Here is a 57,671-nt window from a genome sequence, read left to right as displayed (position 1 = left end):
GGTATTGTGTGAATGGTATTCCTCTACCTTGGCAAGGTTAGGCTCACCCTCCGAAAAATATTGCGCATAATTCAGGTCCCTGGTATCCGCAGGAATCCTGTAATAGTCACCCATGTCCTCGGCCTTTACCATATCCTCCCTGTTGACCAGGGTTTCGTACAGCTTTTCGCCGTGGCGGGTTCCAATCACCCGAATTTCGTTGGAGGCATTGTACATCTCCAACAGCGCCGTTGCCAACACCTCTATGGTCGCCGCAGGTGATTTCTGGACAAAAAGGTCTCCCTGGCTTCCATTGTTGAATGCAAACAGGACAAGATCCACTGCATCCTCAAGCGTCATCATGAACCGGGTCATGTTGGGATCGGTAATGGTCAGGGGTTTGCCGGACTTGATCTGCTCGATGAAAAGGGGAATCACGGAGCCACGGGATGCCATGACGTTGCCGTATCGGGTGCCGCAGAATATGGACTTCGCATCGTCCAGGTTTCTGGACTTGGCCACCATCACCTTTTCCATAAGGGCTTTTGACATCCCCATCGCGTTGATCGGGTATGCCGCCTTGTCGGTACTGAGAACGACGACCCTGCCCACTTCGTACCTTTCGGCTGCCGTGAGCACGTTGTCGGTTCCCAGGATATTGGTCTTTACGGCCTCGAGCGGAAAAAACTCGCAGGAGGGCACCTGCTTCAATGCGGCGGCATGGAAGATGTAATCGACTCCCTTTACCACTTGGTTGACGCTTCCTATATCCCGTACGTCCCCGATGTAGAACTTGACTTTTGGGTTGTTGACCTTTTTCCTCAGGTCGTCCTGCTTCTTCTCATCACGGCTGAATATCCTAATCTCACTGAATTCGTCGCTATCGACAAATCGATTGAGGACCGCGTTGCCAAACGAGCCCGTCCCACCCGTGATGAGGAGGGTTTTGCTTTTGAACATATGTGTCAATGTTGAATAAATTTCAATAATACTTCCTCTGTTTTCTTAAATGCTTCCGCACTCGAAATTAGTTCTAAACTAGATGAGACTGATTTGATCATTTCCTCACCAAAATCTGGCTCCTCCAAAAATCTAATCAGCTTCTCGGCAGCCTCACGCCAATCTTCGGGTTGAAACAAATATTCAGAATTCAAAATCAATTCCCTGTTAAAATTCAGATCGGTTGTCAAAATTGGGGTTTTGAAGTGAATCGATTCAATGATGGATGCAGAAAACACTTCAAGAATTGAAGGTAGAAAGGTAACTTTGGATTTGAGGTAATATTCCCTGCACTTTACCTGTGGTACTCGACCCAAATGAATAAAACTGTCTTCTAATTGAAGTTCTAGGGTCCTTCGTCTCAATATTTTGAATATCTCACTTTCATGGTCTATTGTTGTGATAAACTTAAAGTCCAGGTTTGGGTTCAATTCCCTTAAATGCCATGCAACTTCTCCAAGCTGATGGATATTCTTATGCCAGTTAGCGGTCGCGATGCAAAATATCCAATTCTGTTTTGGCAATCGTTCTGAAGTTTCAGTAAGAAAAAATGTAGAGACGGCATTTGGGACTATTTCCACCGGTTTGTTTTTAGAATAAAAATGAAAACCAAGTTTAGATTTTATGAGCTGTGTCTGAGTAATGAAGTAATCACTCTTTGAGAGGAAAATCTTTTGAATCCAAAACTTAATCTTCCACTTCACCCTCAGTGTTCTCGGTAAAACCTTAAAGGAATACGTATTCGCGTTGGTGAGATATGGATTTGTAATTCTCTGTACTTCTTTTGCTCTAAAGAAAAAGTAGGAAGGTGAACTGATCGAATAGACAATATCGAAGTCCAGTTTGCGCTCCCATGCCTTGAATTTCAGAAACTGTGAAAGCCAGTAGATAGGATTGGTTGGAGATTTTTCCAATATAAACGTTTTTTCGTCTGGCAATGAAACCCCTACTTCACCCAAAAAATTTTCTGCTCTTTTGGAAAGCAAATAAAACCATTCAATATTCGAAGACTGCTTTAATGAGTCGGAGATAAAATTCAGCAAAACCTGCATCCCTCCTCCATCAAACATTGTGGAGCCATTCAGTAAAACCTTTTTCTTCATTTCCGACATCAAAAATCTAATTGACTGACCGGAACTCCATTCACGTTTGCGTATCTGAAAAAATCCAAATATTCTGTTGCAATTTGCCCTAATTGGTGCCGCTCCTTAATCTTGATTGCAACTTTACCTATTGAATTTCTTTTTACTTCGTCGTCGATGAGAATAGTCAGGTATTTGGCGAACTCTTTTACATCACCCTCTAGTACCAAAAAACCATTTTCACCGTGCTTTATAAGGTCTCTCGGACCAGCGTTGCAGTCAAAACTTACACATGGAAGTCCAACCGACATGGCTTCAAGTAGCGCGTTTGGATACCCCTCAGAAATTGACGAAAAAGCAAAAATGGACGCTTTACCCAACCATTTTTCTACATCGTCGACTGATCCTTTCAATATAACACGCTCCGAAAGTTCCAATTCAGAAACCCGAGATTCAAGCTCACTTTTCAAATACCCGTCCCCCAAAATCACCAACTTCCAATCCTTTCTGTCGACTAACGAAAAAGCGTCTATCAATAGTTTTTGCCCCTTTTCATTCACAAGCCTCCCCGAATTCAGAATGATCTTTTCCTTCTTAATGCCCGAGAAATCTTTGAAATCCTTTACAGGATTAGCAATCACTTTAATATTGCGATGTCTCGTTTTCCTAAACAATACGTCTCTTGACAATTCGGTTTGCGAAATTATTCCGTCGGCAAACCTATATAGCAAGCTCCTTCCAAGTTCGATAGCGAATGGTTGCTTTTTTAGTGGATTACTTCTATCAGAGACAAATATTTTCGTCGAAGTAAACAGAGAAGTAAGAATTGTGAGCAAATTATACTTCTCCATAAAACTCATGGCAACCTCGGGTTTATTCATGTGGAAATATCTCTGCAGCTTCATGAAAACCGAAAACTCACTCAATTTTTTTCGAACAAAGCCTTTATTCTCAAAGCCCATTTCAATTATGTTGACCTCTTCAGAAACAGAAAAAAAACGCTTTGATTTGGCCAAAAGAATCAAATCAACATGATGGCCCCGGTTTGCAAACTCGGTCGCTAATTGTGACATAATACGTTCAGCTCCACCTAAAGATAGGGTAGGTATTATCAAGGCAATCTTCATAGTCACTTTTTCATCCTAGTTACAAAAAAAACGAAAAATGCAAGTGCCCAAACCATAGATCTAGTTGACACGAATAGACCAGATCTTGAAATATAAAAACATAAACTCGCCATGACACCAAAGCCAATCACCCATTTCATATCCAGACATTGAAATGATGCATTGGTGATTTTTTTCAGCATCATTCCGAAGAGGAACATGAAGAAAACAACACCCAAGGATCCAAAGTTAAGGTAAATATCCCCAATTAGAGATGTCCCCTCTCCCGACTGAGGATTTGACCCAAATGTTAGGTAGGTGATATATCCCGCAGAACCCAACTCATGGGCCTTAATATTTGAAACAGAAAGTAACAACGACTGAGCAAAGGGTAATGGGCTTAATATGTCTCCAAGCCACAATTGCCCATAAAAAAAGCCAGTATTGCTCGGGACATTTGAGAGCGACATATACAGCGTCCTTACGCTATTGGCCAATTCAAGAGTCACGTCATATCCAGAGGTGAATTCAAACTTTGAGAACCCCTCCGTTAGTAAACCAATGCCGGTCGATTCGCTCCTCCCAAGTGAAATGAGGGTCATTACCAATGCCCCTACGATAAAGAGTAACAAGAACTCTCTAAGTCTGACAGGTCTCACATAGGTACCCACAAAAACCAACCCAACAATCACTAAACCAATCGGTTCGCTCCGATCACCTACCGAAAGAAACAACAATACAAAAAGTGTAGTCAGCAAAAGATAACCTTTATTCAAGGTTAGAAACCATTTAAAAAGGTTCCCCTGATATGACTTCGCTTTACTCGTAATCTCCAAAACAGTTAACAGAATTATCGACACGAAAAATACTAAGCGAATATAAACAGAAATACCTTCTCCTGCGGCGCTGCCCCCTGTGCCTTTATAAACACCGCCTGTTAGGTAGTCCTTTCCCGCAAAAGCCAAGAAAAGAAAAAAAGAAGCATATGCCAAGAAAACCAGCTTTTTAGTGTCAAATGATTCAATCTTATCCTTCTCAATCTCGACAGGTTTGCTCCAATTGTATCCGATCATCCATGAGATGATTCCAATGACTGAAAGCCAAACACCATAATTTACATAATTTGAATTTACCCAAACGCGTGCAATATTCTCTGGTGAAATTCCACTCAACGCAAACATCGCAGGCCATTGAAAATGAACAATCGAAAAACCGATTAGAAATAAGAAATCTATCCGGAACCAATTTGAATTTGACTTACTCTGAGAATACAAAAACAACATGAGTGCGATAAAAAAAATTATCAGATAATTCCCTATCGATTCAAAATCGAGGTTGGAGTTGAACCCAGGCTTGAGAAACAGCAACAACCCAAAAAATATGGCATAAACGAAAACCCCCTTCCTGACTTTAATGGAGATTTTACGTTGGTTTTCGCTAATATCCTTAGGTGAAGCCATTTGTCATATACAAACCTAAGCGAAATCTAAAACCCACCAACTGTCCTTACTTTGGGTTGTTATTGAATATACTTTGAGCAAGGTCGCTGTCTGAACATCTTGAAATTGCAAAGTGGAATTACCCATTAAACCAACGCCTCTTCCAACGCGCCAAGATAAACAACTTCCAAATGGTGAAACTATAATCTTTTTTACCTGATAAATGAAGTTCAATTTGCCTCTTGACCTCCCTAATGTCCAAGTTGGGAATTGATCTTAAGAATTCATCGGTGAGTTCACCCAAAACCTCCTCTTTCAAGTCTTCACGAATCCATTGCCCCAAGGGGACTGAAAATCCCTTCTTTGGCAGGTTAAAGACTTCCTCGGGAATATATTCCTTCAATATTTCCCTTAGAATCTTCTTTTTCACTATTCCGTCATACCTATAATCCACTGGCAAATTCCTTGCATACTCAATGACCCTGTAATCCAAAAATGGGCTTCGTACTTCGACAGAAGAAGCCATGCTCGCTCTATCTACTTTTACATTACAGTCATTTTCCAAATACAGCTTGATTTTCAAGTCTCCCATTCTCTGAAAGGGATTGCTGGACAGCGATTTGAAGTCAGCATAATATTTTGCAATCCAACTGGTGTCTTTCTTTTGAAGAATATTCGAAAAATTCAGGTTGATTTTTTCCGTGAATTCAACGTCTGTCTTGATACGCAATATCTGCCTGATAGTCTCCACTTTAACTCCAAAAATGTCAGGAATATAAAGGAAGGAAAGAACCTTTCTAATGAAATATGGGATACCTTCAATTTTCTTGAACTTCCTTAATAGATCGAAACTTATATACCCAAGAAAACTTTCATCACCACCATCGCCAGACAAAACCACAGTAGCGTAAGGCTTTGTAACTGAGTTAAGGAGTAAAGACGGTATAGCAGAACTATCTGCAAATGGCTCGTCGTAAATTTCAATCAATTTGGAAATTATACTTTTTAGCTGGTCAGTTGTACAGGGTATCTCCTTGTGTATTGAGCCAATGATTTCTGAGTATTTACTCGCCACCCTGCTTTCGTCAAATTTCTTATCTTCAAAACCAATCGTGAATGTGTTAATCGGTGACTCGCTCACTTTTGACGCTATTCCTGAAACCAAAGCTGAATCGATGCCTCCTGAAAGAAATGTCCCAATTGGGACATCTGACCTAAGTCTGATTTTTACCGCGTCCTTCAACAGTTCATGTAATTCCTCTTTTGCCTGATCGAAAGTAATATTTCTTTTTTCGACCTTCTTCAAATTCCAATATTCAACAATGTTCCGTGACCCATTTTCCAATTCTACGGTCATGAAATGACCTGGCTGCAACTTGAATATATTCTCAAAAATGGATAATGGGCTAGGCACATAGCCACAGTCCAAATACATGTTCAACGCTTCAGAAGATATTCTGCTGTCTTTTTGAATCAGGGGACCAATCTGACTACAAATCTCGATTTTCTTCCCATCCCAATAATAGTAAAGCGGCTTGACTCCCAATCGGTCTCTCGCGACAAAAAAAGACCTATTTTCCGCATCGTAGATCACAAATGCAAACATGCCGTTTGCTCGAGACAGTATGCCTTCGCCCCATTCAGAAAACCCCTTTATCAAAACTTCCGTATCGCTCGTTGTTTGGAATTTATATCCCAACGAAACCAAATCATCACGTATTTGCTCAAAGTTGTAAATCTCGCCATTGTATACTATGGACAGATTCTCGTAAATAAATGGTTGGTTAGATCTAGGATCAAGATCCAAAATAGCAAGTCGCAAATGCCCTAAACTAACACCATCTACCTGTGTTATCCCCAGGTTGTCGGGTCCACGATACTCGATTGTACTGAGCTTGTTCCTTACAGTGTCGAGGCCATACTCGATATTTGTAGCATATATTCCACACATAATTACAGGATTGTTTTTTTCAAAAAAACATCACGAATCATCGTAAGCTCTTTTTTAACATCAAAAACTCGCAGCTGCTTTAATAGAACGAAATAGAAACCTACCAAGGTTGGCAATGAAAGAAACTGCCAATATCCAAAGATTTGAAACGCCAAATTTATCGAATGATGCAACAAATATGAGGCTGTTCCTGCCGTTAGGATTAGCAAAAGTCTTCTCAGATCAGGACTAAACTGAAAATCATTTCTTTTTCTGGAAACATACAGATTCACCAAAGCACTCGCCATATTGGTGATTAAAAACCCATACAACAAAACTTGGATATCTTTGAGAATTACTCCCAATACAATAGAGATCGAAAGAATGGATTTCTTTAAGAGCTCTAATCTAAAAATGATGTGTGTTTGATTATATGACTTGAATATGACCTGGTTGAACATTTCCTGAATAAAAAAAAACGATGCTAATACCAAAAAGATTAAGTATCCAGATGTGCCCTTCCAGCTTTCACCGTATACAATTTGAATTATGTTTTGTGAAAAAAAAATTATGACCATACAAACTGCTCCATAAATTACCAACAGACCAGTGATAATTCGTGAAAACATGATCTCATATTGACGATGGTCGTTTTGGTACTTTGTCAATGAGGAAAAAACCGCACCATGGGACAGGCTGACAAAAACGTTTGATGGAACCTCCTGGATTTTCTTCGCTTGGAAAAAAAAACCAGCTTGGACAATGGAAAAATACCTTCCCAAAATGAGCTGATACAAATTGTCAAAAAAACTGTTTGTCAACGCCGTAGCAGTTGTATTCATACCAAACTTGTAATGTGATTTGAATGAATCTCCATCGAACTTCAATTTACCAACACCTCCCTCAAAATGCCATAGGATAATACTTAAGGATAAGGCAGTGATGATTTGAAGTAATATTAAAGACCAAATACCAAATCCAACCAAAGCAAATACGATTGCTATAATTGAAGCAATTGTAATTGAAGAAAACTCGTATATAGCCTTTTTCTTGAATTCTAGATTTTTTACCAGTCTGGCATTCTGAACAAATTGACAAGCGCTGATCGGCAAAACCAATGAAGAAACAATTAATAAATTCCGAAGTCCTAAATCACCGTAGGCTTGCGCTAAGGAACTCGACGACAGTATTATCAACAGCATAATCGCTAAAGACAATCCAAGATTAAACAAGAAAATAGTTGAATAATCCAGATCCACTGCTTTTTGATTCCTGATAAGCGCCCCACTCATTCCTGACTCGGTAAGCACCTTTCCAATCACGACGAAAGCCATTACAATACTAAACTGTCCAAAAACAAAGGCACCAAGTAGTCTTGCTAAGACGATGTTAACGAGAAATGCAATAGCCAGATAACCAAATTGTCCAACCATTGACCAAGCAAGACTAAAAATCAGGTTTTCCTTATTCAAAATGGTTAATCTTGGATATCAAGGAAATTGCCAGGTATTTTGGCTTATATCTGATGAAGTACTAACAATAGATCAAAAAAATTGGATTCCGAAAGAGCAATTCCGAAATCCAAGATTTTAGACAACTAAAAACAAATTCGAACAACAGTTTTTAAGCAGAGTGTTGATCCAAAATTACAACCTCGCATCCACCAACTCCTTCTCCAATATCGCCTTGACATCAAATACCACCTGATTTGCGGACTTGGCGATTTTCCAATCCCTGAATTCCTTGTGTGCTACAGCCAATACTACTGCGGAATAATCATCGAGATTAGGGGTGCGTCCACCATTGACGATGTGGATTCCATATTCGTGTTCCACTTCAGCAGCATCCGCCCAAGGGTCATATACGTCAACATCCATGTCGAATGACTTGAGTTCGTTGTATATATCGATTACGCGGGTATTCCTCACATCTGGACAATCTTCCTTGAACGTAAAGCCCAAAATCAGAACCTTGGAATCAATAACTCTGAGGTTTTTGCGCATCATCAGTTTAATGACCTCTGTTGCCACGTGTTTGCCCATGGAATCATTAAGCCTTCTTCCTGCCAAAATGATTTCAGGGTGATAGCCTACTTCCTGAGCTTTTTGGGCAAGGTAAAATGGATCTACACCAATGCAGTGACCCCCAACTAGCCCAGGTTTGAATGGAAGAAAATTCCACTTCGTCCCAGCAGCTTCCAAAACCTCGTGGGTGTCTATTCCCAGCAGGTTGAAAATTTTTGACAGCTCATTGACAAAGGCAATGTTGATGTCTCTTTGGGAATTTTCGATCACTTTGGCAGCCTCTGCAACTTTGATGGAAGATGCCTTGTGGGTTCCTGCTTTGATAACTGATTTGTACAATTGATCCACATACTCGGCGACTTCAGGCGTACTTCCGGAAGTAACTTTGAGGATTTTTGTAACGGTATGTTCTTTGTCTCCGGGGTTAATACGCTCAGGTGAATAACCGGCAAAGAAATCCACGTTGAATTTTAAGCCGGAGAATTTTTCAAGAACTGGAACACATTCGTCTTCAGTCACGCCCGGATAAACCGTGGATTCATAAATGACCACATCTCCTTTTTTTAGGATTTTCCCTATTGTTTCCGAAGCCTTCAGCATCGGGGTCAAAACCGGCCGATTGTGCTTATCGGTAGGTGTAGGTACCGTTACAATGTACACGTTGCAGGAGGTGATTGGAATCACGGCGTCTGAAACCAAAAGACCTTGTCTCTTTTGGTCTAATTCCACAGAAGTGGAGACAAGGACGTTTTTCAGCTCCTCGTCGTTCACTTCCAAGGTACGGTCATGGCCTTTTTGCAGCTGTTTGACCCTTTCCGCATCAATGTCGAATCCGATTGTCGGGTATTTTTCAGCGAAGGCCACTGCCAAGGGTAAGCCCACGTATCCCAGGCCAATAATGGCGATTTTTGCGTCTTTTATAGGGGTGATCATGATTGCAAAAAATTATAACGCATTCTTAATTAGTTGTTGAACTGGGTCTTGCGTACCGATCCCGTAATGTTCAAAACCATTCTCTGCCAGATATGACTTGTCGTAAATGTTTCTACCGTCAAACACGACTTTGTTTTTGAGGAGTTTGCCCAATGCCGACCAAGAAGGAATCCTGAACTCTGACCATTCGGTGATCAACAACAGCGCGTCTGCATCAACGCATGCATCATAGGCATCCTTCGCGTAAGTGATCTTATCACCCACATAGATGTGTTGTGCTTCTTTCATTGCGATAGGGTCGTAGGCCTTCACCTGTGCGCCTGCAGCAATCAGCTCGTCGATGATCACGATAGCCGGTGCCTCGCGCATGTCGTCGGTGTTTGGCTTGAAGCTCAGGCCCCAAAGCGCAAATGTCTTGCCGCTCAGGTCTTCGCCAAAATGTTGTTTCACCTTCTTGACCAAAACATACTTCTGATCGTCGTTTACATCCTCAACCGCCTGCAGAACGCGTAGCTCGTAGCCATACTTCTTGCCGGTCTTGATGATTGCCTTTACGTCTTTGGGGAAGCAAGAACCTCCGTATCCCACGCCTGGGTAGATAAACTTGTTACCGATCCGTGGATCGGAACCAATCCCCTTACGGACCATATTGGCATCAGCCCCTACAAGCTCGCAAAGGTTCGCGATATCGTTCATGAAGGAAATCTTGGTTGCCAACATCGCGTTTGCCGCATATTTGGTCATTTCGGCTGAAGGGATATCCATGTAGATGATCCTGTCACCGTTAAGCTGAAATGGCTTATAAAGGCGCTTCATGATCTCTTCCGCACGTTCGTCATCCACGCCGATGACAATTCTGTCCGGCTTCATGAAATCATCCACCGCGGCACCTTCCTTGAGGAACTCGGGGTTCGAAGCAACGGCAAATGGTATATTGGTACCTCGTTTTTCCTGAGCCGCGGCAATCGCCGCACGCACCTTCTCACCTGTAGTAACCGGAACGGTACTCTTGGTAGCCACGACAATGTAGTCGCTCATGGTGCGGCCGATCTCATCGGCAACGGCCAACACATATTTCAAATCCGCTGAACCATCCTCACCGGGAGGCGTGCCTACGGCAATAAAAGCTACCTCGGAACCCTGAATGGCTTCCCCAAGGTTGGTGGAAAACTGCAGCCTTCCACTCGCATAGTTTCTTTTGACGATTTCCTCCAATCCTGGCTCATAGATGGGCATAATGCCGTTCTTGAGCTTTTCGATTTTCTTCTGATCGATGTCCACGCAGACCACTTCGATCCCCACTTCAGAAAAACATGCACCGGATACCAATCCAACGTACCCAGTACCTACTACTGTGATTTTCATTGATTAATTTAATTTAGGGTTAAAAAAGAATGATAATAATTGAGATGATAAGCTATTTTGGATTCTAGAGGATATTCGCCTCACTGAATTACGATTCAAATGTAAAATATTTTTCAAATACAAAAAAAGTATTTTTGAATATTTTTTTTTGTATTTAAATTGAAATCACTCATTAATAGTATGCCTTTTATCGGTGTTAAACAGTTCTTCTCTTAGGCCGTCCCAATAAATCTTTCCAAAAACCAATCCTGTACCTGTAACAATACCCAAGATCAGAAATACTGCCAAAATCAATACTCTTTTGGGAGAATCTTTTTCTATCGGAACTGAAACAGGTTGAATAACAGAAAAAACCGGCGTATCCCTACTAACCTGCAATTTGGCGGTTTCCAATTGTTTTGCCAATTCTGTATAGACATTTAAGACAAAATTATACTCAGCCTCGAGTTTTGTGAGCTGGTTTTGTGCAAAAGCGGAGGATATATTTTGATTTCTATCTCTAAAATTCGCCAACCGATTCTGAATTTCCTCAAACTCTTTCCTTTTTTCTTCAAATCTCTCCTCCGTGTATTTAAGGTGTTCCCGAGCATTTTGAATCTTATAGCCAATAACTTCACGCTGCAACAAGTTTTCAGCGAATTTGGCCATTTGGGCCGCCAAAAGAGGCTCCGGCATTCTGAAGGATAAAGAAACAAAGCCTTCCTTATCATTGAACTGAACAGACATTTGTTTGTCAAGCCTTTTGAAATGTTCCAACTCTTCTTCAGAGAATGAAATCAATTCCGGATTTGTTTCATCCTGTTGAGTCTGGGAAGCCGGTCTGATAGTCTTAAGAATTAACCCAGGTAAACCCAAGGTATATTTTGAGAGGGTTGACAATACTCCAGCTTTGTAATTATCATTGAAAAATTCAGCATAGGTCATTTCTGGATGACCCGCGGGTGTTACTTTCGCCTCTAAAATCTGTTTCTTGAATGGGACAGATGAGACTATTTTTGGATATAAAGTCGGTGGTATTTCATTCCCTGAAGTGAGACCACCCAAATTAATTCCAGCCAATGAGGCCAAACCACTCAAACTTCCCCCGACTTTGCTACCATCTGCGACCTGCGGTACGAAAGTCGACCCTGCAGCATATTCCTTTGGAATCAGGAACGCTACCAGGAGTCCAAATATAACGAAAACAACAGTCGTTAGAAATATCTTCCTTCTATTTGCCCAAGAAACTTGGAAAATCTCAACCAAGTCTATCTCATCGACTTCCGTTTTTTGGCTTTTTTGCATCGCTGAGTCTATGGTTTATTGAATAATGTTATTAACGACCAATGCCAAAGTCGCAACGCTCGTTGCTATCGCTATCCATGCCTGAAGTGGAATGGAATCCTTTTCTGGCTTCTTGGGAACAATAATTTCAGATCCTGGCTCTATTTTGGGGTAAACCTTGAAAAAGAGAAAATTGGAGGTTTTCCTTACGTCCCCGTTGGCATAAACTACGAATGAACGTTTTTTTCGCGCATTTTCTGTAAAACCGCCTGATCTCGAGATATATCCTTTAAATCCTAAGCCCTCATCGAACCTGGCGGATGTCGGAAACAAAACTTCACCCCTCATCCGCACCGTCTGTAGTAATTTCGGAATACTCAAAACGTCACCTTCTTGAATAAACAAATCATGCACTCCACCTGGATTTCTCACGATTTCCTCCAAATCAATCCCGATCATTTCTAAAGTCTTCTCAGAAATTTCTTCTACGTTTAGTGTATCGCCAACCAATTCCTCAATCGCCTCTCTCCTGAAATCATCGATCAAAAGACCACCTTGCTTATTAGAAAGATCTCCTCCCCGCTCCGCAATTTTCCCATCGATCCTTTCCAACAAGTATTTCTCAGCCTCCGTGTTTCTTCCCGTCCTTCTAAGACTGTTTTGCTTGACCTGCATGAGGTTTTGTGACTTGATTTGGTTGTCACTGGGGGCTTTAAAAAACTCATTTCTACGGATCAAACTTGCGCCTTTCGGGTAAGCAAATTGGTTCAATCCCCCCGCGCGCTTCAACAGGTCTGAAATCCGCTCGCTTGCATTTGAAATGGCATATTCGCCCGGGTAAAAAACTTCCCCCTCTACTCGAACCAATCGCTCCCGTTGGAAGCCTGGACTTCTTCGGATTATGACATGATCGAACGGCTTCAAAACCATATCCGCGTTTTCACCGGTGATCTTCAAATCTTTGCTAATATCAATGTGGAAAATTTCGGCCAATTTGCCAGAAACGTCATCCTTTACCCTTCGAGCGATCTCTATCTGTGAAGGTGTTGCTGATTCCTTGAAACCACCTGCCCTCAGTACCAAATCAGCGACTTTCATGTTTTCTCCGAAAGCGAATGCGCCCGGCCTATTCACTTCTCCGCTGATCAATACATAAAATTCCTCCCGCAAGTCATAAATGCTGGGAATATTCAACACATCTTCTCTCTGCAAAGCAATATCAGGTGCCTCTCCGCGTACCACAGCCCCAATGTCAACTGTGACTATCTCAAGAGAAAAATCCGGCCTTGTCCGATAAAGCGTTGCCCGGTTCATAAATGCATCTTCCCTCAGGCCTTCCGCTCTTTTGATCAAATCATTGATGCCCATTCCAGGCTCCAATGCAAACACCCCGGGCCTTATCAACGCTCCAGAGACCTGCACCCTGTTCTCGTATCTGTCAAGCAACTCTCCAAAAATGAACGAGTCACCGTCCTTGGGACTGAAACTTGCAAAACCCGACTTCTCAATGTTTTCAACTTTCAATTCCTTATCTGTAGTCCTCATTACAGTTCCGATATTCGGATAGGCGTTGCTTGTGAACCCTCCTGCAAACTTGATCAAATCTTCTAAAGTCTCTTTGCTTTTAACTTCGAATAGACCCGGTCTTCTTAGTGGTCCCCCAATCTCTACTCTTGTTTGAACCGGTGGAATCAGAATTACATCGCCTTCTTCCAATCTAATATTGGATTTTTGGTCACCATTCACCAAGAACTGATAAACATCTACTTCAGCCACCAATTTGCTATTTCGATACACTCGAATTTCTCTAAAGGAACCGTCTGCTGTAATACCTCCCGCCGCATAAAGTGCGTTAAATACAGTCGCAAAAGAAGACAAGGTATAATTTCCAGGAGCAAATACTTCGCCTACCATCGATACTTGTATTGAGCGAATGTTGCCTACCCGCAAGGACATAAAAGTGTTCGGATTGCTCCCTCTCAAACCAGAATAAATGTTAGAAAGGGCGTTCGAAATCCGATTAGTCGCAGCATCTACGGTGAGTCCACTGATATTAATTGGGCCAACGTTGGGGATGAAAATCAGGCCATCTGAATTAACTGTCACATCATACAAAAACTGGGAAGCACCATAGATATCAATCATCAATTGATCTCCAGCACCCAACACATAATTCTTGGGAGTTGGGATGTTAAGGTTGGGAGTGAAGGAAAGCTGGGTATTTCTAAACACTGAAAAGCCAAAAATCCGTTTTTCCTCCTCTGTCATTGGAACCTCCTTTTGTCCTTCTTCCTCAAGATCGAAGTTAAGTCCCCTTAGTTGGCTCTCTCCTGAAGTGCTCGGCTGTGTGGTAGCATTCGAACTTCCACCGCCACTTCGGATTTTGTTGATTCGGGTTCTAAGTTTTGCGATTTCCGAAGCAGGTAAACCCCGTTCCCTTGCCATCATTTCGAGCTGCATTTCAGTCATTCCTGAAGCTTCGGCCCTTTTCAGCAACTGCTCGATTTGTACATCACTCAGGTTATCCACTTTTATGTTTTGGATATCCGTGAGCGATTGTGAAAACACTGCAACCGCAGAAAGGAGAAAAACAAAAGCGACCAAAAGGCCCTTAACCAACCGCCTACTTGTTTGAGTTTTATTCATTTTGCTAAACAAAAATGACTTTTTATGATGGGTCACTTTTTACTGTCGTTTAAAAGATTTCGAAAATAATCCGAAACTTTGGATTCTTATCAATTTCTGGTCGCCGATCCTCACAGCTTCGCCCTTTCAGTCACATTTACTGTGCTTAACAACTAACGTTTTGATCGGCTTTCGCCCTATTTTTTATACAACACCAATGATTCCTTCGAAGAAAAGGACTCATTGACGCGAAAATTCACTTTCCTCTCGATCAACTCCTCAACCCTCGTACTCAAATGCTGCAGGTAATCTTCATTCAAGGAGGACCCGTTGACTAGAACTTCGATTTTACCACTGTCCATACCCCTAGCGTAATCGCCCGTTAGGACGACTTCGTCGACATCTCCCATTCTTTCCAAAACAGCCTCAAGCAACCTATCGAATCCGAGATACTTTCGGATCAAATCCTGGAGGTTGTTGAAAAGCGGGTGGTGCGGGTTTGCCTGATATTCAATCTTGTTTTTGTCCGCAATCCTAACCAAAAATCCGGCTTCAGCCAGATTATTCAGCTCTTTTCTAATTGAATTGGTTGATTCACCAAACTCATCGGCCAAGCCCCTCAGGTGCCCCTGGATTTCGGGGTTGCTAAAAAACTTGATCAAAAGTCTTAGCCTAGTCTTGGATGTGATGAGAGAATCAAGCATAAAAGTGACGAGCACAAAACGAGCAACAAAAGTACTCGCGTAACAAAGAAATGCAAAATTTTTTCCCGGTTTTTCAATAGTAATAGGTATTCGACAACAATCGGTGAGGGCAAACTCAAAAAATAAATAACCAATTCAAATCTGAAAATCAAATAGTTATATGTTCTATATAATCTATGGTCGGGTTTTGTAAATATTTGTGTCGCGCCTTTCGAAAATCTTCTTGAACATACTTCCGGTCAGTCCGGCAAATCCACCGATAAGGAATCCTAGAATACCGGTTCCAAACCATAATAGGTTGTCATTTTTCAGCCCCATCAATTCGGCAACCTTTTTTGGAAGCTCCGATTCAGAGTCTATCGATATCCAAATGGAAAGAACCAGCCATGCCAATCCAAACCCAAATCCCGCTGAGAAAAAACCTTTTGTTGGACCAATTCCAGTCAAAAAACAGGTCAATGCAACGAGTACCATCAGTATCCAAAACGGAAACCATTTTCCGAACACAACCACTAACACCGCCGTCAGCGCGAACACCAAAACAAATCTACCCATATCAGTTTCTTAATTCGGTTTCAAATAGAACTCCTTCCAAATCGTCAGCCTTGCGGAGGTCAAAGTTCAAATATTCCCCATTCGCCCACCTTTTGATGAAATTGTCGTAAAATTTACTGCCAGGATTTCCGGATTGTCCGCCTGGATAGATCCCAAAAGCCTTTACTTCATCGCCAAGCTCAACTACCATGCGCCAACTTGCACCGTTGCGCTCGCTCGTGGCGTTTAGAATTCCCGCGCCGCCCCCAGTGTACACTTTGTCGTAACTGAAGGATTTGAATGTCGGTACCAGATGGTTGATCGAAGTTCCCTTGTAATTTGCCCAAGTATAATCTCCGTTTTCGGCATCCCATTTTTCAATTTCCGCCACCATCTTCCCAAAACTCTCCTCAACCAATATTTGAGCGGTTTCAATTTCTTCGGTTTTTGGATCATCCAAAACTGTTGAAACTGGCTCATCCCGAAGCAATCGTGTGGTTTCGTATTTATTTGGCAACACGACTGGCAATTTTTCCTTCCTCCATTTTCCCCAAATCCCGTCATACAAGTGCTTCCACCAACTTTGAAAAAGCGTTGGCTCCTCTTGGTTCGGGAAGGTATTGTAATTCCACGACCTCAGTTTTGAAAGGAATTTTTCTGCATTTGGGTTGGAAATGGATACAGAATCCATCAGACCCAACATGATTGGCAAGGCTTCTGCTGCATGTAGGTGAAAGTTGTCAAATTGCAGGCTTTTCATATCATCGAGCGTGATGCCGGACATTTCATACAGTTTTGCATTAAGGCGCCGATTTCTGTAATGCTCGAAACTGTTGTCAAAAATGTAGTAGGGATAGGATTGATCCACCGAGTGCTGATTGGCAGAGGAAACAAATCCACGCTCAGGATTCAATGTCGATGGGTTTTGCTCAAAAGGAATGAAGCCGGACCACTCATATCTCGGGTCTGATCCATCCATCAAGAACTTACCCTGTCCCTTCCATTTCAAAGGAAACCTTCCTTGCACTTTCATGGCAATGTCTCCTTCACGGGAAGCAAATACAAAATTCTGCGCTGGTGAAGTGTAAAAATCCAAGGCCTCAAGGTAATCTGCGTGGTTCTTTCCCTTGTTGAGCGAGAGGAAAGTCTGTTGCTCATTGGATTCCATATGTGCAGTCCACTTGAGTGAAAAGTTGACATCTTGGCGTTCATTCCTGAAGGACCTATCAAAAACCACAGGCCCATGGTGGGTATAGGCTACTGTGTCATAGTAGATTTCTTGGCCTTTCACCTTTATTTCCTCTACCCTAAAGGTCGTCGGAATCCATTGATTGTTATAGAAATACTCTTTTCTACTTAAATCCTTAAATTTGATGGAGTACCAGTCCCTAAGGTCGCGCGTGGCATTTGTGACTCCCCAAGCAATATGCTCGTTGAATCCCGAAATGATCCCGAGTGCCCCTGGAAGTGTAGCTCCTTTGGCGGAATAATCCGGCGTGGAAAGTTGCATCGCATACCAAAGCGAGGGAAGATTTAAGCTCAGGTGTGGATCATTTGCCAAAATAGGATTGCCACTCTTGGTTTTTTTTCCGGAAACCGCCCAATTGTTTGATCCCACGCCATCTTCCGGATTGGGAAGTGGTTCTTGGACGATCAAGCTGTCAGGATAATTGATGCCTTCTGGAAGGGGTACTTGAATTGCCTGGAAATCCCAAACACGCTCTTTTTCGATTACCGGATCGTTTTCGGCTGGAAATTCAGGAAAGAGCTTCGCAAACCATTCTTGACCTATCAATTTCCTTGTGTTTGTGTAATCCAAATCTTTGTCTCCAACCAACATGTCCGCCATATATTTCAAGAGAAGTGCCGATTTGTAGACGCTCCATTGCTCTGGTTCATAATTGAGAATCTTGTACTCCAGTGGAGTGCGGGCTTTCGAAAGTTGCGCAATGTATTGATTAACGCCGTCCGCATAAGCCTCCATCAAACGATAAGTCTCAGGATGTTCCTTTTGGATGAATTTCTCGGCTTGCTCGGCACTGTAGGCTAAGCCTTTTCTTCGAGTCATCCGATCCAGCTCCAATGCAATTGGTCCCACAATCTCTGAAATCCTGCCGGCCGCGGCCATAGTTTGGAATTCCATTTGCCAAAGACGATGTTGGGCAGTGACATACCCCTGCGTCCGATAAAGGTCACTTTCATTTTGAGCAAAAATATGCGGTACTAAGTGCTCATCATAAACAACCTTCACGGGAGCGGAAAGCCCCTGTAAACTCACGAATTCCTGGGCAAGGCGATCTTCGCTGTAGCAGTTTTGCCAAAAACCATGGTTCGGGTCCAACAATTTCCCAATGGGCGGGACTGACCCAATCTGCATATTCAAAATTACCCCAAGAAGGATCGAGACGAAAAGACTGACAAGGAATCCAAGGTATCGCATATTGTTGATGGGAGGAGGAAGTCGGCTGCTTGAAATTAGGATTGGAACTGAAAACCTTTTCCGAATCAATTCAAACGGTTCGTGTCATAAGTTTTGAAACCAATCAAATCTTGAAAGAAATGTTTCCCAGGCTCGAGAGTGGGCACTAATAAAAAGCCCCGAATTCCAATCGTGGAATTCAGGGCTTTTAAATCAATTCACATTATTGAATGGCGATCGGAAGCTTGAGCTTTTCCCAACGCACTACAATACCTGGAGACTCGATCGCGATTGTAAGCTGTTCTTGGCTGTCATTCACCCATTCTGGCGTGGATTCTACCCTCAGCACATCGTTTTCTTGCTTGTATTGGAAATGTCCATGCTCCAAGTCCCATTCAGAATTGAATATTACCGTCCACTTACCCGATGATTTTGGAATCGTGAAAAGGGAATATCTACCCGCCTTCAACGGCTGTCCCTCTACGGTTACATCAGCACTGAGGTCAACATAGGTCGCTTCGTTGGCGCCGGTTCTCCAAACCTCATTGTAGGGTACCAAATCCCCCCAAATTACTCGTCCCTTAACAGAAGGCGCTCCATATTGAATGGCAACGGTTGCCGCTCCAATTGTTCCTTGCAGCGATCTCAAGGGGCTTGGGCGCTGTTCGGCCTCGGGTTTTGCCTCCTCAGCGCCCGCTTCGGTTGATTCAGCGGAGGTGGATTCCGAAGATTTCTCGCCCCCGCAGGAGGAGATCAAAAGCGTGCCGGCAGCGAGAAATGCCAGTAATAGGATATTTTTTTTCATTTTTGAGTGGTTTTTTGATATCCGAAGATAAATAATTTTTCAAGAACAAAACCAAATGTAAGGCCTTTTGCCTCGTTATGGCACCTTAGGGATTTTTCAAAGCACATCAAATCAAACCAAATGAGTATTCAGCAAATTGATTGTCAATTCGTTAAGCATAATTTGATTGGATACCGCAATCTGCCTTTTCATTTTCTTCCACAAAACCCTATTTTGGCACTTCCATAAAAATTACATCAACTAAAAGAGCCATGCACTCCATTAAGAAGATTGCCGCACTTCTTCTCATGATCGCTACACTTGCCGGATGCAAAAACGAAGCGATCAAACCATCCTTTGAAAATCCATTTTCCGGACCGAGCCCATGGCCAGAAATCAGAAAAGAGAGAATCCAAAAATTGCTCCCAGAGGCAATGAAAGCAGCATCAGTAGATGCGTGGGTTATCATTTGTCGGGAAAACAACAACGACCCCATTGCCCACCACATAGGAGGTGAGAATGCTGGCGGCACGGCACTATTTCTCTTTTATCTGGACGGAGAAAATGTCAAATCTGTCGCATTTTCTCCCATTGGAGAATCCACTGCGCTTGCGGACCTGAAAATCCACGACGAGGTGATTCCGGTCGAGCGTGGAAAATCAGCCGTTTTAGAAGCGATGCCTTTTATCAAATCAAAAGGATTCAAAACCATTGCAGTGAATTCATCTTTTGAAAATGAACTGGCCGATGGCTTGAGCTATACACAAAGAAAAACATTGGAAGAGGCACTTGGAGAAGATGCTTCAAAGCTCATTTCCTCCGATCAATTGGTCTATGAATGGCTCAGCGTGAAGTTGCCTGCTGAAGTGGAAATCATGACAAAAGCAGCCGAGTTAACCGCGCGATGGCAAGTGGAAGCCTACGAATCGGTCATTCCCGGAACAAGCACGGATGCTGATATCGGGAAGTTCCTAAAGAAAAAAATGGAAGAATATGGTGTCACGGACGCTTGGCACCCAGACCAGAATCCCAATGTAAACTCTGGACCCGATCGAGGTCACTCCCACGCGACCGACAAAGTCATCATGCCGGGTGATGTTATCCAGATTGATTTCGGTATCAAGGTTTACGACATGTGGGTTTCCGATATCCAGCGCTTCGCCTACGTATTGCGCGAAGGAGAAACCAAAGCGCCGGATTCTGTGCAATTCTATTTTGAGTCTTCCATAGGTGGTAACAGGAAAGCGCTTGCCGCGATGAAGCCAGGCGTTCTTGGTTATCAAGTCGACAAGGCACAAAGAGACTGGATGGCGGAAAGAGGCTCTGAACCTGTAATGTGGAGCACCGGACACCCGGTCGGCTATGTGGCGCATGATATCGGACCAAACCTCGGCGGAGGACTCCTACCCGACCCTTCCGTAAGACCCGCATCAGTCAAGCCGCTGAAGGAAGGAATGTTGTTTGCCTTTGATGGATTTCATGCCTGGAAACTCCCACAAGGCGGGACCAAAACCATGTCTGTCGAAGAGACGGCCGTTGTGACAAAAGACGGTGCCAGGTATTTGATGAAACCACAAGAAGAGTTGATCTTGATCAAATCAAAATGATCCCCGACCCAAGCTTACGGAGGGCAATTGATTGAGGACATGTGCTTTTTGCAGGTCAAAAATAATTGGCTTGCAAAAAGTATTTGGATGGTGATCGTTTTACGAATAATTTTCGCCGCCAATCCTTTCACCATCCATGCTCAGGTTTTTCACCGTATTCTTTTTTCTGGTATCGCTTGCCCTATTTTTTAGCGTTTACATTTCCCCGCTTTATTTCCCATACGTCGGATTGGTAGCACTTACGATTCCCGTTTTGCTCGTCATCAATTTGATACTGCTGGTAGGATTGATTTTGGCCAGAAGAAAACTCGCCATTCTTCCGCTCCTTGCGATCATTTTTGGGTGGAAATACGTCGGGATGACCTATCAGATCCGCCAAAATAATCCCGACAAAGAAGGCCTTTCTGTTTTGTCATATAACGTGCATTTGTTCAGTTACAGTCGTGACGGAAAGGCTGAAAATTCGCAGAATATCCTGCAATGGCTCAAGGAAAACGATTCGGATATCAAATGTTTCCAAGAGTTCTACCAAGACCCTACCACCCCGTCAAGAAACGCCATCAAGCAATTGGGTACCGAAAAGGGGTACGGCCATTCCTACCAAATCATCCAAGGCAACCCCAAAAAGGCAACCTACGGTATGGCCATTTTTAGCCGCTATCCTATCGTAAATGACGGCGTAGTCTTGGATTCGAGAACAACCAACGGGATCATTTTTGCCGACGTCAAAGTAAACAAGGACACGATCCGCATCTACAACGTGCATTTGGAATCAATGAATATTCCCTCTGCCGAATTGGACAACATCGAGGGTATAAAGGAACACTATAGAAAAACGCTTGGAAAACTCAAGCGGGGGCAGGTATCCCGCGCCTCGCAACTCAAGACATTGTTCGAACACATGGAGAATAGCCCCTACCGTAACATTCTTGTAGGCGATTTCAATGATGTACCATACAGCTACACGTACATGTCACTGCGAAGCATCATGGACAATGCCTTCGAAATGGCTGGCCGCGGCTTTGGGTTCACGTACAACAAAGTGCTTTTTTTCCTCCGAATTGATAATATTTTCCATGATAAATCATTGAAAATCAAAAATTTTGAAACCCATTCGGAAGTGGATTATTCAGACCACTATCCTATATCAGCCGTGTTTGAACTCGACGAGGATACGATTGCCAAATCAAAAGATTAACCTCGATTTTTCTACTTTGTGATAAAAAACCATCAAAACCGGCAACAACACCATGTCCGCAATCAGCGCAAAAAATAACGCCGAGCTGATGAGCAATCCGACATAAAAAGTCACTCCAAACTGGCTGAAAACCAAAATCCCAAAGCCCGAAATCAAAACCAACGAGCTAAGTACGATGGACTTTCCCGTTTCAAGGTAGGTCCGCTTGATGGCATAGAGCCAAGGTTTCCCCTGCTGGTACTCGTACTGGAGTTTGGACATGAAATGAATCGTATCATCGACCGCTATCCCGAAAGCAACCGTAAAAACTATCGCTGTGCTCAAGCTCAACTCTGCTCCAATCATCCACATGACCCCGGCAACCCAAAAAAGCGGAATCACATTTGGAATCAAAACCAAAATCGGCAAAAGCCATGACCGGAACAAGAATCCAACGAACACAGCCACCACCAAAAAAGCAATCCCGATCCCCTTTGCCAACTGCACTGACACATTTTGATGACTGATGTCAATCAGGTGAGAAGTACCCGTCAACCTTACCCGCAATAAATCCTGATTGATTTCTTTTTTAATGAATTCTTCAAATTTGACCTTGTCCTTTTCAGACCTATAGCTCCCAAAATCAGGCGATCTTCCCGAAATCCTACCTTGCTTTTGATCCGGGGAAAATACCTTCACTGGGCTGTTTTCGTCCCATTTTTGAATCAGCGGCCTCATTCGCTCAAGTTGACCCGGGCTCGGCAGTACAAAGGCCTTGTCGTTTCCTCCATTTTGGGCTTTATTCAAAAACTTGGCGACAGATACGGGCGAAACCACACTTGAAGCACCAAAATGCTCCATCGCAAAACCCTCGATTTTTTCAATTTCAAGCAGTACATCCCGATCAAAAACGTTGTCTTTTAGCGCACCAACTTGCAGGTGGATTTCAATTGGTTTTGAACCACCAAACTCATCATCGAAAAACTTAAACTCTCGCGAAAGTTCACTGTCCTGAGGAAGACTATCCAATATAAAACCATTGATTTTCAATTGATTGGAAAGATACATTGAACCTAAGGTTGCAATCAGAAAGAATAGTGCAATGTTTCTTTGATATCGAATGACACCCATAAAGCTGAGTCTAAGAAATGGCTCCCAGCGGTCTGTTTCGGCAATACCTTCCTTAGTCTTGAATCTCGGAAAAAGGTAAAATAAGCCCGGACTTAACCCAATCACAGCTAGCATCATAAGTATCACACCAAGTGCAGTAAACAATCCGAAAAATTTCAAGACGGGAACATCCGTGAAATACAGCGTGAAAAATCCAAGCGAGGTAGTCAACGAGGTTAAAAAAACCGGGAAGACAAGTTGAGAATATGCTTTTTGGATCGCTGCCTCCTTATCCAATCCTTCCTTAACCAGTGCCCGGTATTTGTTCATGAAATGGATCATGGCCGCCAAACCTACAATAGCGAGGATTGTCGGCAACATGACCGACATCAAATCCAGCGCCTTGCCCGCCCATAATTGGATGGCAATTGACCAGATTATTCCGATTGCCAATACGAGCAAGGGAACCACCACCGACCACCAAACTCTGAAAAGCAGCCATAAGACAAAGGCAATCAGCAGGAAAGACAATCCCAAGAAAAACCCAAACTCATTTTGCATCAGTGTCACAAATTCCCCTTGAGCCCTAATTTTTCCCGCGATGTGAAATGATTCAATCCCTGATTTTTCAAGAACTTCAAGAATCTTACCGTACAAGATGTCTCCTTCCTCCTTGGAAATCCTTTGTTTATTCTTGATTTGAATTAGAAGAAATTCAGCAGATTCACTAAAGAAATTACCCGCCAGATTCTGATCTTGGGCAATTTTTGATTTCGAATTGGCCAACGCTGAATTCGATGACCAATCCAAGACTTTCCGAAAACGCACCCCAAAAGGACTGATAACTGGTTCATCGACGGTCAATATAGAAATTGTCTCCTCCACCCCGGTCAAAGTATCGAGCATCATTTGTATCCGAAATGCTTTGTCCAAAAAAAGGCTGTCAAAAATATCCGGTCTATTCCCTAATGCCAGCAATAAATAGTCATTGTCATTTTCAAAGGTGTTTCTGAAATCCTGGTAAAACTTGAGTTCATCGTTATCCTGACTGAAAAAATTCTCGAAATCGTAATCAAACTTTGGCTCAGGCCGAAAAATCAATATCAAAACGGTGACAAATAGCCCCATTAGTAGGTTGAAAATCGCCTGTTTTCTTTGAAAGTTCATGTTCGCTAAGATATACAGCGTAGGACAAATATTGTTTTCGTATCATTTGGGTTTGGGTGGATTTTGCGACTGATTTTTCCACAATTCAGGTGCTTTGTTTTCAGGAAAACAAGACTCTTCCTATCTTGCCCACACAAATCCCTCTCCCTTATGAAACAGTATCATGATTTGATGCAGCATATTTTGGACAATGGCGTCAAAAAGGAAGACCGTACAGGTACAGGTACTATCAGCGTATTTGGCTATCAAATGCGTTTTGACCTTACTGAGGGCTTTCCTTTGGTCACTACCAAAAAGCTACACTTACGCTCCATCATCCATGAACTGCTTTGGTTTTTGAAGGGCGAAAGCAATATCCAATACCTCAAAGAAAATAAAGTGAGCATTTGGGACGAGTGGGCAGATGAGAATGGAAATTTGGGTCCGGTATATGGCTATCAGTGGCGACATTGGCCTGATGGAAAGGGCGGCGAAATCGACCAAATCAAAAACCTCATCCATCAAATCAAAACCAAACCTGACAGCAGAAGGCATATCGTTTCGGCTTGGAACGTGGCGGATGTAGACCAAATGGCGCTTCCCCCCTGCCACACCCTGTTCCAATTTTATGTAGCTGAAGGAAAACTTTCCTGCCAATTGTACCAGCGAAGCGCCGATGTCTTCTTGGGAGTGCCATTTAACATCGCATCATACGCCTTGTTTACAATGATGGTCGCTCAGGTATGTGGATTGGAGCCAGGAGATTTTGTACACACCTTTGGGGATGCACACCTCTACAGCAATCACTTGGAACAAGCTAGGTTACAGCTTAGCAGAGAACTTAGGCCTTTGCCGACAATGAAAATCAACCCTGAAGTGAAGGATATTTTCGGATTCAGATTCGAGGATTTCGAACTGCTAAACTATGATCCACATCCCCACATCAAGGCTGAAGTGGCAGTTTAAAAAATTGGTTTCAAATACCTGTTTTTCAATGAAATAATTGGTCCAATTGATCGATTCTGGAAATGTCAAATCTCTTTCCGTCGATTTCTTGGATATAACTGATTCCCGTGACATTGCTGACGAAAACCCTGTCAGCGCTCATTAGTTCTTCTGGTTTGAATTTTCCCTCTGCGAGGGGAATACTGTTTTTTTGAAAGTGGTTTAAAATCGCATTTCTCCCGACTCCAGCGATACAAGAACATTCCAGCGAAGGCGTATAAAACCTCCCAGTCTTCTCCCAAAATATATTCGCCGCGCCTGCTTCGGAAATGTACCCATCGGAATTTAACAGAATCACTTCGTCTTTCCCGAGTTGCTTCCGCTGTCGGTTGGCTAGGACGTAGGGCAGCGCGTTGAGCGTCTTACAATGGCTCCAGGGCGTTTGCGGAACAAAATACGCTTTACTAAAGTAGGCGTGTTGCTTTATCGAAACTGCGGGATGAAAACTTTGGATGAGAAGGTTTTCACCAATCCGGTCTGTTTCTGGCGTGTATTTCCCAAGACCGGCCCGAAATACATTCCACCGAATTCTCAGTGGCTGGTTATTTGAAGCCATTTTCAGTACCGCTTCTTCAATTTCCTCTAAAGTTGACAGTGTCGAGGATTCCAACCCAAGCACACCACAACCCTCTTCAACGCGACTTTTGTGAAAATCGGAAAACCTTATTTTTTGGTTTTTTAGCACCATGGTTTCAAAAATGCCGTCCCCAAAGAGAAACCCACGATTAATCGCCATGCCATCACCTATTTCCCATTTCCTAGAATCATGTTTCTGAATAAAAATTGTCTCAAAATCGGTCGTAGTAGTGTTCATTTTCGGTCAAAAGCATCGTTTGTTTTCTTTTTGCATGCTAAAAATAGTTAAAGAAAGCCTGATTTATCTCAAATTATCTGCGCTTCTCAAGTTTTATCCCTCCCATCTCTACCAAACTTATTACATTAGCACGTTAATTGCCTCATCAGGACAGCATGGGAACCAAAAGCAGCATTTTTGATATGATCGGGCCAGTGATGATTGGGCCATCTTCCTCCCATACTGCGGGCGTAGTACGAATCGCTCGGGCTGCAATAAAGATTTTAGGGGGTCGTCCAGATAGCGCGACGATCACGTTTTATAATTCTTTCGCCAGAACATATGAGGGCCACGGAAGTGACAGAGCGATCATTGGTGGCTTATTGGATTTCAACACCGACGATGAACGTATCAGGACAGCCTTTGATTTTGCGGCCGCAAATGGACTTCAATACACGTTCAAATCAGTTGGTAACGCATCTATTTATCATCCCAATACCATCAAATTGAATTTGAAAAAAGGTGATCGAGAGATTGAAGTGATTGGCGAAAGCCTCGGCGGCGGGGTAATCAACATCGCGGCCGTGGATGGATTCAATGCGAATTTCTCCGCCCAGTCCCACACGCTGATCATCAAAGCTGACGACATTTCCGGAGCCATCGCCTTTATTTCTTCGGTAATTGCACAGGAAAAGACAAACATCGCTACAATGTCTGTGTCGCGAAAAGGCAAAAATGATCTAGCCTGCCACGTGATCGAGATGGACAGCGGAATCAGGGAAACCACAATAGCTTATTTAAGAAGTCTCACTTGGATTAAAGAGTTGATTTATATACCAGATATTGATATTTAACTACATGATTAAAAGAATTCTAACCACTATTGTTTTTTGTAGTAGCTTCTACTTTACCTACGCACAATCAACACCAGGTCAATCCTGGAACCAGACGGATCTGGAAACATGTATCCGATTAGCACTCGAAAACAACTTAACGCTGTTACGCAGCAGGGTTGAACTGTCAAGGTCAGAGGTAGACCTCATGGCTGCAAACGGTCAAAGAATCCCAACGTTCAACATGGGCGCAAATACGGGCTACCGTTGGGGTCGTTCCATCAACCCAGTGACCAACCTATTCGAAAATAACCGGATCGGAAACGTCAACTTGTTTTCCTCTTCTAACCTTACCGTCTTTGCGGGAAGACAAATCCACAACTCTGTCGAGCAGGCCAAGACAAACATCGAGCTGCAGACATACAATGTGGAAACCACGAAAAACAACATTACGCTCAACGTAGTCAATCTGTTTATCAATGTGGTTTTTGCCAAAGAACAGCTCAAGATTGCCCAAAACCAGCTCATCAGTACGAAAGAACAATACGAAAACACCTCAAAAAGAGTCGATGCAGGTGCTTTGCCTTTGGCCAATAAGCTTGACTTGCAGGCACAAATGGCAACCAACGAACTGGAAGTAATCAACGCTACCAACACACTTCAGCTGGCGAAATTGAATCTGATACAAGCTTTGGTTTTGCCTAATATCCTTACTGAGGATTTCGATGTTTTCACCCCTGATTTAGATGCTGAAGAATACGTGTTGGCAATGACCGATCCATACCAAATTTACTCGGTTTCAAAGGAAATCATGCCCCAAACCAAAGCCGCATCGCTTGGCGTGAAAAGTGCCGATTACGGCATCAAGGTCGCGAATGGCGTTTTTCTACCAACTTTAGGTATTGGCGGTAGTTCGTTTTCCAACTACGTTGACCAATATTTCATGGGCCAACGCGATATCTTTTGGACCCAAATCCAAAATAACTTCTCCTACTCTGGAACGATCCAGCTAAATATCCCAATCCTCAATAACCTCAGAAACAAAGCCAACTTGCAACGTGCACGTCTTCAAAAACGACTCAGCGAAATCCAGGAGTTTGAAACGAACTTGCAGCTAAGGCAGGATATCGAAACCGCCCTTACCCAGGCCAATGCGGCAAAACAGTCCTACCGCGCTTCGATTATTCGGGTTGAATCGCTCGGCGAAGCGTTCAGGATTGCGCAGCAGCGATTCGATGCGGGTGCCATCAACTTCGCTGATTTTCAATTGGCTCAAAACAATTACTTCAACGCGCAGGCTGACCTTGTCGCAGCCAAGTACACATACATATTCAGGGCAAAAGTCCTTGATTTTTACCTCGGAAATCCTCTTGAACTTTAACCAACTTATCGCTTTATGGCAAAGAAAAAATCAAACAATAAGCTGATTTATATACTCCTTGGGGTCCTTGTAGGTGTGATCCTATTGGCAATTATCGGTAGGTCCGCCGGCTGGTTTGGCGGCAAAAAGGAAACGAGTGTCGAGATCGCGACCGCTTCCAAAAAATCAATTATTGAAAAAGTAAGTGCTTCCGGCGTCGTCGAGCCGGAAATCGAAGTGAAGCTCAGCCCGGATGTGGCGGGTGAGATCATCGAACTCAACGTGATCGATGGCGACTCTGTCAAAGTTGGCGACCTTTTGGTCAAGATCCGTCCTGACAATTTTATCTCAGCCTTGGACAGAGCTCGGGCAAACCTGAACCAAAACCAGGCAAATCTCGCCCAGGCCCGTGCGAACCTCAAAAGAGCGGAGGCGCAGTATACCCGTGCCGAACTTGAGTTCAGGAGAAACGAAAAGCTCTACAAAGACAAGGTCATTTCGGATGCAGATTGGGAACAATTCCAAGCAACGTTCTTCACCTCCTCCAACGACCTTGACGCTGCTAAACAACAAGTGATTGCAGCTGAATACATTGTGAAAAGCTCACAGGCTACCGTGTCTGAAGCTGCTGAAAACCTCCGCCTGACCAATGTATATTCACCTGTCAACGGCATCGTTTCCAAACTCCTCGTCGAAAAAGGTGAAAGGGTGGTTGGAACGCAGCAAATGGCAGGTACCGAGATGCTGAGGTTGGCTGACTTGACCCGCATGGAAGTCCGTGTAAATGTCAATGAAAATGACATCGTAAGGATCAGCATGGGTGATACCACGATCATCGACGTGGATTCTTACTCCGCTACCGGAAAGAAATTCAAAGGAGTCGTAACGTCCATTGCGAATTCCGCAAACACCAAGGCAAGCGCTGATGCGGTCACCGAATTTGAAGTAAAAATCAGGATCATCAACGACTCGTATGCGGAGTTGGTCACTGAAAGGAATAAGTATCCTTTCAGGCCGGGCATGACTGCAACAGTGGAAATCATCACACAGAAGAAAGACAATGTCCTATCCGTTCCACTCGGTGCAGTGACGACAAGGCCCGATACGACCATCAAGGATGCAAGTGCCAAAGCTCAAGAGCTTGTTTTCCTAATTGAAGATGGCAAGGCCAAAATCCAAAATATCAAAACGGGAATCTCGGACTTTGACAATATAGAAGTACTCGAAGGATTGACCGAAGGTCAGGAAATCATCTCGGGTCCATACTTCGTGGTCAGCAAGGAACTGAAGGAAGGCGATCCAGTCAAAAAATTGGAAACCCCTACTCCACCTGTGAAAAAATAGCAATTGCGATTCATGAAAAAATGGGGCTTGGTTATGATACCAAGCCCCATTTTTTTTCTAGGGAGATAAGCGCTGCCCAAAAATATGCGATCTAGGACTTAAAATAATTGTTTACTATTTCGCTTCAGGTCTAAAAGAAAATTTAAGAACTAAGAATTCCAAGATTTCAAAACCTGATAGACCAAATGTAATGGTAGCCCCATAACGGTGAAAAAAGAACCCTCGATCTTCTCGACACCGATAAACCCAATCCATTCTTGGATTCCATAGGCTCCAGCTTTGTCAAATGGTTTGAAACTTTCGATATAAAAATCGATTTCACCCTCACTCAAATCCCTGAAGTAGACCACTGCCGAATCTGATTCGGTCACTTGCTTAGTAGCCGAGGTAAAGCTTATGCCCGTTACGACCAAATGGGATTTTCCGGAAAGCGCCCTCAGCATCGACTTCGCCTCCAAGGCGTCTACGGGTTTGCCGAGTATTTTCCCGCCCAAAATCACCACTGTGTCTGAAGTAAGTACGATCTCATCTGTCCCAATGTCAGGCCGATAAGCTTCAGCCTTTTTCTTTGCGAGAAATCCAGCGACCTCAGTCGCGGCAAGTTCTTCCGGATAGTCCTCGGCGATTGGTTTAACTTTGACATCAAAATCCAAGCCCAAACCGGCAAGCAATTCCCGGCGACGCGGTGACTGTGAGGCTAGGATTAGTCTATATCCTTCGAGTTTGATCATGGAAAAACGCTTCGTATGGAAAATCGAACTCCTCCTGTTTTATCGATCCGAAAAGAAGTCCGGACAATGTTTTTGGGTAAAAGTATGTGGATTTCTGGGGCATCGTGTAGCCGCTTTTGCAAACATCCAAAACCTCGGACATTTTCACCTCTTTGGCGACCACGGCAAAATCGGCCCTTCCGGATTCTACTTGCGCCAAGCACTTCATCAAACTTCGCTCGTACTCAATCTTCTCAATGAAGCGTTGTGCGTCCATCGGTATTCCCAGAACCTTCTCGACGAAAAAATAATGCAGCACGGTCATATCAACACGTTTGACTAGGTGAGGTACTTGCATATCCATTTGTTCGATGCATTCCGGTATGAGTCTGATTTTGTAGGCATTTTCTGGGAACACCAATCCAAAGGCCCAATCCTTTTGAAGAATGAGTTCGGAAATCTCGCTGACATCGTTGAGTTTTTTCACAATGAAAAAAGCCTCCAGCCTCTTCAGAATTTCGCCTTCATCTAAGCCGAAGTCTCTGAAAAGTCGATGAGTAGGCAATATCCTTAGATCTTTTGAAAGCGCATTGGTGAAATACATCATGTGGTAATCATATGCGTTCCATCTTAGTGGCGGGGCATGTTCAGACTTTTTTTCTTTACGATATGCAATCGCACCTTCATACCGATGATGTCCATCTGCCAAGATGATCTGCTTGCTTGCCATCACTTCCAGGAATTTTCGAATCAACGAGGCATCATGGATGACGGCCAAAACCTCCCTAACACCTTGATAATCTTCGATATCGAAAATTGGATCCAAGATCGCGTCATCCATATAGGGTTCCAACTCGTGAAGTGGATCCTCGTAAAGCCCATGTGTGGGGCTCGTCTGGAATTCAGTTGCGCGCAAAATGTCCAAACGATCATTGACGGCTTTTGACATAGTGTTTTCGTGCCGCAGCACAACACGTTCATGCCAATCATAGGTCTTGATTTGGGCAATAAAGCCTTTCCTGCAGGATTCCTGTTCTTCCCCCGGGAATCTAAAATACTGATAGTAAACATAAATCCCGGGAACAGCGTCTTGTGTGATTATTTTTTCCGCTTTCCAATCCACCAGTGTCTCGACTGCAGCGGCACCGGGATTTTCACCAAGCGGCACCGACAGATGGATGCTATTGTATGGGTTGGCATACAAGGCCTGCCTTTGCTTGTGAGAAACGACATCAAATAGCGGAGAGGTGAGTTCCTCTATGTTCTCAGCAAAGCGTCCGTGGTATCTCCAAGCCTTGATTGGAAGGATTTCAGCCATCAGATCAGGCGGTTTTTCCAGTTCGTTCTTGGACTCGAATTTGATTCCGTCGCGCCAACTCTGACGAGCTTCGATTTTGATTGTTCGAAGATTTCGACCGCCAACCCTGCAAGAAGCTCCTTCTCGGAGTCTGACCAATGGACTTTAAGCAAGTCAGGTCTGAAATACTTCTCCACGAATTTTGTGTCAAAATCACCAGAGGTAAAAGCCTCATGTCCCAACACAAATCGGCAAAAGTCAAGCGTTGTCTCTATTCCCGTGATTTGGTATTCATCAATCGCGCGGATCATTCTCTGGATTGCTTTTTCACGGTTTTCATCATGCACGATAAGCTTCGCAATCATGGGGTCATAATAAATTGGGATATCCATTCCCTCTTCAAACCCATCGTCGACCCTTATGCCCGGCCCCTGCGGACGTACATAGGTTCTCAGTCTTCCGATATCAGGGAGAAAGTTGTTTTTCGGGTCCTCGGCATACACGCGTACTTCAATGGAATGCCCAGAAATCTTGAGATCATTTTGGGAAAAGGATAACGGATAGCCCTCAGCTATCAGGATTTGTTCTTTTACCAAGTCCTTGCCCGTAATCATCTCGGTTACCGGATGCTCGACTTGGAGGCGGGTATTCATTTCCAAGAAGTAAAAATCCAGTTTTTCATCGACGATAAACTCCACGGTTCCTGCACCGTAATAGTCGCAAGCCTTCGCCACTTGCACCGCCGCTTCACCCATTGCCATTCTCATCTTTGGAGAAACAACAGCGGAAGGAGCTTCCTCAATCACCTTTTGGTGACGCCTTTGCACTGAGCATTCTCTCTCGAACAAGTAGACGACATTGCCATGCTGATCTCCCAAGACTTGTATTTCTATATGCCTCGGCGAGGTAATGTATTTTTCTATAAATACCGCCCCATCACCAAAAGCAGACTGTGCCTCGGAAATTGCCCTTAGCATTTGTTCCTCAAATTCCTCCTCTTGATTCACGATGCGCATGCCCTTTCCGCCACCTCCCGCACTTGCCTTGATCAGTATCGGATAGCCGATTTCAAAAGCCTTATGTTTTGCGGCAGGGATGTCCGAGATCGCGTCTTCAGTACCAGGTACCATGGGTATGCCGTATCTGGCGACCGCTTGTTTGGCAGCAAGTTTGCTGCCCATTACCTCTATCGACTCAGGAGAAGGTCCCACAAAAATGATCCCTGCTTCCGTTACTTTCTTTGCGAAATCAGCATTTTCGGACAGAAAACCATATCCTGGATGGATGGCATCCACACCCATTTTAAGAGCTGTTTCGATGATTTTATCTGCGCGCAAATAGGATTGACTGGACGGCGCGGGGCCTAAAAGGACTGCTTCATCCGCAAAGGCTACATGGGGGGAATTTCTATCTGCCTCACTGTAAACGGCAACCGTGGAAATCCCCATCTCTTTTGCCGTGCGCATGACTCTGAGGCTGATTTCACCCCGATTGGCAACGAGCAATTTTTTGATTTTTCGCATATTTGGGTTTTATGTACCAAAAAAACTGACCCTGCGAAGTAAGTAAATTAACCCGAATGCTGAAAGTATAATCGATTTGGAAATGGAATTTTGCAGGGTTGGGTGAATTGTGTTAGTTTTGCGCGATTTATTGGACAAATGTCCTTTTGTTGATTTCACAACCCTAAATACTTCAAACCTTGGATTTATTCTCAAAATTAACTGTCAACATGGGCCCACTGGGCAAACATTCCGAGATGTCAGAGGGATACTTTATGTTCCCGAAACTTGAAGGGGAAATAGCCCCAAGGATGAGATTCAAAGGAAAAGAAGTACTGACATGGAGCCTTAACAATTACCTCGGATTGGCAAATCATCCTGAAGTGAGAAAGGCAGATGCAGATGCAGCTGCAAAATGGGGAGCTGCCTATCCGATGGGTGCAAGGATGATGTCAGGTCAGACTGATCTTCATGAGCAGCTTGAAAGGGAATTGGCCGAATTCGTTGGAAAAGAAAGCTCCTATTTGCTCAACTATGGCTATCAGGGCATCATGTCCGTGATTGATTCGCTTTTGGATAGAAAAGATGTCGTCGTTTACGATTCCGAGTGCCACGCCTGTATCATAGATGCCTTGCGCATGCACCTGGGAAAAAGATATGTATTCCCGCACAACGACATAGAGAATTGCGAAAAACAACTTCAAAGAGCAACCAAACTGGCTGAAGAAACCGGTGGTGGAATCTTGGTAATCACCGAGGGTGTGTTTGGAATGACCGGAGACCAAGGAAAGTTAGCCGAAATCGTCAAACTGAAAGAGAAATTCCAATTTAGATTGTTGGTAGATGATGCGCACGGGTTCGGAACTATGGGCAAAACAGGTGCTGGAACTGGTGAAGAGCAAGGCGTACAAGATCAGATCGATCTTTATTTCTCCACATTTGCAAAATCAATGGCGTCCATCGGGGCATTTATCGCAGGTGACGCGAATGTGATTCGATTCCTCAAGTATAACATGCGCTCACAGATTTTCGCCAAATCACTTCCGATGTTATTGGTAGAAGGAGCTTTGAAGCGCTTGGAGTTGCTTAGAACAAAACCGGAACTGAAGGACAACCTTTGGAAAATCGTAAATGCTTTGAGAAATGGTCTACACGAGAAAGGTTTCAGTACCGGTAAATCAAACTCACCTGTAACCCCAGTAGTGCTAAACGGGACAATTGGGGAGGCAGCTTCGTTGAGTAAAGATATGAGAGAGAATTATAATATTTTCTGCTCAGTGGTGATTTACCCCGTCGTGCCAAAAGGTATGATTATCCTAAGGCTTATTCCAACAGCAGTACATACTATGGAAGACGTGAAAGAAACTATAGCTGCGTTTGAGGCTGTTAAAGACAAATTGGCTTCAGGATACTATAGAAATACCGAACTTGCAAAGTCCATCGGCGAATAAAAAAATCAAAAAAAGGCCTTGGCTTGTTGTTTTAAAAACATTTTAGCTATATTGAACATTCAAATAAACTTATCATCAACCTTTAAAAACTGACTTTTGTTATGAGCAGATTTAGTGAACTAAAAGATCTCGTCCTTGGATTGGAAGCTGATTTTGAAAAGTTTTACGACAAACAAAATCAAGCTGCCGGTACAAGAGTACGAAAAGGCATGCAGGATCTTAAAAACTTGGCTCAGGCGATCCGTACTGAGGTTCAAGACAAGAAAAACACAAAATAACAACCAAATAAAAAGGCATTCGGAAGAATGCCTTTGTTTAATGTTATCAAACCCTTGGATGCCATCATCCAAGGGTTTTTCTTTTTACTTTTTGCCTTCGATAGACAAGACCTCAAATTTATTGTTTTCCCGATTGACGTCCGCCATTCGCAGGCTAGGATCAATCTCCACGCTCAAAACACTCTCTATCGGCTTCGAAAGCTGCACCTCATGGGTAGGATTAGTCCAAGCCCATTTAGATACTTGGGATCTCTTTGGCATCCCAGCCTCCTCGGGTTTGTCACCCCTCTGAATCACCAATGGAAGATAGATCGTTTCCTTGGTGCCATCTGTATAGGTCACTACAACATCCAGAGGCATAGGCATTTGCCCCTTTCTTTCGAAAGTAATTTTTGTTTCCTTCCCGACAGGCTCTACGCCCTTTATCCCATAGTCAATGGTCTTGGTAGATGCAATAAAGTAATCATAATACCAATCCAACTCCAAGCCACTCACTTTTTCCATTACGCGCATGACGTCGTTACCATTGGGATGCTTGAACTGCCACTCATTCCAAAGCCTCTTCATCCCTTTGTCGAAGTTTTCCCTTCCAATCACATAGGATAATTGTTCCACAAAAACAGCGCCTTTGCTGTAGGTCCCTGGACCATAGGCTGCATTCAGATTGTAGTGGTCACCATGTGTTGTCAACGGTTCTTCATACCCACCTTTCGCCAATCGGAAATAGGATTTATAGTTACCATCCAATACAAAACCAGTCGATTTTTTGAAAACCGCATCCATCACCACGTCTGTTCCCCAAGTTGTAAAACCCTCATCCAGCCATGGTTCCGAAGACTCATTGAAACCCAAAACGCCATAATACCAGCTATGGATCAATTCGTGTACAGTCACTCCTACCAAGCTCGCCAGATTGCGATGACCGGTGATCAAAGTTGACATAGGATATTCCATGCCGCCATCGCCTCCCTGCACGACAGAGAACTGTTCGTAGGGATATATGCCAAAACGGTCACTCATATAGCGGATTGCATCGACCGTGTAGCCTTTAAGTTTGGCCCAATTTTCCTCCGTTTTTTCACTCTTCACATAAAGAAAATGTACCATTGGTCCGTTTTCCATTTTCACCTTTTCGTGCGTGTATTTTGGATCGGCGGCCCACATAAAGTCATGAACGTTTGGTGCGAAAAAATGCCAGGTGAGGTTTTTTCCCTTTGGCGCCGGTACAGTTACCCCGTCCGATTCGTATCCATAGCCAATCTGGTTTGCATTCTGCAAATAACCCGTACCGCCAAGAATATACGTCTTGTCTATTGTAATTTTGACATCAAAATCCCCAAAATTCCCATAGAACTCACGCCCCACATAGGGATTGGCATGCCATCCTCTCCAGTCGTAAGCGCACATTTTTGGATACCATTGCGACATGGAGTATCGGATTCCCTCTGCGTTGTCCCTGCCAGCTCGGCGTACCTGCAAGGGCACCTGGCCTTCGAAAACCATATCAAAAACGACCGTTTGACCAGGTAGAATTGGTTCGACAAGATCCACCTCAAGGATGGTTTCTACTTCCTCATACTTTACCTTTTTCCCATTCATCGTCAGTGATTTGACTTTGAGGTAGCCAATCTCATTGGGGGCCAATTTCTGTATCCGGTCCAAAACCCTCCGATCAGGATCTGCGATTGTGCGCGATCGCACGTCCATCATAGAATTTGGCTGGAAAGCATTGAAATACAAGTGATAAAACGCCCTCGTGAGTGTGTCAGGCGAGTTGTTTGTATAATATAGTTTTTGTGTTCCTTGATAGATATTTTTCTCAACATCCATCGTGACATCCATTTCATACTTGACTTTCTGCTGCCATCGGTCCGGCTGTAAGGCTGGTTTGGCAATGGCAAAATGGGCACTAAAAACGAACACTGATAGAATGAATCTTTTGAGCATAGCTGTTGAATTAATGCTTTAAAGAAAAACAAATTCTTATTCCTAATCAAACCAATGATCAAATCAGATTCATTCAGACGTGGGGAATATTTGGTATATTCAAAGCTTAAAATAAGCGTACATGAAACCCTTCCTATTACCCTTCTTTTTGTTTTTGTTACTTTTCTCCGGGGCTCTTAAAGGCCAGGATAGCCCAAATTCCTCAAGGAAAAAGGTGCTCACATTCAAGATTGACGACAATATCGATCCACGGATGAATAGACGTGTGAAGTTGGCGCTGGAAGAGGCCGAAAAGCAAAAGGTCGATCTCGTCGTCATCGAAATGGACACCTATGGAGGTGCTGTCAATGATGCGGACGACATCCGCACCATGATTTTAGAGTATGAAAATCCCATACACGTTTGGATCAACAAAGACGCGGCTTCGGCTGGTGCATTGATTTCCATAGCTTGCGACAGCATATACATGGCGCCGGGAGGAAGTATCGGTGCGGCCACGGTTGTCATGGGAGATACTGGTGATGCGGCTCCAGACAAATATCAAAGCTATATGCGCTCAATGATGCGAAGTACCGCGGAAGCAAAGGGGCGTAATCCGAAAATCGCCGAGGCGATGGTGGACGAAGATATCGAGATCGAAGGCGTGAGCGAAAAAGGATCGGTCATCACATTCTCGGTTTCCGAAGCAATCGAAAACGGCTTTTGCGAGGGTGAGGTAGATTCGGTGGAAGAAGTGATCAAACTTCAGGGTTTTGAGGATTTTGAAGTATCGACCTTCGAAGTTTCAAATGTCGAAGCCATCATCTCATTTTTCCTTCATCCGGCAGTGAGTGGTTTCCTGATTCTGGTGATTTTTGCTGGAATTTACTTTGAATTGCAGACGCCGGGAGTTGGGTTTCCGTTGGCGGCGGCAATTGTCGCCATCATCCTCTATTTCATACCCTACTACCTCAATGGACTTGCGGAAAACTGGGAAATTGCCGTATTCATTATCGGTTGTATTCTACTTTTGGTGGAAATATTCGTCATTCCCGGATTTGGAGTTGCGGGTATCGTGGGCATAATTTGCGTGCTTACTGGGCTCACGCTCGGGATGATCCCGAATCAGGCATTCGACTTCACATTTGTTCCGGCAGGTGAACTTTTCGTAGCGTTGCTTACGGTGATTTTGGCGGCAATTGCAGCAATGGCTCTGATTTTTACACTCGCACCCAAAGTGAACCAATGGCGCGCATTCAGTTCAATAGCCTTGGCCACTACTTTGGACAAATCAGACGGATATACATCAACAGTATACCAGGAAACGCTGCTTGGAAAGGAAGGCATAGCACATACCCGTCTGATGCCGAGCGGTAAAGTCCTCATCGACGACGAGGTTTACGACGCCCATTCGCGGGGCGAGTTTATCGATCAGGGAGAAAAAATCAAAGTCATCAGCACAGAAGGCACATCCCTCAAAGTAAAACGAATCGGCTAATCCTTTTTAAAAATATCATCAATCCCATAAAACGCTCAGACTGTTTTTATTTCCAATTATGAAAATACTAGTCCTTAATTCTGGCAGTAGTTCTCTAAAGTATCAATTATTCGAGTTTCCAAATGAATCTCCACTCTGCACAGGATTGGTGGAGCGAATAGGTTTGGACGGCTCTATCATTACCCACAAGGTTGCACGTGATGGCGGAGAAGCAAAATTCACAATCAAACGCAAGATCCAGAATCATGAGGAGGCCCTTGTGACGGTTACTGAAATCCTATTGGAGAAGGATAAGGGCGTTTTGTCGGATATGTCAGAGGTCATTGCGATTGGTCACCGCGTGGTTCATGGAGGTGAACAGTTTGCCTCGACCACTCTTATCTCCGATGAAGTCAAAGATAAAATCGAGGAATTGTTTGCATTGGCTCCACTTCACAACCCGCCAAACCTGCTGGGTATCCAAGTGGCAGAAAGGATTTTTCCGCAAGCGAAGCAAGTTGCTGTATTTGACACGGCATTCCATCAGACGATGCCGCCCAGAGCCTATCGCTTTGCCGTACCAAAAGAGATGTACGAAAAAATGGGGATCCGTGCTTACGGTTTCCACGGCAGCAGCCATCAGTACGTTTCCAAGATGGCGATGAAATTCCTTCAAAATCCTGGCGCAAAACTCATTTCCATTCATCTCGGAAACGGCAGTTCGGTAACCGCGATTGAAGCCGGGAAATCCGTCGATCATAGTATGGGTCTTGGCCCGATGGGTGGATTGGTGATGGGGACACGGTGTGGGGATATCGATCCGTCCATCATTTTTCACCTGATCAATGAACGGGGAATTTCAGCCCATGAGCTCAATGATATTCTCAACAAGAAGAGTGGTCTTTTGGGTCTCTGTGGGTATAGCGACATGCGGGATGTGAAGGATGCGATTGCTGCAGGTGACAAAGACGCCGCCTTGGCCTATGAGCTCTATGCATACCGCATCCAAAAATACATCGGCATGTATGCTGCGGCAATGAATGGGCTCGATGCCATCATCTTTACTGCGGGTATTGGAGAAAATGATACGGATATGCGGGAAAAAGTATGCGCAAACATGGAATATTTGGGAATCCGATTGGATCAATCCCTAAATGCGGCAAGGTCCTCTGGCATTCGCGAAATCAACCGATCGGATTCCAAAGTCAAGGTAATCGTGGTCCCAACAAACGAAGAACTTGAAATCGGGCAGCAAACTTATCACTTGGTTCAAGCGATATCACACGGATAATCTCACTGAAAAACCAAATTACAACCTACTCCATTTTTAACACAGCCCGATATCGACCAATTATGGAAATTAAACTATCAAATGCCGAACGCTTTCTGGAATCGTTCAACGCCATCGAAAATTTTCTTAGAAGAAACCTCGAAGCAAGAAATTTTGTGAGTTATTTCTCGCTCTTGGATGACGCATGTGATGAAAACGTAGTAGTTCGACAGTACCGCGAACAACTGCGACTTTTTGGGAATTTGAGAAATGCGATTATTCACTCCGAAAAAAAGCAAGGCAAGCCAGTTGCCGACCCGAGAGAGGATATTGTGGAGGAAATTGAGAAAATCGCGGGTTTTCTGATGCACCCGCCATTGGTTTGCGAACATTTTCTCTCCGAAGTTTACTCGGTATCCCCGGAGGAGAATGTGGTCCCTGTACTTCAAAAAATGGTCGAAAAGGACTATTCTCAAGCGCCTATCGTCAAAGAAGGATACATATTGGGTCTTATCAACTACGAGGCAATGGCAAGATGGATGGCTAAGCTCACTGCGACTCCTGAACCCCTGAAGCTTTTCAGAGAATCAAGTATCCAGGATGTGATCAACGGTATCACCCGATTAAAAAACTACCGCATCATCAAAAAAGACACGGACTTTGTCACGGCCCGTGAATATTTCGTCGAAAGCCTTGGGAATCCGCATCCTGCCGAAGCTTTGCTCATCACGGAAACAGGGCGGCGGGACGAGCCGATATTGGGAATTATCACGATCAGTGAGGATTTGGAAAAAATCATTGATGTATTGAGAAAATAAAAAGGCCCCGGATTCGGGGCCTATAAAGTCCTAATACATTGGAAACTCCTTTTGGAGGCCCTTGAAAGCATCGATCATCTCCCATTTTGGTTGGACGAAGTCAAACTTGAGTCGCGCGTTTACGGTGCCGCTTTCGATAAAATCGAGTGCCGCCTTAAATCTGTCTTCCTCAAGATCACCCCAATTTTTACTTGGATTGTCATTGACTGCGAAGTTCACAGGGAAGCCTTCAAAATACTCAGCTTTGCCCTCTGAATTAGCAATCGCAAACGTGATTGGAACCAATTCAACATTGTTTGAACTCAAGACCCTGTTGTATCCAGATAGCGGAAATGAGCCGACGGGCTTTCCATAGGTCCTATCCCCTATCAATACCAAGTCCATGTAAGGTTCCAAGCAGTTGATGAGTAGTTCTGACGCAGATGCAGAACCACGAGAGGTGATGAAAATTACCCTGTTCAAGTTCAGACTCCCTTTCTTGTTAAAATTGACTGACCTGTTGAAATCAAACTTGTTGGCATTGTGCTTGTTTGTGTACATGACCCGTCCGTTGGCACTGGCAGGTGCGATGTAATTCAGGATTTGCTCGGTCACGGCTACAGAACCACCACCATTATACCGTAGGTCGATAACTAGCTCTTCGATTCCCTGTGCTTGGAAAAACGTGAACGTATCATCAACTTCTTGGGAGCGCGTCGGCGTAAGACCGGCGGTTGCCCTGAAACTTTGATATACCCAATAGCCGACTTTCTTGCTTCCGACTTGGTAAACATCCCGATGCAATACAGAATTGCTCTGGAATGCCGCCTTTTGGATAGTCCTTGCGGTTTCTGTTCCGTCTGGCAGTCTGAATTTGAATGAATTGGTAACACCAGGTGTATTTGCACCCAAGTCAAAAGAGTAGGATCCGGTAGATGTCCTATATTGGGATATTGGCTTTCCGTTGATCTCGGTGATTTGCCAACCTCTTTTCCATCCATCCAATCCAGCAGGTCCTCCGTCGAATACAAAAGCGACAAATAATCGTTCCTGGCTATCAAATGCAAAGCTGAATCCATGTGCGCCAGAGACTTGACCGGTGAACGCGGCATCAAAAGCCGCTCTTGTTGTCAAATAAGACCAGCGGTCCAAATCCTTGTACATCAATGCATCCAATACCTCATCATTGGATGAAAACTTGCTTGCATCAAAGGTCGCCGGCAATCTGTTTTCCCAAAAATACCACTCCTTCATGCTGTCGAAAATCGCCTTTTTCACCTGGTCTGCGGCAGAAATCGGTGCAGGTCCCGCATCGTCTTCCTTATCACAGGCAGAAAACACAAGCATGAGGACTAGAATCATGCCCCAGCTCGAATACTTTACTCTTTTCATTCAGTTGTTATTTGGTTGTTACTCTTTACGAATCAAATCCAAGAAAGGATTTAAACTATAAAATCATATACCTTAACTGACGCCCATTTGTTTGAATTTCTCTCAATAAACTTGAGATGGTCGGGATCCGTTTGGTAGATGTTTTGATCCTCAATGCTGTCAAAAAACAGCGTACAAGCCACTTGGTAGCTATGGTCAACCACATCCCTTGCTTCAGTAGGCGCTGGAACACCCATGTAGGATTTTGCGACGGTTTTACATTTGCCCAAGAAGGAGGCTTCCTTTAGGAAATCTTTGACATCCTCTCCTGGCTTAAGCCAAAAGAATACTTGGTGGATCATTTTCTGTTTTTTGGATTGCTCTGCCATAAGTTCGATAGGTAAGGCTGTGGCGGCACTCGCAACAGCTAGGGTTTGAATAAATTTTCTACGTGTTTTCATAATGGATAAAAACGGTTCTAAAGATAAAAATTTAAATTGCTTCCCGAAACGCAGGTATCCATTAATACCACCTATTCATGAACTTTCGAACTTTTGGCAAAACTGGCTGGCAAGTTTCCGACATTTCCCTAGGCACTTGGCAGGTCGGCGGAGGTTGGGGAAAACCATTTTCAGAAAAAAACGCCCAGGACATTATCCATGCCGCCATTGATCTTGGAGTGAATTTTATTGACACAGCGGATGTATACGACAATGGACTCAGCGAGGCGGCTGTCGGCAAAACAGTTAGGGAAAGAAGTGAAAAAGTCTATGTAGCAACCAAGTGCGGACGGCGGATTTCACCCCATATCGCGGAAAGTTATACAGTAGATATACTTAGAAAACACGTCGAAGACTCGCTCCGAAACACGGGACTTGAATCGATCGATTTGATCCAATTGCACTGTCCGCCTTCGAAAATCTACCAAAAACCTGAGATTTTTGGGCTGTTTGAGGACTTGATCGCGGAAGGAAAAATCCGGGCTATGGGGGTTTCTGTTGAAAGGGTTGACGAAGCGATCCAAGCAATGAGCTATCCGATTGTTTCCTCCATACAGATTATCTTCAACATGTTCCGTCAGAAGCCTTCAGAAACCCTCTTCAATCATCCCGAGATTTCAAGATTCGGAATCATTGCAAGAGTACCCTTGGCGAGCGGCCTTCTTTCAGGTAAATATTCAGCAAATACTACCTTCAACCCACAGGATCACCGAACATTTAATCGCAACGGTGAGGCTTTCGATAAAGGAGAAACATTCTCCGGCGTTCCCTATGACCTAGCCCTTGAAGCGGTTGAAGCACTGAAGGAGATTTTCAAGGGGGACATTCCGCTCGCCCATTGGGCATTAAGGTGGATACTCCAGTTTCCGCAAGTGAGCACGGTTATCCCTGGCGCGTCGAATCTCCAGCAATTGACCAGTAATGTTGAGGCAGGCAGTTTACCCCAGATTTCACCTCAAATGATGTCTCAGGTAAAAAATGTCTATGACCTGTTCCTCAGGGATTTAATCGATCCTCAATGGTAAGATTTTGTACCGAAAAGACCTGCTGGACAATATGAGCAAACGCGTTCTCATCATCACCTACTATTGGCCGCCATCGGCAGGTTCAGGGGTGCAGCGATGGTTGAAGTTTGCCAAATATCTCCCCGAGTTTGGTTGGGACCCAGTTATTTTTACACCAGAGAATCCAGACTTTGATTTGAAGGATCCTGGCTTGGAAAAGGAAATCCCGAAAAATGTCGAGGTGTTGAAATTCCCGATTTGGGAACCATATGATCTTTTCAGAAAAGTCAAAAACCAACGGGAAAATCCTGCAAAGATCCTTGAAAAAAGAAAGAAATCCTGGAGGGACTTAGCGGCTATATGGCTCCGCGCAAATGCTTTGATTCCAGATCCGAGGATTTTCTGGAAAAAACCTGCCGTTGGATTTCTATTGGACCTTATGAAAAATGGCCAGTTTGATGCGATAATCACCACTGGGCCACCACATAGCATTCATTTGATCGGATTGGAGCTCAAGCGGAAAACCGGCATAACCTGGTTGGCTGATTTTCGCGACCCTTGGTCCACCTGGGAGTTTTTGGATACCTTGCCCATGGTGGATTGGGTAAAACAAAGACATCAGAAATTGGAAAAACAGGTGCTTTCCCAAGCAGATGTCGTGACGACCATCAGTCCGACCTTTCAGTCCGACCTTGAGGCTATTGGCGAAAGAAAAGTCGATCTATTGACAAATGGATTTGACGAATCCGATCTGCCACATCCTTGGCCCCATACTCCCGAAAGCGAGGAACCCATTGAAATCCTATACACCGGGGTCATCGACTCCATTAGAAACCCGACACCGTTTTTGCTGGCCTTCAAGAAAGTGTTTGAAAATGAGAAGAAAAACGTCCTACTACGATTTGTCGGATTGGTTTCTGAAGGTGTTCAGGAATCGGTGAAAAATGATCCTTGGTTATCCTCTCATGTCGTGTTTGAGGGCTATATAAGCCATCAAGCGGTGTTTGAATATTACAAAAAGTCCCATCTGCTGCTATTGATCCTGACAGATACCAAAAACGCCAAAGGAAACATTCCCGGAAAACTATTCGAGTACATGGCTACAGGCAGGCCAATCATTGCATTGGGCGATCCAGAAGGAGATGCTGCCAAAATCCTAGCCGAGGCGCATGTGGGAAAAGTTTTTGCACACACTGACTTCACCGAAATTGAGGCTTTTCTCTCCGCTTTCGAACCCAATGCGGCAAATTCTGATCCGGCCTCAATCCACCAATATTCCAGAAAAGCACTTACACAGAGACTAACCGAGCTTATCGATGCGAAAACCCGTTCCATTTCTTGACCTCAGCCAATTCCCAATCGATCTAAAATCAGCTCTCAAAAAGAAATTCGGAGAGATGATGGATACGGGCATTTATTCCGGAGGCAATGAACTGACGTTACTCGAAAACAAACTGAAAGAACTCACCGGAAGCGATGAGGTAATTCCCTGTTCCAATGGGACAGATGCATTGGAAATTGCGCTTAGGGTTCTGGAAATCGGTCCTGGAGATGAGGTTTTGGTCCCTGCATTGACTTGGGTCTCCACGGCTGAAGCGGTCTACCTTGCAGGTGCCAAGCCGGTATTTGTCGATACCGACACCTCGGGTTTGATCGATCTGAAACTACTTGACACCCATGTCACAGCCGCAACCAAAGCCATTATCCCGGTCCACCTTTACGGAAAGATGGTCGATATGAAGGCATTGAATGCATGGGCAAAGTCCAGAAACATGAAGGTCATTGAAGATGCTGCGCAAGCATTGGGGGCAATACAAGAAGGGAGATCGGCAGGAACCTGGGGCGATATTGGTTGCCTGAGCTTTTACCCTACCAAAAACCTCGGAGCTTTGGGTGAAGCCGGCGCCTTGTTGACCCGAGACAAAAAACTCGCCCAAGAGATGCGGCTTTTTGTCAACCATGGTCAGATCGAAAAGGGAAATCACATTGTATTGGGTCGGAACGCCCGAATGGATAGCATACAAGCAGGCTTTCTGAACCTCAAGCTCGAGTATTTCGAGCAGTGGCAACAGAGACGTAAGGCAATTGCAAAAATCTATCTTGAGGCATTTTTTGGCCTAGAGTTGACACTGCCAATGGATATTCTGGGGGAAAATCACAATGCTCATTTATTTGTGATTCAAACAGATAGGCGGGATCAATTCGCCGAAATATTAAAGAATTTGGGAATAGGAACTGCCATCCACTACCCCGTAATCCTCCCAAGGATGAAGCCCTTTGGCGATTCCAAGAAATATCCTGTCGCTGAAATGCTCGCGAAGCGCGTTCTTTCCCTTCCGCTCAACCCCTGGATGGGTCGAAGGGATTTTGAAACCGTAATCAAAATGGTCAAATACGCTTACTCCAAGACCTCATAGGTAGTTACTGGTTTTTCCCGGTTCTTAAGTGTCAGGGCACCGATGCTCTTAAAATGAAAGGATTCCTTGACCCTTTCGTAGGTTTTGTCACTGATAAGGATTTGGCCGCGCTCTGCTGAGGATTGCAGCCTAGCCGCCACATTTACAGTGTCTCCGATAACAGTGTAATCCAAGCGCTTGAGTGTTGCGGATCCAATATTCCCGCTGACCATGTCACCGGAGTTGATCCCAATCGAAACGTCAGGCTTAAAGCCGATCACATCCAATCCGATTTCGGTATGGTGAATTTTGTTCTTTATCGAAATACAGGCTTCTATGGCCCTGGCGGCATGAAACTCCCCTCTGAATGTAGCCATTACCGCATCGCCCAAAAATTTATCCACATTCCCTCCTTCGCGGATTATATCCTGCACCATGATGTCAAAGTATGCATTCAGCAGTCCGATGACCTTATTTGCGGGCTGATTTTCACTGATAGTCGTAAAACCGCAGATATCGATAAAGACGACTGTCCCGTCAATGATTTCATTGTCAAAAAGTGAGTTTTCACTTTCCTTGCTGGCCATGAAACTGAGGACGGTATGGTCTACATACATCTTGAGGATGTTGTTTTCCTTGAGCGCCTTGATGGTTTCTTTGAGGGCCTTGACATGCGCAAGCGTCTTTTCGATCGTGATCTCCAAATCATTAAAATTGACTGGCTTAGTCACAAAATCAAAGGCACCACGATTCATGGCAGTTCGGATATTCTCCATATCTCCGTAGGCGGAGACGATCACAGACTTTAGGATCGCATGCTGCTCGTTGAGTTTGGTAAGCAAGGTGAGCCCGTCCATTTCAGGCATGTTGATATCCGACAGGACTACATCTACGTCCTGATGTTCCTTCAGCTGCTCTAGCGCTTGCCTGCCGTTGAGGGCAAAGACAAACTCATATTCATTTTGCCGGATCTTTTGCCTGAACTTTTGCTTGATCAGCATTTCCAAATCGGCCTCATCATCCACTACCAGTATCTTTGCCATCACGCAGTTTGTTTTAATTCAGAAGTGCTGTAATCTCTTTTCTCAATGAATCAAAGTCAATCGGCTTGGTAAAAAATTCCTTTGCGCCGGATTTGATCGCCTTGTTATAATTTTCAGTATCCCCGTAAGCCGAAATCATGCTGACGTTGATGTTTGGAAACTTCGTCTTCACTTTTTCCAGGAGTTCAAGACCGGTCATTCCAGGCATGTTGATGTCCGAAAACACATAAACTACCTGTGGCGGATCGGTTTCACTTAGGATATCTAGCGCCTGCTGCCCTGAGAATGCAAACACCAACTCCAAACCTCCAGTTTTGATTTCCTTCCGGAATTTTTGCCGAAACAACATCTCGACATCACGCTCATCGTCAACAATCAATATTTTCATGACTTTTTGGTATTTAAAAATATGGTAAATTCTGTAAATTCTCCTGTTTTGCTTTCAACTTCAAGCCTCCCTTGGTGGCCTTTGGTGATGATATCGTAGCTCATCGATAGTCCCAAACCCGTGCCTGAACCGGCCGGCTTTGTCGTAAAAAACGGTTGGAATATCTTGGACTTGATATCATCCGGGATGCCGTTGCCATTGTCACGAATGGAAATGGTCACGCCCTCTGACTCGTTCTTGGTGATAACCCAAACTTTGGGCTTAAAGTCCCCGAGGTTTCCGGATTCTTCCAACAATTTTTTCTTTTCCGAAGCAGCGTAGAAGGCGTTATTGATCAGATTCAACAACACCCTGCCGATTTCTTGGGGGATGACTTCTACTTTGGGGAGACTCGGATCCGCATCCAAATGGAAGTCAGCAAAGAATGATTTGTCCTTTGCCCGCAAGCCGTGGTAAGAAAGCCTGAGATACTCGTCTGCTACCTGGTTGATGTCCGTGAGTTCTTTTTTGCCATTGTCCTTGCGACTGTGCTGGAGCATGCTTTTGACGATACCGTCTGCCCTTTTTCCGTGGAACTTGATCTTGCCGAGGTTATCCTTGAGGTCATCGGAAATCAACTTGACGTCATCGTAATTGCCCCGGTCGATTTCCTCCTTCATTTCTTCGATCAACTCCTCACTTACCTCCGAAAAGTTATTCACAAAATTCAGCGGATTCTGGATTTCATGGGCGATTCCGGCAGTGAGTTCTCCCAAAGAGGCCATTTTCTCGGATTGAATGAGTTGCTCCTGGGTATTCTTGAGTTCATTGTACGCTTTCTGGATCTCCCGCGCGTGCTCCAATTCCCGTTGTCGGACTTTCTCCTTCTCCCTAATCAACAATCTCCTTCTTTGGAACCTATCGATACCATAAATCAATAGACAGAATAAGGCAAAGTAGATTAGATATGCCCACCAAGTAGCATACCAAGGAGGTAGTATCGTGAACTTATAGGTTGCTTCCTCACTGATGTTGTTGTAGAGGTTCTTGGCTCGGACCCTGAATGTATACGTGCCTGTACCCAAATTGGTGTACTCCTTGTAAGAGTTGCTTCCCCAATCGGTCCAGTCTGCATCAAATCCTTCTAAGAAAGTCTGGTACAAAGTCCGCTCTTCCTGTTCATAAAAGGGAGCCGCGTACATGAACCTGAGTGAATTGTTGTTGTTTTCGAGTTCTATATTATCAACAACAGTGAGTTTCAATGTGTCTTGTTTCGTGATTGCTTGACGTAGCAATACTTTGAATGGCCGCTCCTTTGATCTTTCTTTCTGTATTTCCATTCTGACCAGGCCGTCTCCGCTACCAATCCAAACAGTAGTGCTGTCTTCAGGAAAAATAGTGGTGATATCTTCCCATGGATAGCCGTTGAACAAGTCATCCTCCAATTTGTAGCCACCAGCAGGCTGGGGCGTAGCCAATCGAATCTTGTTTTTAATGGTGATCCAGACCCGACCCAAATCATCCTCTTTCATATTGAAGTTGTCTGTCGAGGCGTAGTTTATCTCTATTTCGCCGAACGTATCATCTACTTCAAACTTCCCGGACTGTGGATTATATGAAAAAAATCCTTTCTCTGATAATGCAAAAATTTTACCTGCCACGCCATAAATTACCCCATCGCCTGCTTTTTCCTGACCTTCTCCTCCAAAGGGCACGATTTTCGATTTATCAAAATCTATGTTTCCATTTTGGTCCAAAACCGGCGTTATTTTGTAGGCGTATCCTGACTGTGTGCCGGCCCAAATGTCCCCCTCATTGGTCTCGGCCATAGTCCAAACGCCGAAAAAGCTACCCGGAAAATGTCCTTCCTTTTCCCAACGATTGGTTTTTTGGTTCTTTCTAATCACGGCGACACCAAATCCTCCACCGATCAATACTCTCTCATCCAAATGCCTTGATTTCAAAAAAACAGTACCGCTCAGCCGATTGTCAACTAACTCATAGGAAGGCTTCAAGTTCTTGTCGAGTACTCCAAGGCCGCTAATGTTTCGGAATATAACCTCTTCTCCAATTGGCAAAATATCAAAAACCTGTGTCCCTCCTCCAAAGTCAATCTGTTCAAATCTTCCCGTGGCCTTGCTGAGGGCGGAAAGCCCGGTGGGGGTTCCAATAAGCAACCTTCCATTTGCGCGTTGGATGGACAGTATCCCGGTTTTCAGACCCGATTGTTTGGAAAAAGTGGTAATCTTAGGACTCAGTTCCGCTTTGGAAATGCCATTGTCCAACCCCAACCAGAGCGTTCCCGAAGGATCCAAATAAGGCCAATAGACCGATTCATCCTGCAAACCAGCGTCGTAATTGATGTTCCGGAGTAGTTTTCCTTCAGGACTCATCACAAAGATGCCTTTGCCAATGACCGAAACTAGGTAATCGCCGTTTGGTAAGTTGATTGCTCGATAAAGGAATAAATCCTTCAAATGTGGATCTAACTCTGTATCGACCTTTTCGAAGGTCTTGCCATCGTAGCCGAAAAATCCCTCACTTGAGGTGCCGACCAAGTACCTGAAACCCTTTTTTCCGTTGTACGGAAGCATGATGTAAATCCGGGTGCCTTTGAAGATCTCAGAACCGGGGACTAACTGCAAAGAGTCGCCTGAGAGTCGGTAAAGGCCTCTTTCCAGTTGAAAGGTATACAATTGATCGTCGAGCACCATGGTGTACGGAAAAAATGAATCGGCCTTCCAAGCCTTGAATTCACCCCCCTCCGAAAGCTTTTTGGTATTGAATCTGAAGATATATTCAAGACTCTGTACATAAAGGTAATCTCCCAGCAAGCGAATCGATCTGGTATCAGAAAAATCCCTGAACTCAGGCTTTACCAGTCCAACCAAAGAAATCACTTTCGAATTGCCATAGTCGTCAGGCTCCAAGTAGCCAAAATTCAACCCACCTGCGAAATATATTCTCCCCCCTTCGGCCTTCTCAAAAGCCCTCACCGTCTGAAAGACAATGGAATCCGAAACACTCACGCGATTCCAATTGACCCCATCATACTCCACAATGCCGGCAGAGGTCCCGAAATACATCACACCCCGATCGTCCTGGATAACTGCCCATACCTGCCCATGGCCCTTATAAGTTTTGGGAGAGTAGTTGTCAATCAAAGGGAATCCCAACTCTCCATTTGATTGACCAAATGAATGGTCAGCAAAATAGAGAATGAAAAGCAAAAACAGTGGTACCGTCTTTTGGGTCATTTTTGATAGTATGTGGTACAAATGATGCGACAACATAAGTTAATATTTTATATCAAGGCTTTTTTGGAAGGATGATAGAGAATACGGTGCCCTTTCCGATCTCAGATTCCACCAGCAATTCACCTCCATGCGCCTTTACAATATCAAAGCTCATAGACAATCCCAGACCAGTCCCTGACCCGGTAGGCTTGGTCGTGAAAAAAGGCTGGAATATCTTGGACTTGATGTCATCCGGGATCCCATTGCCATTGTCACCAACCGAAATCTTGACGCTTTCAGTGGTATTTTTGGTCGCGACCCAAACGTGAGGCTTAAAATCCCCGAGGTTTCCGGATTCCTCCAAAAGATTTTTCTTTTCAGAAGCTGCATAGAACGCGTTGTTGATCAAATTTAGCAAAACCCTGCCAATTTCTTGGGAAATGACTTCAACCTTTGGAAGGTTGGGATCCGCATCCAAATGGAAGTCAGCAAAGAATGATTTGTCCTTTGCCCGCAGGCCGTGGTAGGAAAGCCTTAGAAACTCGTCTGCTAGCTGGTTGATGTCCGTGAGTTCTTTTTTGCTATTGTCCTTGCGACTGTGCTGGAGCATGCTTTTTACGATGCCATCAGCCCTTTTTCCATGAAACTTGATTTTGCCGAGGTTATCCTTGAGGTCATCGGAAATCACCTTGACGTCATCGTAATTGCCCCGGTCGATCTCCTCCTTCATTTCTTCGATCAACTCCTCACTTACCTCCGAAAAGTTATTCACAAAATTCAGCGGATTCTGGATTTCATGGGCGATTCCGGCAGTGAGTTCTCCCAAAGAGGCCATTTTCTCCGCATGGATCAACTGGGATTGGGTGGACTTCAGATCGGCCAACGATTTTTCCAAAGCAGCAGTTCGCTCATTGACCCGCTCTTCCAGGATACGGTTTTCAGCTTTCAATTTTTGTGAACGCCACTTCACAATGGCGGTGATTATACCGCCTATCAACAGGGCGTATAGCAAATACGCCCACCAGGTGGCGTACCATGGCGGCAATACCACAAAGGAATAGACAGCCTCTTCGCTGATTCTTCCGGTATGGGCCAGGGCCCTGACATGAAAGGTGTACGGACCTGGAGGAAGATTGGTGTATTCTTTGAACTTATTGTCGATCCAGTCCACCCAATCCGGATCAAAGCCCTCCAAATAGGTCTGATACTTGGTTTTCTTCTCGTCTTCGAAGTAAGGTGCCGCAAACTCAAAGCGGTAGGAGTTTTCTTTTCTTTCAACAGGGGCTAGACCTTTGTTTCTACCATAAAAAGGCAAAGGAATGGTGTCTGTCTTGGTTTCGATTCGTCGGATCAGTGTAAAAAATTCCTTATCGGTCTGATTGTCTTTTTTGGGATCGTAGCGGATCAGGCCTTTCGGAGATCCAAACCACAGGATGCTGTCCTCGTCGATAAAATCAACTTGAGACAAATAAGGGGTTATGGAATTGGGCCTCTCGTCCTTAACAAATTTCCCTTCAGTATTCCGCTTGAGGATATACTTCTTTTTATCTGATGATTCAAACCAAAGAATCCCTGAATTTAACATGTTAAAGTCGTAAAGATCCTTTTCCACTACACTAAAGTCTTCTGTAGCTACAAATTTCTTCTCTTCCGATGAATACTTCTGCATGCCCTGAGGGGAAGTCATATAAAATTCTCCATCAATCTTGGAAAAAGAATCCGAAGGGCCTACATCAAAAACAGTCGATTTGATTACCTGATTACCAATGGGTTCCACCCCCTTTACCTCTATTTTCAGTGCATAAAGCTTTCCCTGATCACTTGTAAAAATGCTTCCATCTTTTCCTTCAAAAAAGTAGTTGCTGATTGGGCCAATTCCCGGAACTTTTCCCTTTAATTCCCATGGGAATTGCTTGGAAAGACCCTTTTCGTACAGCAGAAGCCCAGAGGTGGTTCCCACTAAAAGAAGATTGGGGTAATCTTTTGGGATAATTGCACTAACAGGGCGGCTTCCGTCTTGAGGAAAATTCAAACGAATGGCTTTACCATTCCGAATGATATCCAACTTCCATCCTGGAACAATTACATCATCCCCATTTCCCAACAATCCAAAAATTTCTCTATTCTCGATTTGCGGGACTGATTTGAATTCCTTTTCAATTGCATCAAATTTGACCAAACCGGTATTAGTCCCTAAATAGAGTTCAGCTCCCTTTTTTTGGATGGAACGAACTGCTGAATTGATCCCTAAGTCTTTTCGAAAACTAAGAATCGGAGAATCTATGGATATCCTAGCCATACCGTCTTCAGTGGTTACCCAAAGCCCATTGTTTTTATCCAGATAAAGCCCATATACTACGTCGGAGGGTAGGCCTTGGTCAGATCCTATCTTTTTGAGTATTTCTCCTTTGGGATTCATGATCACTACTCCCACTCCTAGGACGCTGAGGATATAGTTTCCCTGATGGGGAATTGCATCGTAAAGTTGATTTCCTTCTTGGATCAGTCGGTCTACTTCGGTCGGAAACTTCGATAAAGTACCTTTTTCCAAAAAGTAAAACCCAATGCTCTGACCACCAAGAAGTAGGGTGTTACTATTCTTTTCCGGATAGGGAAGCATTATAACTACAGCCTCTTTTCCAAAAATAATTTCTGTACCTGGAATCAAGGTTAATTCCTCTCCTTCCAAGAGGAATAAACCTCGATCAACTTGACGGATAAAAAATTGATTCCCAACCAAAAAACTTTTTCCAAACCGTGTTTCTGGCTGCCATGATTTTAGGGATTTTAGGGTGAAATCTTCCCCCAATTCCAATCTGATGAGGTAATTCGGACTTCGAAGTAGGATAAATTCATTCAAAAATAGGATATCAACGATGGTTAGTCCTGATTTCAGTTCCTCAGGAATTAGGTGCAAGAGCGAAACTGCCCTCGATTCACCTTTTTCGTCAACTTCCAGATAGCCAAAATCACGGCCACCATAAAAAATTCTTCCCTTGCTGTCCTTTGCCAGACTTCTTACGGTTACATAATCCCTGATATTAAAAATAGAACGCCAAGAGACTCCGTCATATTCATACATTCCACCCGTTGCTCCAAAATACATCAATCCAGCCTCGCTCTGTATCGCAGCCCAGACTTGAGGGTATCCCCCATACTCCTCGGTGGTATAAGTAGTGATAGGAAGCCTTCCTACCTGCTCGTGGATGGACTGGGCGGATGAAGCGAAAGTCAGTAATAAAAGGAAAAAGCCGGGTATTAAACCGATTCCCAATCTCTTCCGGGATTCTTTAGAAATCACCATAAATGCCTTCAAATTATTGTTTTAGACTGTATCCGCTTCGGCATTTGCCGGTTTTGACCTTTTTTCATTCAGAAAATTACTCAGCTATCCAAGATAGCATTGTTTCTGTCGAAATAGCTTCCTCACCAGAATTTTTTCTCATCCGGATAGCTCTCCAGAGCCACCTTCATTTGATTATATCCCTTCTGCACGATCTCCCGCCATTTCGTATCATCGAGCATGCCTATGCCCTTGAGATCCATCTCGATGTAAATATCAACACCGGATTTGGCCATTTCCTGCTTCTGCCTGCTATTGAGTGTCAATGAGTTGACGAGGATCGAGCTAATCCCGGGCAGACGGTACTTCTTCTTACCCCTTACCCTGCTCCAGATAAGTTGTGAAGCGGTCGGCGTTTCCTCAAAATCGACTTCCTGCGTTTTCAACTGGCTGAGGGAGATGGCAATGATATGTTTGACAGGGTATTTGAACATCGTTTCTATCGGAAGATTATCCACCACCCCACCATCTACATGAAGCTGATTCTCAATAACCACCGGCGGATAAATTCCCGGAATTGCAATACTTGCTGCAATTTGCTTCCAAGCCAAACCACGTTCGTGAATCTTTATGGTAGAATTGGAGTAATTGGTCGAAACACAATAGCTCGAAACCCAAAAATCCTCCAAATAGGTATCGCCCATCATTTTTTTCACATAGTCGGTCATTTTTCTCCCCGACATAATGGAAATCAGCGGGATGGTATAGTCGTTGGAAGTGAGCTTACTCTCCGCAGACTCCTTGCAATAGAAGTCAATCTTTTCTTTGTCAAAATCCGAATAGGAGCCTGTCATGCCATAAAGCGCACCTGCGCTCGTCCCGCCAAGAAAATCGATTTCCAAACCCGCATCATAAAGCGCCTTTATTGCACCCAAATGGGCAAATCCTTTGGCACCTCCTCCACCCAACACGAGGCCAATGGCCTTATTTGCCAATATCCTTGCGAACCTGCGAATATCGGGACCATGGTTTTTGCGGTAGTGGATATGTAGGTCCACGTTCCTGTTTTCAAACCATCTCCTGGTATTTTCAGGGAATTTGGCATTCTCAGGGTGTAGTAGCAGCAGGTAGATTTTTTTGTTGAGGATATTGTTGGAATACAAATCCAGTTTCCTTTCGATTTCACGAAGGCTACTATCTGCATAAAAATCGGTCGCGATCACCACCAAGTCCGCATAGATGATGCACTGCCGGGACCACTCGAGGTGATCTTCGCTGCTCACAAGGAAATTGAGCCCCTCATGCTTCTCCAAGGTATCGTACATGGCCTGGAGCTCGAGATTGGCATGGGAATCGTAATCCAAAATTTGAATGCTTACATCAAGGGATTCGAATTGGGCCTTAACGGCTTCTGTATATTCCGTGATATCATTGTCAGCCTGCAAATTGATCACAGCGATGTTTTTGGCAGAAACCTCAAGGTGTTTCTGAAGGCTGTTTCTTCGCAGCCGATTCACTACAAACCTTGTCAACTTCGTCGAAAATGCGGGATTGTTAGCCACGATTTCAAGGTATTCGGCCTCTGTCAGTTTGAGCACGACGGATTTTCGAATGGCAACTACAGAAGCAGACCTTGGTTCGGCCATAAAGAGAGCAAATTCACCTATTGGTTCGCCTTCACCGATGTCGCCAAGTGCATGAAGTATGCCGTCCGATTGCTCTGCAAGCGCTCTAAACCTGCCGGATAAGACTATGTAAAGGGAATTGTCTCGGTCTCCCTGGTGAAAAAGGAAATTCCCTGTATCCATTTCCAGGGCTTCTCCTTTGTTTAATATCTGTGTCAACAACTCTTCGTCGAGCTGACCAAAAAGACTAACTAATATCGCACGGTTATGTGGGTTATGGGCAAATTCGGAATTCAAAATTCAATTCTTTTAATATTTAACATCTCTACTCGAATACTCTTTTTAAAGATAAAAAAAGAAATTTCAATCCAATTCAAATTATCTATTTAATTGATCTAAATATCGTCAAATGGACACCATTCATTTTTGCTTAAAAAAGTCTGTAAAATGCGTGGGTAAAGCATCTTTTGACAGGGTTTGGCATTAAGTTGATGGATTTCTCAATTTGAGAAATCCATTAGTTAGTCATCCTCTTCCCTTTGATGGGACTGCAACGGCATGTCCGGAAAACAAAAAAATTAAGGTTGACCTAAATACACGGCAAAGAAATTACGAACTCAGTTCCTTTCCCCCTATCCGACTGTAACCTGAGTTCTCCTCCATGCCCCTTCACAATATCATAGCTCAGACTCAATCCCAATCCCGTACCCTGCCCTGTCGGTTTGGTAGTGAAGAAAGGCTGAAAAATCTTGTCCTTGATCTCGTCAGGAATACCCATACCGTTGTCAATCACACTTATTTCAACTTTTTTGGGGAGCTTTTTGGTGGTGACCGTGACGGTCGGCACATATTCTTCCCCACGGGATTGTGCCGCATCTTTTGCTTCCTTTCCTCCTACGGCGTAAAAGGCATTGTTTATCAGATTTAGCAATACCCGTCCGATATCTTGAGACACTACTTCCAATTGGGGCAAATTGGGGTCAAAATCGGTCTTGTAGGTGGCGTTGAATGACTTGTCCTTGGCACGCAGGCCATGGTAACTTAGGCGAAGGTATTCATCCGCCAATTTATTGATGTCGGTTGGTTCCTTTTTCCCACTTTCCTTCCGACTGTGCTGTAGCATGCTTTTGACAATTCCCTCGGCGCGCTTCCCGTGGCTGACAATTTTCTCCTCGTTGTTTTTGAGATCTTGGATGATTTCCTTGATTTCATCTGTGTCCCCTTTCTCAGCTGCCTGCTCCAGTTCATCGAGCAATTCATGATTAAGCTCGGAGAAGTTATTGACAAAGTTCAAAGGGTTTTGAATTTCGTGTGCAATTCCCGCGGTCAGCTCTCCAAGTGAGGCCATCTTTTCTGCCAAAATCAATTGTTCCTGGGTCGCCTTCAAGTCATTCAACGCCTTTTCCAGTTCCTCCTTTTGCTTTGTCAAATCAGCGGTACGTTCTGCCACTTCGATCTCCAATTGGGCTTTGATTTTTTCTGTCAAGACCAATTCCCTTTCTTTTTGTTCCGCTATAAGCCTTTGAACCTCAAGCGCTTTTCGCTGCCGCCGGGAAATCCACCATTGGGCCACCGCCCATATAAAGGCAAAGAACTCTGCCGTTTCAAATAATGCTTCAACACCGCTATAGGTACTTGGGAAGAGAATCTGGCCAAACTCCGCAAGAAAAGTAATCGACACATAGGGAAGTATGGCAGCTACAATTGGCCTCCCCTTGGAAAATGATGGAAGAGTCAAAATGCCGTAAATCAACGCTCCCATCAATAGGAGTGACAATAAGCTCGTCAAAAACCTCGGCCCTACATCTGACGCGCCTAATAATCCAAGGAAAGCGGCCACCGCCATCCCGATAATGAGCAACCTGTTGGTATTGGGAAATGGCTCTGGTTTGTCAAAGTTCTTCCGAAGGTAATTCAGCAGAAAAAAAGCGATCAGGTTTTCTAAGGCCATAGATTCTGGGTTTTGATCTTTGGTTTTCTCAAAAATCAAGGTTTAAAATACACCTTTTATTTGAGGATTGGGATTCCATGGAAAAAAAATCGTTCAACCAAACTTTGGGTTAGGGTAATTTTTCACCTATAGTCGGAATCCAAAGAATCCCGATAACGGAAAGAACTGCGTCTCACCAAAGAAAATCCAACTTAAAACAACCTGTTTTTTTGAAAAATGCAGCGGTCTAGGTCACTTGACTGCCCATCAGGAAACAAGGCTTACATTCAACACGTCTTTTGCACTGACTTTGAAAAACTCCTTGTGCACGTTGAATTCAGCTTCGTCGACTTGGGGCAATTTTGGAACGTAGCCTCCATCCTCCAACATCCTATATGAATTGACGTTGTCACGAAGATTGTAGGAAAGAATGTTCATCAGCTGTTTTTCCAGCAAATTGTCTTCAATCCGAAATAGAGACTCGAGACGCTTGTCAAAACTTCTTACCATCATATCCGCACTGCCGGCATAGGTTCTTGTTTGACCGTTATTGTGAAAATGATAAATCCGCGAATGCTCCAGAAAATCCCCGACTATTGAAATGACTTCGATATTTTCGCTCAAACCCGGACGGCCAGGTCTAAGGC

Annotated in this window: 43 protein-coding genes (2 of these 43 cut by a window edge); 14 read left to right on the top strand and 29 right to left on the bottom strand. The window is 44.1% G+C overall.

The genetic code is table 11. From position 1 onward, the window contains the following. The 14 genes from L0U89_RS16165 to L0U89_RS16100 form a co-directional block, all read right to left on the bottom strand. Nucleotides 1-939, bottom strand: the 5' portion of a protein-coding gene (locus L0U89_RS16165) for a polysaccharide biosynthesis protein (RefSeq protein WP_234862464.1). 102 nt of this gene lie to the left of the window's left edge; 939 of the gene's 1,041 nt are visible here — the first part of the coding sequence; the start codon lies at nucleotides 937-939; the stop codon falls past the left edge of the window. A gap of 5 nt (nucleotides 940-944) precedes the next feature. Continuing rightward, the gene (locus L0U89_RS16160) at nucleotides 945-2,090 is read right to left on the bottom strand and encodes a glycosyltransferase (RefSeq protein ID WP_234862463.1); all 1,146 of its coding nucleotides are present in this window, start codon (nucleotides 2,088-2,090) and stop codon (nucleotides 945-947) included. Then, on the bottom strand, nucleotides 2,090-3,187 hold the full coding sequence (locus L0U89_RS16155) for a glycosyltransferase family 4 protein (protein ID WP_234862462.1): 1,098 nt from the start codon (nucleotides 3,185-3,187) through the stop codon (nucleotides 2,090-2,092). The genes L0U89_RS16160 and L0U89_RS16155 overlap by 1 nt, the downstream gene beginning before the upstream one ends. Nucleotides 3,188-3,189: 2 nt before the next feature. Further along, the gene (locus L0U89_RS16150; protein WP_234862461.1) at nucleotides 3,190-4,626 is read right to left on the bottom strand and encodes an O-antigen polysaccharide polymerase Wzy; all 1,437 of its coding nucleotides are present in this window, start codon (nucleotides 4,624-4,626) and stop codon (nucleotides 3,190-3,192) included. Nucleotides 4,627-4,744: 118 nt separating this feature from the next. Beyond that, entirely contained in the window at nucleotides 4,745-6,556 is a 1,812-nt protein-coding gene (gene asnB, locus L0U89_RS16145; protein ID WP_234862460.1) for an asparagine synthase (glutamine-hydrolyzing), read from the bottom strand. Nucleotides 6,557-6,558: 2 nt separating this feature from the next. Continuing rightward, nucleotides 6,559-8,007 (bottom strand): oligosaccharide flippase family protein, encoded by a 1,449-nt coding sequence (locus tag L0U89_RS16140; RefSeq protein ID WP_234862459.1) that lies wholly within the window; start codon nucleotides 8,005-8,007, stop codon nucleotides 6,559-6,561. A 174-nt stretch (nucleotides 8,008-8,181) separates the two neighbouring features. Beyond that, a complete protein-coding gene (locus L0U89_RS16135; protein WP_234862458.1) occupies nucleotides 8,182-9,492 on the bottom strand; it encodes a nucleotide sugar dehydrogenase in 1,311 nt (436 codons plus the stop codon). A gap of 12 nt (nucleotides 9,493-9,504) precedes the next feature. After that, nucleotides 9,505-10,857, bottom strand: coding sequence for a UDP-glucose dehydrogenase family protein (locus tag L0U89_RS16130; RefSeq protein ID WP_234862457.1), 1,353 nt, complete (start codon nucleotides 10,855-10,857; stop codon nucleotides 9,505-9,507). A 165-nt stretch (nucleotides 10,858-11,022) separates the two neighbouring features. Next, complete coding sequence (locus L0U89_RS16125; protein ID WP_234862456.1) at nucleotides 11,023-12,141, bottom strand: Wzz/FepE/Etk N-terminal domain-containing protein; 1,119 nt, start codon at nucleotides 12,139-12,141, stop codon at nucleotides 11,023-11,025. 15 nt (nucleotides 12,142-12,156) lie between these two features. Next, nucleotides 12,157-14,739, bottom strand: coding sequence for an SLBB domain-containing protein (locus L0U89_RS16120; RefSeq protein WP_234862455.1), 2,583 nt, complete (start codon nucleotides 14,737-14,739; stop codon nucleotides 12,157-12,159). 203 nt (nucleotides 14,740-14,942) lie between these two features. After that, nucleotides 14,943-15,449, bottom strand: a complete 507-nt coding sequence (locus L0U89_RS16115) for an ArsR family transcriptional regulator (RefSeq protein ID WP_234862454.1) — start codon at nucleotides 15,447-15,449, stop codon at nucleotides 14,943-14,945. A gap of 174 nt (nucleotides 15,450-15,623) precedes the next feature. Beyond that, nucleotides 15,624-16,004 (bottom strand): hypothetical protein, encoded by a 381-nt coding sequence (locus L0U89_RS16110; protein ID WP_234862453.1) that lies wholly within the window; start codon nucleotides 16,002-16,004, stop codon nucleotides 15,624-15,626. 1 nt (nucleotide 16,005) lies between these two features. After that, nucleotides 16,006-18,423 (bottom strand): penicillin acylase family protein, encoded by a 2,418-nt coding sequence (locus L0U89_RS16105; RefSeq protein ID WP_234862452.1) that lies wholly within the window; start codon nucleotides 18,421-18,423, stop codon nucleotides 16,006-16,008. Between the two features lie 202 nt (nucleotides 18,424-18,625). Beyond that, nucleotides 18,626-19,207, bottom strand: coding sequence for a DUF2911 domain-containing protein (locus L0U89_RS16100; protein ID WP_008628738.1), 582 nt, complete (start codon nucleotides 19,205-19,207; stop codon nucleotides 18,626-18,628). 251 nt (nucleotides 19,208-19,458) lie between these two features. On the opposite strand from L0U89_RS16100, the gene L0U89_RS16095 reads away from it, so the two are divergent. After that, nucleotides 19,459-20,793, top strand: coding sequence for a M24 family metallopeptidase (locus L0U89_RS16095; RefSeq protein ID WP_234862451.1), 1,335 nt, complete (start codon nucleotides 19,459-19,461; stop codon nucleotides 20,791-20,793). A gap of 136 nt (nucleotides 20,794-20,929) precedes the next feature. Further along, nucleotides 20,930-21,991: an endonuclease/exonuclease/phosphatase family protein gene (locus L0U89_RS16090; protein WP_234862450.1), complete on the top strand. Its 1,062-nt coding sequence runs from the start codon at nucleotides 20,930-20,932 to the stop codon at nucleotides 21,989-21,991. On the opposite strand, the gene L0U89_RS16085 is transcribed toward L0U89_RS16090, so the two are convergent. Continuing rightward, the gene (locus tag L0U89_RS16085; protein WP_234862449.1) at nucleotides 21,980-24,247 is read right to left on the bottom strand and encodes an efflux RND transporter permease subunit; all 2,268 of its coding nucleotides are present in this window, start codon (nucleotides 24,245-24,247) and stop codon (nucleotides 21,980-21,982) included. The genes L0U89_RS16090 and L0U89_RS16085 overlap by 12 nt on opposite strands. A gap of 150 nt (nucleotides 24,248-24,397) precedes the next feature. Here L0U89_RS16085 and L0U89_RS16080 point away from each other — a divergent pair, with 150 nt between their 5' ends. Then, nucleotides 24,398-25,192: a thymidylate synthase gene (locus tag L0U89_RS16080; RefSeq protein ID WP_234862448.1), complete on the top strand. Its 795-nt coding sequence runs from the start codon at nucleotides 24,398-24,400 to the stop codon at nucleotides 25,190-25,192. Between the two features lie 25 nt (nucleotides 25,193-25,217). On the opposite strand, the gene L0U89_RS16075 is transcribed toward L0U89_RS16080, so the two are convergent. Continuing rightward, complete coding sequence (locus L0U89_RS16075; RefSeq protein WP_234862447.1) at nucleotides 25,218-25,967, bottom strand: aminotransferase class IV; 750 nt, start codon at nucleotides 25,965-25,967, stop codon at nucleotides 25,218-25,220. 233 nt (nucleotides 25,968-26,200) lie between these two features. On the opposite strand from L0U89_RS16075, the gene sdaAB reads away from it, so the two are divergent. From sdaAB to L0U89_RS16060, 3 genes are read left to right on the top strand one after another with little or no spacing between them, the layout of a single operon-like run. Continuing rightward, nucleotides 26,201-26,878, top strand: coding sequence for an L-serine ammonia-lyase, iron-sulfur-dependent subunit beta (gene sdaAB, locus L0U89_RS16070; protein WP_008628716.1), 678 nt, complete (start codon nucleotides 26,201-26,203; stop codon nucleotides 26,876-26,878). Between the two features lie 4 nt (nucleotides 26,879-26,882). After that, a complete protein-coding gene (locus L0U89_RS16065; protein WP_234862446.1) occupies nucleotides 26,883-28,238 on the top strand; it encodes a TolC family protein in 1,356 nt (451 codons plus the stop codon). 15 nt (nucleotides 28,239-28,253) lie between these two features. Beyond that, the gene (locus L0U89_RS16060; RefSeq protein ID WP_234862445.1) at nucleotides 28,254-29,561 is read left to right on the top strand and encodes an efflux RND transporter periplasmic adaptor subunit; all 1,308 of its coding nucleotides are present in this window, start codon (nucleotides 28,254-28,256) and stop codon (nucleotides 29,559-29,561) included. A 149-nt stretch (nucleotides 29,562-29,710) separates the two neighbouring features. Here L0U89_RS16060 and L0U89_RS16055 read toward each other — a convergent pair whose 3' ends face one another. From L0U89_RS16055 to L0U89_RS16045, 3 genes are read right to left on the bottom strand one after another with little or no spacing between them, the layout of a single operon-like run. Next, nucleotides 29,711-30,292, bottom strand: a complete 582-nt coding sequence (locus L0U89_RS16055) for a Maf family nucleotide pyrophosphatase (protein ID WP_234862444.1) — start codon at nucleotides 30,290-30,292, stop codon at nucleotides 29,711-29,713. Further along, nucleotides 30,270-31,589: a DUF1015 domain-containing protein gene (locus L0U89_RS16050; protein WP_234862443.1), complete on the bottom strand. Its 1,320-nt coding sequence runs from the start codon at nucleotides 31,587-31,589 to the stop codon at nucleotides 30,270-30,272. The genes L0U89_RS16055 and L0U89_RS16050 overlap by 23 nt, the downstream gene beginning before the upstream one ends. Further along, a complete protein-coding gene (locus L0U89_RS16045; RefSeq protein WP_234862442.1) occupies nucleotides 31,589-33,091 on the bottom strand; it encodes an acetyl-CoA carboxylase biotin carboxylase subunit in 1,503 nt (500 codons plus the stop codon). The genes L0U89_RS16050 and L0U89_RS16045 overlap by 1 nt, the downstream gene beginning before the upstream one ends. 179 nt (nucleotides 33,092-33,270) lie before the next feature. Between L0U89_RS16045 and L0U89_RS16040 the strand changes: the two genes are divergently transcribed. Together L0U89_RS16040 and L0U89_RS16035 are read left to right on the top strand one after the other, a co-directional pair. Continuing rightward, nucleotides 33,271-34,521 (top strand): aminotransferase class I/II-fold pyridoxal phosphate-dependent enzyme, encoded by a 1,251-nt coding sequence (locus L0U89_RS16040; RefSeq protein ID WP_234862441.1) that lies wholly within the window; start codon nucleotides 33,271-33,273, stop codon nucleotides 34,519-34,521. Between the two features lie 101 nt (nucleotides 34,522-34,622). Next, nucleotides 34,623-34,799 carry a BF3379 family histone-like protein gene (locus tag L0U89_RS16035; RefSeq protein ID WP_008628702.1) on the top strand — a complete coding sequence of 59 codons (177 nt, stop codon included), beginning with the start codon at nucleotides 34,623-34,625 and terminating at the stop codon, nucleotides 34,797-34,799. Nucleotides 34,800-34,883: 84 nt separating this feature from the next. Here the strand turns inward: L0U89_RS16035 and L0U89_RS16030 are convergent, their stop codons facing one another. Next, entirely contained in the window at nucleotides 34,884-36,746 is a 1,863-nt protein-coding gene (locus L0U89_RS16030; protein WP_234862440.1) for a M1 family metallopeptidase, read from the bottom strand. 121 nt (nucleotides 36,747-36,867) lie between these two features. Between L0U89_RS16030 and L0U89_RS16025 the strand changes: the two genes are divergently transcribed. The 3 genes from L0U89_RS16025 to L0U89_RS16015 all read left to right on the top strand — a co-directional run bounded on the left by L0U89_RS16025 (nucleotide 36,868) and on the right by L0U89_RS16015 (nucleotide 40,290). After that, entirely contained in the window at nucleotides 36,868-38,223 is a 1,356-nt protein-coding gene (locus tag L0U89_RS16025; protein ID WP_234862439.1) for an NfeD family protein, read from the top strand. 58 nt (nucleotides 38,224-38,281) lie between these two features. Then, nucleotides 38,282-39,493: an acetate/propionate family kinase gene (locus L0U89_RS16020; protein WP_255777916.1), complete on the top strand. Its 1,212-nt coding sequence runs from the start codon at nucleotides 38,282-38,284 to the stop codon at nucleotides 39,491-39,493. Between the two features lie 62 nt (nucleotides 39,494-39,555). Beyond that, complete coding sequence (locus L0U89_RS16015) at nucleotides 39,556-40,290, top strand: CBS domain-containing protein (protein WP_234862438.1); 735 nt, start codon at nucleotides 39,556-39,558, stop codon at nucleotides 40,288-40,290. Between the two features lie 30 nt (nucleotides 40,291-40,320). On the opposite strand, the gene L0U89_RS16010 is transcribed toward L0U89_RS16015, so the two are convergent. Both L0U89_RS16010 and L0U89_RS16005 read right to left on the bottom strand, forming a co-directional pair. Beyond that, a complete protein-coding gene (locus L0U89_RS16010; protein ID WP_234862437.1) occupies nucleotides 40,321-41,661 on the bottom strand; it encodes a S41 family peptidase in 1,341 nt (446 codons plus the stop codon). Between the two features lie 50 nt (nucleotides 41,662-41,711). Beyond that, entirely contained in the window at nucleotides 41,712-42,101 is a 390-nt protein-coding gene (locus tag L0U89_RS16005; RefSeq protein ID WP_234862436.1) for a Dabb family protein, read from the bottom strand. 77 nt (nucleotides 42,102-42,178) lie between these two features. Here L0U89_RS16005 and L0U89_RS16000 point away from each other — a divergent pair, with 77 nt between their 5' ends. From L0U89_RS16000 to L0U89_RS15990, 3 genes are read left to right on the top strand one after another with little or no spacing between them, the layout of a single operon-like run. Then, the gene (locus L0U89_RS16000; protein WP_234862435.1) at nucleotides 42,179-43,165 is read left to right on the top strand and encodes an aldo/keto reductase; all 987 of its coding nucleotides are present in this window, start codon (nucleotides 42,179-42,181) and stop codon (nucleotides 43,163-43,165) included. Between the two features lie 31 nt (nucleotides 43,166-43,196). Further along, nucleotides 43,197-44,486, top strand: a complete 1,290-nt coding sequence (locus L0U89_RS15995) for a glycosyltransferase family 4 protein (protein ID WP_234862434.1) — start codon at nucleotides 43,197-43,199, stop codon at nucleotides 44,484-44,486. After that, complete coding sequence (locus tag L0U89_RS15990) at nucleotides 44,461-45,561, top strand: DegT/DnrJ/EryC1/StrS family aminotransferase (protein ID WP_234862433.1); 1,101 nt, start codon at nucleotides 44,461-44,463, stop codon at nucleotides 45,559-45,561. Before L0U89_RS15995 ends, L0U89_RS15990 begins: the two co-directional genes overlap by 26 nt. Here the strand turns inward: L0U89_RS15990 and L0U89_RS15985 are convergent. The 7 genes from L0U89_RS15985 to ppk1 form a co-directional block, all read right to left on the bottom strand. Then, nucleotides 45,543-46,583, bottom strand: coding sequence for an adenylate/guanylate cyclase domain-containing protein (locus L0U89_RS15985; protein WP_234862432.1), 1,041 nt, complete (start codon nucleotides 46,581-46,583; stop codon nucleotides 45,543-45,545). The two genes, L0U89_RS15990 and L0U89_RS15985, sit on opposite strands and share 19 nt — an antisense overlap. 13 nt (nucleotides 46,584-46,596) lie before the next feature. Continuing rightward, nucleotides 46,597-46,971, bottom strand: a complete 375-nt coding sequence (locus tag L0U89_RS15980) for a response regulator (protein ID WP_008628668.1) — start codon at nucleotides 46,969-46,971, stop codon at nucleotides 46,597-46,599. Further along, nucleotides 46,968-50,207, bottom strand: coding sequence for a sensor histidine kinase (locus L0U89_RS15975; RefSeq protein ID WP_234862431.1), 3,240 nt, complete (start codon nucleotides 50,205-50,207; stop codon nucleotides 46,968-46,970). The genes L0U89_RS15980 and L0U89_RS15975 overlap by 4 nt, the downstream gene beginning before the upstream one ends. Nucleotides 50,208-50,259: 52 nt before the next feature. Next, complete coding sequence (locus L0U89_RS15970; RefSeq protein WP_234862430.1) at nucleotides 50,260-53,502, bottom strand: ATP-binding protein; 3,243 nt, start codon at nucleotides 53,500-53,502, stop codon at nucleotides 50,260-50,262. A 110-nt stretch (nucleotides 53,503-53,612) separates the two neighbouring features. After that, nucleotides 53,613-55,391, bottom strand: a complete 1,779-nt coding sequence (locus L0U89_RS15965; RefSeq protein ID WP_234862429.1) for a patatin-like phospholipase family protein — start codon at nucleotides 55,389-55,391, stop codon at nucleotides 53,613-53,615. 292 nt (nucleotides 55,392-55,683) lie between these two features. Next, nucleotides 55,684-57,045, bottom strand: coding sequence for a sensor histidine kinase (locus L0U89_RS15960; RefSeq protein ID WP_234862428.1), 1,362 nt, complete (start codon nucleotides 57,043-57,045; stop codon nucleotides 55,684-55,686). 246 nt (nucleotides 57,046-57,291) lie between these two features. Then, nucleotides 57,292-57,671, bottom strand: partial view of a polyphosphate kinase 1 gene (ppk1, locus tag L0U89_RS15955; protein ID WP_234862427.1) — the final stretch only. The gene runs 1,744 nt beyond the window's last position; only the last 380 of its 2,124 coding nucleotides appear in the window; its start codon lies off the right edge, out of view; it ends in the stop codon at nucleotides 57,292-57,294.

The organism is Mariniradius sediminis, from assembly GCF_021491425.1.
Taxonomy (GTDB): domain Bacteria; phylum Bacteroidota; class Bacteroidia; order Cytophagales; family Cyclobacteriaceae; genus Mariniradius; species Mariniradius saccharolyticus.
This window is presented reverse-complemented; position numbering and strand designations above follow the sequence as displayed.

What these genes read in the sequence shown, in the direction of transcription:
- L0U89_RS16095 (WP_234862451.1), top strand. Translation starts at nt 19,459, where the DNA reads ATGCACTCCATTAAGAAGATTGCCGCACTTCTTCTCATGATCGCTACA.
- L0U89_RS16080 (WP_234862448.1), top strand. Translation starts at nt 24,398, where the DNA reads ATGAAACAGTATCATGATTTGATGCAGCATATTTTGGACAATGGCGTC.
- L0U89_RS16135 (WP_234862458.1), bottom strand. Translation starts at nt 9,492, where the DNA reads ATGATCACCCCTATAAAAGACGCAAAAATCGCCATTATTGGCCTGGGA.
- L0U89_RS15975 (WP_234862431.1), bottom strand. Translation starts at nt 50,207, where the DNA reads ATGACCCAAAAGACGGTACCACTGTTTTTGCTTTTCATTCTCTATTTT.
- L0U89_RS16065 (WP_234862446.1), top strand. Translation starts at nt 26,883, where the DNA reads ATGATTAAAAGAATTCTAACCACTATTGTTTTTTGTAGTAGCTTCTAC.
- L0U89_RS16110 (WP_234862453.1), bottom strand. Translation starts at nt 16,004, where the DNA reads ATGGGTAGATTTGTTTTGGTGTTCGCGCTGACGGCGGTGTTAGTGGTT.
- L0U89_RS15995 (WP_234862434.1), top strand. Translation starts at nt 43,197, where the DNA reads ATGAGCAAACGCGTTCTCATCATCACCTACTATTGGCCGCCATCGGCA.
- L0U89_RS16005 (WP_234862436.1), bottom strand. Translation starts at nt 42,101, where the DNA reads ATGAAAACACGTAGAAAATTTATTCAAACCCTAGCTGTTGCGAGTGCC.
- sdaAB (WP_008628716.1), top strand. Translation starts at nt 26,201, where the DNA reads ATGGGAACCAAAAGCAGCATTTTTGATATGATCGGGCCAGTGATGATT.
- L0U89_RS16050 (WP_234862443.1), bottom strand. Translation starts at nt 31,589, where the DNA reads ATGGCTGAAATCCTTCCAATCAAGGCTTGGAGATACCACGGACGCTTT.
- L0U89_RS16035 (WP_008628702.1), top strand. Translation starts at nt 34,623, where the DNA reads ATGAGCAGATTTAGTGAACTAAAAGATCTCGTCCTTGGATTGGAAGCT.
- L0U89_RS16090 (WP_234862450.1), top strand. Translation starts at nt 20,930, where the DNA reads ATGCTCAGGTTTTTCACCGTATTCTTTTTTCTGGTATCGCTTGCCCTA.
- L0U89_RS16130 (WP_234862457.1), bottom strand. Translation starts at nt 10,857, where the DNA reads ATGAAAATCACAGTAGTAGGTACTGGGTACGTTGGATTGGTATCCGGT.
- L0U89_RS16045 (WP_234862442.1), bottom strand. Translation starts at nt 33,091, where the DNA reads ATGCGAAAAATCAAAAAATTGCTCGTTGCCAATCGGGGTGAAATCAGC.
- L0U89_RS16055 (WP_234862444.1), bottom strand. Translation starts at nt 30,292, where the DNA reads ATGATCAAACTCGAAGGATATAGACTAATCCTAGCCTCACAGTCACCG.
- asnB (WP_234862460.1), bottom strand. Translation starts at nt 6,556, where the DNA reads ATGTGTGGAATATATGCTACAAATATCGAGTATGGCCTCGACACTGTA.
- L0U89_RS16115 (WP_234862454.1), bottom strand. Translation starts at nt 15,449, where the DNA reads ATGCTTGATTCTCTCATCACATCCAAGACTAGGCTAAGACTTTTGATC.
- L0U89_RS16020 (WP_255777916.1), top strand. Translation starts at nt 38,282, where the DNA reads ATGAAAATACTAGTCCTTAATTCTGGCAGTAGTTCTCTAAAGTATCAA.
- L0U89_RS16125 (WP_234862456.1), bottom strand. Translation starts at nt 12,141, where the DNA reads ATGCAAAAAAGCCAAAAAACGGAAGTCGATGAGATAGACTTGGTTGAG.
- L0U89_RS16150 (WP_234862461.1), bottom strand. Translation starts at nt 4,626, where the DNA reads ATGGCTTCACCTAAGGATATTAGCGAAAACCAACGTAAAATCTCCATT.
- L0U89_RS16160 (WP_234862463.1), bottom strand. Translation starts at nt 2,090, where the DNA reads ATGTCGGAAATGAAGAAAAAGGTTTTACTGAATGGCTCCACAATGTTT.
- L0U89_RS16060 (WP_234862445.1), top strand. Translation starts at nt 28,254, where the DNA reads ATGGCAAAGAAAAAATCAAACAATAAGCTGATTTATATACTCCTTGGG.
- L0U89_RS15980 (WP_008628668.1), bottom strand. Translation starts at nt 46,971, where the DNA reads ATGAAAATATTGATTGTTGACGATGAGCGTGATGTCGAGATGTTGTTT.
- L0U89_RS16015 (WP_234862438.1), top strand. Translation starts at nt 39,556, where the DNA reads ATGGAAATTAAACTATCAAATGCCGAACGCTTTCTGGAATCGTTCAAC.
- L0U89_RS16010 (WP_234862437.1), bottom strand. Translation starts at nt 41,661, where the DNA reads ATGAAAAGAGTAAAGTATTCGAGCTGGGGCATGATTCTAGTCCTCATG.
- L0U89_RS15960 (WP_234862428.1), bottom strand. Translation starts at nt 57,045, where the DNA reads ATGGCCTTAGAAAACCTGATCGCTTTTTTTCTGCTGAATTACCTTCGG.
- L0U89_RS16085 (WP_234862449.1), bottom strand. Translation starts at nt 24,247, where the DNA reads ATGAACTTTCAAAGAAAACAGGCGATTTTCAACCTACTAATGGGGCTA.
- L0U89_RS16030 (WP_234862440.1), bottom strand. Translation starts at nt 36,746, where the DNA reads ATGCTCAAAAGATTCATTCTATCAGTGTTCGTTTTTAGTGCCCATTTT.
- L0U89_RS16075 (WP_234862447.1), bottom strand. Translation starts at nt 25,967, where the DNA reads ATGGCGATTAATCGTGGGTTTCTCTTTGGGGACGGCATTTTTGAAACC.
- L0U89_RS15985 (WP_234862432.1), bottom strand. Translation starts at nt 46,583, where the DNA reads ATGGCAAAGATACTGGTAGTGGATGATGAGGCCGATTTGGAAATGCTG.
- L0U89_RS16025 (WP_234862439.1), top strand. Translation starts at nt 36,868, where the DNA reads ATGAAACCCTTCCTATTACCCTTCTTTTTGTTTTTGTTACTTTTCTCC.
- L0U89_RS16105 (WP_234862452.1), bottom strand. Translation starts at nt 18,423, where the DNA reads ATGCGATACCTTGGATTCCTTGTCAGTCTTTTCGTCTCGATCCTTCTT.
- L0U89_RS16155 (WP_234862462.1), bottom strand. Translation starts at nt 3,187, where the DNA reads ATGAAGATTGCCTTGATAATACCTACCCTATCTTTAGGTGGAGCTGAA.
- L0U89_RS16000 (WP_234862435.1), top strand. Translation starts at nt 42,179, where the DNA reads ATGAACTTTCGAACTTTTGGCAAAACTGGCTGGCAAGTTTCCGACATT.
- L0U89_RS15990 (WP_234862433.1), top strand. Translation starts at nt 44,461, where the DNA reads ATGCGAAAACCCGTTCCATTTCTTGACCTCAGCCAATTCCCAATCGAT.
- L0U89_RS16100 (WP_008628738.1), bottom strand. Translation starts at nt 19,207, where the DNA reads ATGAAAAAAAATATCCTATTACTGGCATTTCTCGCTGCCGGCACGCTT.